General features: G+C 63.7%; 63 protein-coding genes (1 of these 63 cut by a window edge). 40 read left to right on the top strand and 23 right to left on the bottom strand.

Annotated features, from left to right (window positions below; translation table 11 throughout):
• The 3 genes in view from ccmI to V8352_RS10505 are tightly spaced (each overlapping or abutting the next) and all read left to right on the top strand, a layout consistent with a single transcriptional unit that may run on beyond the window.
• A protein-coding gene (ccmI, locus tag V8352_RS10515; RefSeq protein WP_336424245.1) for a c-type cytochrome biogenesis protein CcmI crosses the window boundary here: on the top strand, positions 1–196 show its 3' end. It extends 1097 nt beyond the left edge of the window; 196 of the gene's 1293 nt are visible here — the last part of the coding sequence; its start codon lies off the left edge, out of view; it ends in the stop codon at positions 194–196.
• Positions 193–678 (top strand): Holliday junction resolvase RuvX, encoded by a 486-nt coding sequence (gene ruvX, locus V8352_RS10510; RefSeq protein ID WP_336424244.1) that lies wholly within the window; start codon positions 193–195, stop codon positions 676–678. The genes ccmI and ruvX overlap by 4 nt, the downstream gene beginning before the upstream one ends.
• Positions 675–947 carry a DUF1289 domain-containing protein gene (locus V8352_RS10505; protein WP_442971011.1) on the top strand — a complete coding sequence of 91 codons (273 nt, stop codon included), beginning with the start codon at positions 675–677 and terminating at the stop codon, positions 945–947. The genes ruvX and V8352_RS10505 overlap by 4 nt, the downstream gene beginning before the upstream one ends.
• Before the next feature lie 172 nt (positions 948–1119).
• On the opposite strand, the gene V8352_RS10500 is transcribed toward V8352_RS10505, so the two are convergent.
• The 12 genes from V8352_RS10500 to V8352_RS10445 form a co-directional block, all read right to left on the bottom strand.
• Entirely contained in the window at positions 1120–1488 is a 369-nt protein-coding gene (locus tag V8352_RS10500) for an MliC family protein (protein WP_336424243.1), read from the bottom strand.
• Positions 1489–1601: 113 nt separating this feature from the next.
• On the bottom strand, positions 1602–2417 hold the full coding sequence (locus V8352_RS10495) for a hypothetical protein (protein ID WP_336424242.1): 816 nt from the start codon (positions 2415–2417) through the stop codon (positions 1602–1604).
• The gene (locus tag V8352_RS10490) at positions 2414–3238 is read right to left on the bottom strand and encodes a sulfite exporter TauE/SafE family protein (RefSeq protein WP_336424241.1); all 825 of its coding nucleotides are present in this window, start codon (positions 3236–3238) and stop codon (positions 2414–2416) included. The genes V8352_RS10495 and V8352_RS10490 overlap by 4 nt, the downstream gene beginning before the upstream one ends.
• Positions 3239–3312: 74 nt before the next feature.
• A complete protein-coding gene (dusA, locus tag V8352_RS10485) occupies positions 3313–4341 on the bottom strand; it encodes a tRNA dihydrouridine(20/20a) synthase DusA (RefSeq protein WP_336424240.1) in 1029 nt (342 codons plus the stop codon).
• Between the two features lie 314 nt (positions 4342–4655).
• A complete protein-coding gene (locus tag V8352_RS10480) occupies positions 4656–4784 on the bottom strand; it encodes a hypothetical protein (protein WP_336424239.1) in 129 nt (42 codons plus the stop codon).
• 1 nt (position 4785) lies between these two features.
• The gene (locus tag V8352_RS10475) at positions 4786–5970 is read right to left on the bottom strand and encodes a formate dehydrogenase subunit gamma (protein ID WP_336424238.1); all 1185 of its coding nucleotides are present in this window, start codon (positions 5968–5970) and stop codon (positions 4786–4788) included.
• Positions 5971–6048: 78 nt separating this feature from the next.
• Positions 6049–6642, bottom strand: a complete 594-nt coding sequence (gene fdh3B / locus V8352_RS10470) for a formate dehydrogenase FDH3 subunit beta (protein ID WP_336424237.1) — start codon at positions 6640–6642, stop codon at positions 6049–6051.
• Positions 6643–6653: 11 nt separating this feature from the next.
• Positions 6654–9656, bottom strand: coding sequence for a formate dehydrogenase subunit alpha (locus tag V8352_RS10465; protein ID WP_336424236.1), 3003 nt, complete (start codon positions 9654–9656; stop codon positions 6654–6656).
• Positions 9657–9741: 85 nt separating this feature from the next.
• Entirely contained in the window at positions 9742–9930 is a 189-nt protein-coding gene (locus V8352_RS10460; protein ID WP_336424235.1) for a twin-arginine translocation pathway signal protein, read from the bottom strand.
• A 64-nt stretch (positions 9931–9994) separates the two neighbouring features.
• Positions 9995–10603, bottom strand: coding sequence for a TorD/DmsD family molecular chaperone (locus V8352_RS10455; protein WP_336424234.1), 609 nt, complete (start codon positions 10601–10603; stop codon positions 9995–9997).
• Positions 10600–11241, bottom strand: coding sequence for a DUF3306 domain-containing protein (locus tag V8352_RS10450; RefSeq protein WP_336424233.1), 642 nt, complete (start codon positions 11239–11241; stop codon positions 10600–10602). Before V8352_RS10450 ends, V8352_RS10455 begins: the two co-directional genes overlap by 4 nt.
• Positions 11238–11807: a DUF3305 domain-containing protein gene (locus V8352_RS10445; RefSeq protein ID WP_336424232.1), complete on the bottom strand. Its 570-nt coding sequence runs from the start codon at positions 11805–11807 to the stop codon at positions 11238–11240. The genes V8352_RS10450 and V8352_RS10445 overlap by 4 nt, the downstream gene beginning before the upstream one ends.
• 220 nt (positions 11808–12027) lie before the next feature.
• On the opposite strand from V8352_RS10445, the gene V8352_RS10440 reads away from it, so the two are divergent.
• From V8352_RS10440 to V8352_RS10400, 9 genes are all read left to right on the top strand, one after another.
• A complete protein-coding gene (locus V8352_RS10440; RefSeq protein WP_336424231.1) occupies positions 12028–13983 on the top strand; it encodes a 4Fe-4S binding protein in 1956 nt (651 codons plus the stop codon).
• A 38-nt stretch (positions 13984–14021) separates the two neighbouring features.
• A complete protein-coding gene (locus tag V8352_RS10435) occupies positions 14022–14210 on the top strand; it encodes a DUF6494 family protein (RefSeq protein WP_336424230.1) in 189 nt (62 codons plus the stop codon).
• 7 nt (positions 14211–14217) lie between these two features.
• Positions 14218–15285 (top strand): Mrp/NBP35 family ATP-binding protein, encoded by a 1068-nt coding sequence (locus tag V8352_RS10430; RefSeq protein WP_336424229.1) that lies wholly within the window; start codon positions 14218–14220, stop codon positions 15283–15285.
• Positions 15282–15986, top strand: coding sequence for a biotin/lipoate--protein ligase family protein (locus tag V8352_RS10425; RefSeq protein ID WP_336424228.1), 705 nt, complete (start codon positions 15282–15284; stop codon positions 15984–15986). The genes V8352_RS10430 and V8352_RS10425 overlap by 4 nt, the downstream gene beginning before the upstream one ends.
• Positions 15983–16471 carry a DUF6505 family protein gene (locus V8352_RS10420; protein WP_336424227.1) on the top strand — a complete coding sequence of 163 codons (489 nt, stop codon included), beginning with the start codon at positions 15983–15985 and terminating at the stop codon, positions 16469–16471. The genes V8352_RS10425 and V8352_RS10420 overlap by 4 nt, the downstream gene beginning before the upstream one ends.
• 175 nt (positions 16472–16646) lie before the next feature.
• A complete protein-coding gene (locus tag V8352_RS10415) occupies positions 16647–16850 on the top strand; it encodes a hypothetical protein (protein ID WP_336424226.1) in 204 nt (67 codons plus the stop codon).
• Positions 16847–17269 carry a methyltransferase domain-containing protein gene (locus tag V8352_RS10410; protein WP_336424225.1) on the top strand — a complete coding sequence of 141 codons (423 nt, stop codon included), beginning with the start codon at positions 16847–16849 and terminating at the stop codon, positions 17267–17269. The genes V8352_RS10415 and V8352_RS10410 overlap by 4 nt, the downstream gene beginning before the upstream one ends.
• 1 nt (position 17270) lies before the next feature.
• Positions 17271–17612, top strand: a complete 342-nt coding sequence (locus V8352_RS10405) for a methyltransferase domain-containing protein (RefSeq protein WP_336424224.1) — start codon at positions 17271–17273, stop codon at positions 17610–17612.
• On the top strand, positions 17609–18223 hold the full coding sequence (locus V8352_RS10400) for a methyltransferase domain-containing protein (protein WP_336424223.1): 615 nt from the start codon (positions 17609–17611) through the stop codon (positions 18221–18223). Before V8352_RS10405 ends, V8352_RS10400 begins: the two co-directional genes overlap by 4 nt.
• A 115-nt stretch (positions 18224–18338) precedes the next feature.
• On the opposite strand, the gene V8352_RS10395 is transcribed toward V8352_RS10400, so the two are convergent.
• The 3 genes from V8352_RS10395 to V8352_RS10385 all read right to left on the bottom strand — a co-directional run bounded on the left by V8352_RS10395 (position 18339) and on the right by V8352_RS10385 (position 21011).
• Positions 18339–18695: a TraR/DksA family transcriptional regulator gene (locus tag V8352_RS10395; RefSeq protein WP_336424222.1), complete on the bottom strand. Its 357-nt coding sequence runs from the start codon at positions 18693–18695 to the stop codon at positions 18339–18341.
• Between the two features lie 191 nt (positions 18696–18886).
• Complete coding sequence (locus tag V8352_RS10390) at positions 18887–19612, bottom strand: lysophospholipid acyltransferase family protein (protein WP_336424221.1); 726 nt, start codon at positions 19610–19612, stop codon at positions 18887–18889.
• A gap of 79 nt (positions 19613–19691) precedes the next feature.
• Positions 19692–21011, bottom strand: coding sequence for a peptidoglycan DD-metalloendopeptidase family protein (locus tag V8352_RS10385; RefSeq protein ID WP_336424220.1), 1320 nt, complete (start codon positions 21009–21011; stop codon positions 19692–19694).
• Between the two features lie 618 nt (positions 21012–21629).
• Here V8352_RS10385 and V8352_RS10380 point away from each other — a divergent pair.
• From V8352_RS10380 to V8352_RS10360, 5 genes are all read left to right on the top strand, one after another.
• Complete coding sequence (locus tag V8352_RS10380; RefSeq protein ID WP_336424219.1) at positions 21630–22616, top strand: TAXI family TRAP transporter solute-binding subunit; 987 nt, start codon at positions 21630–21632, stop codon at positions 22614–22616.
• Positions 22616–23080, top strand: coding sequence for a DUF1850 domain-containing protein (locus V8352_RS10375; RefSeq protein WP_336424218.1), 465 nt, complete (start codon positions 22616–22618; stop codon positions 23078–23080). Before V8352_RS10380 ends, V8352_RS10375 begins: the two co-directional genes overlap by 1 nt.
• Positions 23080–25089, top strand: coding sequence for a TRAP transporter permease (locus V8352_RS10370; protein WP_336424217.1), 2010 nt, complete (start codon positions 23080–23082; stop codon positions 25087–25089). The genes V8352_RS10375 and V8352_RS10370 overlap by 1 nt, the downstream gene beginning before the upstream one ends.
• A gap of 63 nt (positions 25090–25152) precedes the next feature.
• Entirely contained in the window at positions 25153–26889 is a 1737-nt protein-coding gene (locus tag V8352_RS10365; RefSeq protein WP_336424216.1) for a sensor histidine kinase, read from the top strand.
• Positions 26886–28232: a sigma-54-dependent transcriptional regulator gene (locus tag V8352_RS10360; RefSeq protein ID WP_336424215.1), complete on the top strand. Its 1347-nt coding sequence runs from the start codon at positions 26886–26888 to the stop codon at positions 28230–28232. Before V8352_RS10365 ends, V8352_RS10360 begins: the two co-directional genes overlap by 4 nt.
• Positions 28233–28332: 100 nt before the next feature.
• Here the strand turns inward: V8352_RS10360 and V8352_RS10355 are convergent, their stop codons facing one another.
• The 3 genes from V8352_RS10355 to V8352_RS10345 are packed head-to-tail and all read right to left on the bottom strand — an operon-like array spanning position 28333 to position 31269.
• Complete coding sequence (locus V8352_RS10355; RefSeq protein ID WP_336424214.1) at positions 28333–29070, bottom strand: maleate cis-trans isomerase family protein; 738 nt, start codon at positions 29068–29070, stop codon at positions 28333–28335.
• Complete coding sequence (locus V8352_RS10350; protein ID WP_336424213.1) at positions 29067–30233, bottom strand: M24 family metallopeptidase; 1167 nt, start codon at positions 30231–30233, stop codon at positions 29067–29069. The genes V8352_RS10355 and V8352_RS10350 overlap by 4 nt, the downstream gene beginning before the upstream one ends.
• Positions 30226–31269 carry a pyridoxal-phosphate dependent enzyme gene (locus V8352_RS10345; RefSeq protein ID WP_336424212.1) on the bottom strand — a complete coding sequence of 348 codons (1044 nt, stop codon included), beginning with the start codon at positions 31267–31269 and terminating at the stop codon, positions 30226–30228. Before V8352_RS10345 ends, V8352_RS10350 begins: the two co-directional genes overlap by 8 nt.
• Before the next feature lie 171 nt (positions 31270–31440).
• Between V8352_RS10345 and V8352_RS10340 the strand changes: the two genes are divergently transcribed.
• A complete protein-coding gene (locus V8352_RS10340) occupies positions 31441–31902 on the top strand; it encodes an Lrp/AsnC family transcriptional regulator (RefSeq protein ID WP_336424211.1) in 462 nt (153 codons plus the stop codon).
• Between the two features lie 106 nt (positions 31903–32008).
• On the opposite strand, the gene V8352_RS10335 is transcribed toward V8352_RS10340, so the two are convergent.
• Together V8352_RS10335 and V8352_RS10330 are read right to left on the bottom strand one after the other, a co-directional pair.
• Entirely contained in the window at positions 32009–32926 is a 918-nt protein-coding gene (locus V8352_RS10335) for a Hint domain-containing protein (protein WP_336424210.1), read from the bottom strand.
• Between the two features lie 165 nt (positions 32927–33091).
• Positions 33092–35137 (bottom strand): TonB-dependent receptor domain-containing protein, encoded by a 2046-nt coding sequence (locus V8352_RS10330; RefSeq protein ID WP_336424209.1) that lies wholly within the window; start codon positions 35135–35137, stop codon positions 33092–33094.
• A gap of 200 nt (positions 35138–35337) precedes the next feature.
• On the opposite strand from V8352_RS10330, the gene V8352_RS10325 reads away from it, so the two are divergent.
• From V8352_RS10325 to V8352_RS10250, 16 genes are all read left to right on the top strand, one after another.
• Positions 35338–36390, top strand: a complete 1053-nt coding sequence (locus tag V8352_RS10325; protein ID WP_336424208.1) for a hemin-degrading factor — start codon at positions 35338–35340, stop codon at positions 36388–36390.
• Between the two features lie 192 nt (positions 36391–36582).
• The gene (locus V8352_RS10320) at positions 36583–37488 is read left to right on the top strand and encodes a heme/hemin ABC transporter substrate-binding protein (RefSeq protein WP_336424207.1); all 906 of its coding nucleotides are present in this window, start codon (positions 36583–36585) and stop codon (positions 37486–37488) included.
• 3 nt (positions 37489–37491) lie between these two features.
• Entirely contained in the window at positions 37492–38559 is a 1068-nt protein-coding gene (locus V8352_RS10315; RefSeq protein WP_336424206.1) for a FecCD family ABC transporter permease, read from the top strand.
• Positions 38556–39338 (top strand): heme ABC transporter ATP-binding protein, encoded by a 783-nt coding sequence (locus V8352_RS10310; protein ID WP_336424205.1) that lies wholly within the window; start codon positions 38556–38558, stop codon positions 39336–39338. Before V8352_RS10315 ends, V8352_RS10310 begins: the two co-directional genes overlap by 4 nt.
• 11 nt (positions 39339–39349) lie before the next feature.
• Positions 39350–40099 (top strand): ChaN family lipoprotein, encoded by a 750-nt coding sequence (locus V8352_RS10305; RefSeq protein ID WP_336424204.1) that lies wholly within the window; start codon positions 39350–39352, stop codon positions 40097–40099.
• 12 nt (positions 40100–40111) lie between these two features.
• The gene (locus V8352_RS10300; protein WP_336424292.1) at positions 40112–40438 is read left to right on the top strand and encodes an antibiotic biosynthesis monooxygenase family protein; all 327 of its coding nucleotides are present in this window, start codon (positions 40112–40114) and stop codon (positions 40436–40438) included.
• Positions 40439–40734: 296 nt separating this feature from the next.
• On the top strand, positions 40735–40905 hold the full coding sequence (locus V8352_RS10295; RefSeq protein ID WP_336424203.1) for a hypothetical protein: 171 nt from the start codon (positions 40735–40737) through the stop codon (positions 40903–40905).
• Between the two features lie 5 nt (positions 40906–40910).
• Positions 40911–41075, top strand: a complete 165-nt coding sequence (gene hemP / locus V8352_RS10290) for a hemin uptake protein HemP (protein WP_442971014.1) — start codon at positions 40911–40913, stop codon at positions 41073–41075.
• 109 nt (positions 41076–41184) lie between these two features.
• The gene (locus V8352_RS10285; protein WP_336424201.1) at positions 41185–41445 is read left to right on the top strand and encodes a DUF1289 domain-containing protein; all 261 of its coding nucleotides are present in this window, start codon (positions 41185–41187) and stop codon (positions 41443–41445) included.
• Positions 41367–41930: a hypothetical protein gene (locus V8352_RS10280; RefSeq protein WP_336424200.1), complete on the top strand. Its 564-nt coding sequence runs from the start codon at positions 41367–41369 to the stop codon at positions 41928–41930. The genes V8352_RS10285 and V8352_RS10280 overlap by 79 nt, the downstream gene beginning before the upstream one ends.
• 110 nt (positions 41931–42040) lie before the next feature.
• Entirely contained in the window at positions 42041–42511 is a 471-nt protein-coding gene (locus V8352_RS10275) for a Dps family protein (RefSeq protein ID WP_336424199.1), read from the top strand.
• A 180-nt stretch (positions 42512–42691) separates the two neighbouring features.
• A complete protein-coding gene (locus V8352_RS10270; protein ID WP_336424198.1) occupies positions 42692–43126 on the top strand; it encodes a hypothetical protein in 435 nt (144 codons plus the stop codon).
• Positions 43123–43773: a MotA/TolQ/ExbB proton channel family protein gene (locus V8352_RS10265; RefSeq protein ID WP_336424197.1), complete on the top strand. Its 651-nt coding sequence runs from the start codon at positions 43123–43125 to the stop codon at positions 43771–43773. Before V8352_RS10270 ends, V8352_RS10265 begins: the two co-directional genes overlap by 4 nt.
• Positions 43766–44146, top strand: a complete 381-nt coding sequence (locus V8352_RS10260) for an ExbD/TolR family protein (protein ID WP_336424196.1) — start codon at positions 43766–43768, stop codon at positions 44144–44146. Before V8352_RS10265 ends, V8352_RS10260 begins: the two co-directional genes overlap by 8 nt.
• The gene (locus V8352_RS10255) at positions 44143–44529 is read left to right on the top strand and encodes an ExbD/TolR family protein (RefSeq protein ID WP_336424195.1); all 387 of its coding nucleotides are present in this window, start codon (positions 44143–44145) and stop codon (positions 44527–44529) included. Before V8352_RS10260 ends, V8352_RS10255 begins: the two co-directional genes overlap by 4 nt.
• Entirely contained in the window at positions 44526–45551 is a 1026-nt protein-coding gene (locus V8352_RS10250) for an energy transducer TonB family protein (protein ID WP_336424194.1), read from the top strand. Before V8352_RS10255 ends, V8352_RS10250 begins: the two co-directional genes overlap by 4 nt.
• 191 nt (positions 45552–45742) lie before the next feature.
• On the opposite strand, the gene V8352_RS10245 is transcribed toward V8352_RS10250, so the two are convergent.
• Positions 45743–46453: a Crp/Fnr family transcriptional regulator gene (locus V8352_RS10245; protein WP_336424193.1), complete on the bottom strand. Its 711-nt coding sequence runs from the start codon at positions 46451–46453 to the stop codon at positions 45743–45745.
• A gap of 169 nt (positions 46454–46622) precedes the next feature.
• Between V8352_RS10245 and V8352_RS10240 the strand changes: the two genes are divergently transcribed.
• Positions 46623–46853, top strand: coding sequence for a hypothetical protein (locus tag V8352_RS10240; protein ID WP_336424192.1), 231 nt, complete (start codon positions 46623–46625; stop codon positions 46851–46853).
• A gap of 102 nt (positions 46854–46955) precedes the next feature.
• Here the strand turns inward: V8352_RS10240 and V8352_RS10235 are convergent, their stop codons facing one another.
• Positions 46956–47132 carry a hypothetical protein gene (locus tag V8352_RS10235; RefSeq protein WP_336424191.1) on the bottom strand — a complete coding sequence of 59 codons (177 nt, stop codon included), beginning with the start codon at positions 47130–47132 and terminating at the stop codon, positions 46956–46958.
• Between the two features lie 260 nt (positions 47133–47392).
• A complete protein-coding gene (locus V8352_RS10230; RefSeq protein ID WP_336424190.1) occupies positions 47393–47542 on the bottom strand; it encodes a hypothetical protein in 150 nt (49 codons plus the stop codon).
• A 669-nt stretch (positions 47543–48211) separates the two neighbouring features.
• On the opposite strand from V8352_RS10230, the gene V8352_RS10225 reads away from it, so the two are divergent.
• From V8352_RS10225 to V8352_RS10205, 5 genes are all read left to right on the top strand, one after another.
• A complete protein-coding gene (locus V8352_RS10225) occupies positions 48212–48703 on the top strand; it encodes an Lrp/AsnC family transcriptional regulator (RefSeq protein ID WP_336424189.1) in 492 nt (163 codons plus the stop codon).
• Positions 48704–48867: 164 nt separating this feature from the next.
• Complete coding sequence (locus V8352_RS10220) at positions 48868–50007, top strand: glycine cleavage T C-terminal barrel domain-containing protein (protein WP_336424188.1); 1140 nt, start codon at positions 48868–48870, stop codon at positions 50005–50007.
• Between the two features lie 137 nt (positions 50008–50144).
• Positions 50145–50945, top strand: a complete 801-nt coding sequence (locus tag V8352_RS10215; protein WP_336424187.1) for an enoyl-CoA hydratase — start codon at positions 50145–50147, stop codon at positions 50943–50945.
• On the top strand, positions 50938–52638 hold the full coding sequence (locus V8352_RS10210; protein WP_336424186.1) for an acyl-CoA synthetase: 1701 nt from the start codon (positions 50938–50940) through the stop codon (positions 52636–52638). Before V8352_RS10215 ends, V8352_RS10210 begins: the two co-directional genes overlap by 8 nt.
• Positions 52639–52723: 85 nt before the next feature.
• Complete coding sequence (locus V8352_RS10205; RefSeq protein WP_336424185.1) at positions 52724–53977, top strand: MFS transporter; 1254 nt, start codon at positions 52724–52726, stop codon at positions 53975–53977.
• Positions 53978–54370: the final 393 nt, after the last annotated feature.

Raw genomic sequence — 54370 nt, 5'->3', positions numbered from 1 at the left:
TGTGGTGGCCTTGGGCGTGCTGGGCGAGACGGAACGCGCGCAAACCATTCTGGACGAAGCGCGCCTGAACTTCGCCGGCCAAGACGACGCAACGCGCCTTCTGGACGAGGCCGCGTCGCGGGCGGGTCTGGAAGGTGCACCTCAGGATGCGGCACCGCAAGACAGTGCACCCGAAACCTCCGAGGGCACCCAATGATCCATGAGGACATCACCGAGTTCGCCGCCGCGCTGCCGCCCATGCGCGCCCTCATGGGGCTGGATCTGGGCGACAAGACGATCGGGGTGGCCGTATCGGACGGTCTTTGGTCCGTGGCCAGCCCGATCGAGACGGTGCGGCGCAAGAAGTTCGGTGTGGATGCCGCGCGTCTGGCGCAGATCATCGAGGCCCGCCAGATCGGCGGCCTCATCCTCGGGCTGCCGCGCAACATGGACGGCAGCGAGGGGCCACGCTGCCAATCGACCCGCGCCTTTGCGCGAAATTTCGCCCGCCTGCCCGGCATGGCCGATCTGCCCATCGGCTATTGGGATGAACGGCTGTCCACAGTTGCCGCCGAGCGCGCGCTGCTTGAGGCGGATACGTCACGCAAACGTCGCGCCGAGGTGATCGACAACATCGCGGCGTCGTATATCCTCCAAGGTGTGCTGGACCGTTTGGGCCATATGAGGAGCGCGCAATGATGGGCGGAAGCGAAAAGCCGGACGGATCACCGGAGGGCGCGCCCGTCTGGACGCGGACCGAGGTGCAATCCCCCTGCATCCGCGTCTGCGTGGTCCATCCCGAAGCGCGCCTTTGCACCGGCTGCCTGCGCAGCATCGACGAGATCGCCCGCTGGTCCAGAATGACGGACGGTGAGCGCGCCGAGATCATGGCCGCACTGCCGGATCGCGCCCGCCTTCTGCGCAAGCGGCGCGGCGGGCGCGCCGCCCGGCTGGAGCACGGCGTCTAAAGCGTTTCGCCTTTAACCTGAGGCATCAGCAAAAGGCGAAACTTCGCGAAACGCTTCAGGGCCCCTCTTGTGGCGTCTTGGGTGGTCCGCGCCGTCCGAGGCCAGCGCACTATTCAGGTGTGGTAAAGAGGGCGCGATTTCCCGGCCCCGCAAGCATTATTCCGCGCCCGCGTCACTCACTGGCGGATGCGCAGGTCACGGCGGATGCATCGCTCGACTCATCGCTCAGCCTTGCCTCGCCGTCCTTGCTGTACCACTCGGACGGGCCCGACACATAGCGCGCGCCAGATCCCGAAAGCACGCTCACAAAGATCCGCGTCTCGCCCTTGAGAGGGATCAGAGCGAGGTTGTTGGACCCCGCACTGACATATTGCACCGACAATTCAGTGCCGTCATCGCAGCTGTATTGCATCGCCTGGATCGATCCATCGCGGCCCAGAGGCAACGGCAGCGAAAGACTGGTTTCAGCCTGCGAGGGGCCGGTAGCCCCAAGAGTGCAAAAGGCCAGCGCGGCGGAGGCAAAAAGCGGAAGTCTTGGCATTTGATTCATCCTTGGTCGGTTTGAAGCTAGAATATGCGGCCGGGCACCCGGCGGCAAGTCAGGCGACGCCACCAGCGGTGCCGTTCTGGCGCGCTATGGCGACGCTTCCCCTGCTAGGGCGCTGTCAGCCAATCATCGCCCAGACCGGGAAATTCAGGGCGAAAATAGGCGATCATGCGCCCCTCGGGCGGCGCGCTTGCCGCCTCTTCCCATGGGCCCACGCCATGCAGGGCCAGCCGATGCACCAGCACCGCCTCACCCGGCTGGGCAGGCACCGCGATACGCGCGCAGCGCGCAAAGACATCGCGGCGGGCGGCCTTGTAGATCTCGGTCAGGTCCACCTCCCCCCAGTCCTCGGGCGGGACGCCTTCCAAAGCCGACGCAAAGGCCGTGCGCATCACCTCGTGGCTGCCCTCCCAGACTGTAAGGGGACTGGCGCCCGCGCCGACCGGCGTCAGAGGCAGGCCAAGGATGTAGGCGTGGCGTTCCTTCAACATACGCGCGCGGGACGCGCCCACCGCCAAAAGGCCATCGACGTGGGCTGCATCCCGGCGCTGGCGATAGAGAAACGCCGCTTCGCTTTCATCCTTGCGGGGCTGAGGGTAGCCCGGCCAGACAACCGAGACCTGACCTGCGTGCAGCGGCAGATCGCCATAGGCGGCCCGCGCGGCCTCATACCCCGGCCCGGGCAGTGGCCCACTGCCCGCGACATCGCCCCTGCTGTCATTACTCAGAGTATCGACGCCGACGAACCACGTGCCGCCGCATTGCAGCCACTCTGCGCGGTGGGCAGGCTCTGCCATACGCTCCAGCGCGGCGGTTTTGGCGAATTCAGCCCAGCGCGACAGCCCTGCGTCATGTCCAAAGCGCACCCAACCCTTGGCCGCCAGAGCGCCCTCTGCGCCCTTTGTGCCGAACGCCCCTGTCAATAGCCCAGCGCCTTGCGCAGCATGTTGAGCGCAATCAGCGTGAGGAAGACGCCGAACACCCGCTTGAGCGGTTTTGGATCCATCGCATGCGCCAGCTTTGCTCCCAGCGGCGCAGTGATCAGCGTCATCGCGATCGTGATCAGAAATGCCGGGCCATTGACGGCACCCAGCGTGAAGGGCGGACGCCCCTCGGGCGCGACCGTCACCATCAGAAAGCCTATGACCGACGGGACGGCAATGGCCGCGCCCAGCCCTGCGGCGGTCGCAACCGCGCGGTGAATGGGGACGGAGTGCAGGCTCATCAGCGGCACACCGAAACTGCCGCCCCCTATGCCCATCAGCACCGACAAGAAGCCGACGATGGGGGACATGATCGCACGGCGCAGCCCGCCCGGCATCACCGCGCCCAGCCGCCATTTGGCACTGCCGAAGGTCATGTAGATGCCGACAAAGAACGCCAGCACGCCAAAAATCCCCTGAAGCGTGCCCGAGCGTAGCCCGGCCGCGACGATGACACCCAGAACGGCGCCGATGGCGATCCCCGGCGACCACTTGCGCAGGATGTCCCAATCGACTGCACCCTTGCGGTGATGCGCCAGAACCGAGCGCAGGGAGGTCACGATGATCGTCGCCAGCGATGTGGCAAGGCACACCTGCATCAGTTGTGGGCCGCCGTAACCCAAGGTGCTGAACGCATAGAAAAACGCCGGAACAAGGATGATACCGCCGCCAACCCCCAAAAGCCCTGCCAGCACGCCTGCGAAAGCACCGATCGCAAGCAGCATGGCCGTCATGGCCATCAAGAGGGTGGGATCGGGCATGAGGCGTCTCCTGTCATTGCGCGCGGGGGATGCCAGCGCGCCTCGAGGCACCCCGGCGCCGGGTCCGAGATGTCTTAGACCGGGTTTGCCGCATGGGCGCAAACGGATTCCGCGCCTGCCTGCGCCTCCTCGAGGCGGCCCAGCGCCGTCTCGATCAACTCGGGGCCCGCACCGGGCAGATGCGCGCCCTCCGACAGCATCCGCCGCCAGGCGCGCGCACCGGGCCGCCCCGCGAACAGACCCAGCATGTGCCGTGTGATCTGGTTCAGCCGCCCGCCGCCCGCCAGATGCGCCTCTGCATACTCCATCATCGCGCGGGCCGCGTCCTCGGGCGTGCTGTCGGACGTTTGCGCGCCAAAGATCACGCGGTCGGCGGCGCAGAGGATCTGCGCCGGCGCGTGATAGGCGGCGCGCCCGATCATCACGCCGTCCATCCCCGCGCTCAGATGCGCCTCAACCTCATCGAGGCTACCGATCCCGCCATTGACCGACAGATGCAGCGCAGGAAAGCGCGCCTTCATCTCGTGCACCAGCGGATAATCGAGGGGCGGAATATCACGGTTTTCCTTGGGGCTAAGCCCCGCGAGCCACGCCATGCGCGCATGGATCGTCAGACGTGTCACGCCCGCTGCGGCGATCCGCGCGATGAACTGCGGCAGGACTGTCGCGGGATCCTGATCATCAACGCCAATCCGGCATTTGACCGTCACCGGCAGCGACGTGGCGGCGCGCATCGCCTCGCAGCATTCGGCCACGAGCTCCGGCGACTTCATCAAGACGGCGCCAAAGGTGCCCGATTGCACGCGGTCACTGGGGCAACCGACATTAAGGTTGATCTCGTCATAGCCCGCCTCGGTGCCCAGCCGGGCGGCCCTGGCCAACTCGGCCGGATCCGATCCGCCCAATTGAAGCGCGACAGGATGCTCGGCCTGCCCATGATCCAGCAGATGCACCGCCCCACCCCGCACCAGCGCCGGCGCGGTGACCATCTCGGTATAGAGCAGCGCATGACGGCTGAGCAGCCGGTGCAAATGGCGGCAGTGGCGATCTGTCCAATCCATCATGGGTGCAACGGACAGCTTGGCGTGTTGATGGATTTGCATTTTTACATTCTTCGAACTGTTGGCGGCGGTCGATGTTGTGCTGACAGGCGCATGCGCGCCTTGCTCCCGCTCACTTTCGCGCGCGCGATCTCATTGGGGTCCACATAATTGATATGCCGACGGCTGGCAAACCGCAGCGCGCCCAGGGATGGGAAGGGTCGCCCGTTGCTTGAACTTCGTGAAAGGCCTCGGCAGATGTCTGACGGGATCGCGCAGGTTCGTCCACAATCAACATGGTTCACCCGACGGCGCCAGGCGAGGCTCTATTCCGCGCCATCCGGCCCAGTCTGCCCCGGCACGACCAACGCGCCCAGTTATTCAAGCCTGACGTTGGATGAGGAGGCGGAATTGGCATCAGAGGAAAAATCAGCGACTGTCAGAAGCTGGTTCGCGCCGATTGTGATCACCACCAAGGCAAGCAATGAAATCAAAAACGCTTTCATGTCATGCTTCCTTTTTCCGAAGTGCTTCGGCGTCTCGCACTTCCTCGACCCACAGGCTGTGATGCTCGCGCGCCCATTGCTCTTCGACCTCGCCCTTGCCCATCGCGTCAAAAGCGCCTTCCATGCCGATGGACCCCAGATAGATGTGAGCGAAAATGATCGCGGTCAAAACAAGGCTGACGATTGCGTGCCAGAGCTGCGCATATTGCATTTCTGCCTGGGGGGACAGCGGATAGGGTAGCGGATCCAACCCGACCAGACCGCTTATGCCCCAGTCGTTCAGCTTGGCAAAGGTCGCGCCGAACATGTTGAACTCATGGGGAAACAACAGCGAGATCCCCGACGCCGAAATGGATGCCCCCAAGACGATCACAGCCCAGAAGATCAGCTTTTGGCCAGCGTTGAATTTCTTGGCCGGTGGGTGACCGCTGCTGAAGATACCGCCCCCTTTGGCCAGCCAGGCCAGATCGGTGCGGTCGGGCAGGTTGTGAACCACCCAAAAGACAAAGATGATGACGAGTGCCACGATAAAAGCCCAAGAGACATTGTTGTGAACCCATTTCGTGCCGATGGCCAAAATGGAAAACGCCTCATGCCCGAAGGCCGGTATCAGCACCTTGCGCCCAAAGAGGGAAATCAGGCCCGTCACACCAAGGATGATGAACGAGGTTGCCAGCAGCCAATGCCCGAACCGTTCGACCCCGGTGAAACGCGTGATCGTGCGTCCGGTCTTTTCCCCGTCGATTCGGATGCGGCCGCGAATGAGATAGAAGAGCGCCAGAAGCACCAAGGTGCCGCCCAGCAGGGCCGCGCCATAAATCAACATCGGTCCTTCGCGGACTTCCAGCCACCACATCCCGCTGTCCTGGATAAGCGTCGTGGAGGCAGGCCCGCGAATCTGGGTCGTGACATCCGCCGTGTCATAGCGCAGCGCGCGCCACAGGTCCGGGTCTGACTGCCCACCAAGCGTTCCGAGCGGTTCCGTGGTCGGTGCGGCAGCGGACGGGTCTCCGGTTTCAGAGCGGCGAAATTCATCGTCCACATCCTGCTCGGCCTGCCGGCGCAAGATATCGTCAAGCGTTTGCGCGCCGCCGGTTTGCGCCCGCGGATCCTCGGCGGCCTCTTGCGCCAAAGCCGGAGTCATCAGGCTGCAAACAAAGAGGAAAACCGCAATCAGGCGAAGCATCCGAGCCATCCTTTATCATCTGGAAATCGTCGAGCGGCCTTTGCGGGGCCGCTCGACCAATCTAGGCAAACGGAAGGTTCAACCGCCCTTTTGATCATAGGCCGTGCCCCAGCCCCATGCCCCCGAACCAAAGCCTCGGGCGACGATACGCTCACGGTAGATATCCGAGACCTCATCGCCGTCACCCGCGAGCAGCGCCTTGGTCGAGCACATCTCGGCGCAAATCGGCAACTTGCCCTCGGCGATCCGATTGCGACCATACTTGGCAAACTCGGCTGCGGAGTGGTTTTCTTCGGGACCACCGGCGCAGAAGGTGCATTTGTCCATCTTGCCGCGCGATCCGAAGTTGCCGGCTTGGGGATACTGCGGTGCGCCGAAGGGGCATGCGTAGAAGCAGTAGCCGCAGCCGATGCAGAGATCCTTTGAATGCAGGACGATCCCGTCATCGGTCTGATAAAAGCAATCCACCGGACAGACCGCCATGCAAGGCGCATCAGAGCAATGCATGCAGGCGACCGAAATCGACCGCTCGCCGGGTTTGCCGTCATTTATGGTGACGACCTTGCGGCGATTGATGCCCCATGGCACCTCGTGTTCGTTCTTGCAGGCGGTGACACAGGCGTTGCATTCGATGCAGCGTTCAGCGTCGCAGAGAAACTTTGCTCTAGCCATGATCGTTCTCCTTATGCTGTCCAGATTTTGCAGAGAGTCGCTTTGGTCTCCTGCATCTGGGTGACGCTGTCATAACCATATGTCTGGGCGACATTGCACGATTCCCCAAGAACATAGGGGTCGGCCCCTTCGGGATACTTGTCGCGCAGGTCCCTGCCTTCGAAATGGCCGCCAAAGTGGAACGGCATGAAGGCCACGCCCGCGCCCACCCGTTCGGTCACCATGGCCATCACCTTGACCTTGCCGCCCTCGGGCCCTTCGACCCAGACCTGTGCGCCGTCACGGATACCAAGATCATTGGCATCGCGTGTGTTGATCTCGACGAACATGTCCTGCTGCAATTCCGCCAGCCAAGGGTTCGAACGGGTTTCGTCGCCGCCGCCCTCATATTCGACCAAGCGACCGGAGGTCAGGATGATCGGGTAGTCCTCGGAAAAGTCGTTGGTCTGGATCGAGCTGTACATCGTGGGCACCCGCCAGAACTTCTTGTCCTCATAGGTGGGGTAGTCGGCCACGAGGTCGCGGCGGTTGGAATAGAGCGGCTCGCGGTGCAGTGGCACAGGATCGGGGAAGGTCCAGACCACGGCGCGGGCCTTGGCATTTCCGAAGGGTGCGCAGCCATGTTTGATGGCGACCCTCTGGATCCCGCCCGACAGGTCCGTCTTCCAATTCACGCCGCCAGACTTCTCGACATAATCCGACGGAATTTCACCTTGCTGCGATGTCTCGCCAACCTCTTCCTGATCGGTCGAACCGCCATCATCCGCTGCCTCGTCCATCATGGGCGCGCCATCGGGGAAACCCGCCACGCGGTCGATAGCAGCCATTTCCTCTTGGGTCAGATCGCCCTCCCAGCCCAGATCACGCAGCATTTGCATCGTGAATTCCGGGTATCCGTCCTCGATCTCGGATCCTTTGGAATAAACACCTTCGGCGAGCAGATTGTCGCCGTCGCGCTCCACACCGAAACGCGCGCGGAAGGTCAGGCCGCCTTCGGCCACCGGAATGGACATGTCATAAAGCAGCGCCGTGCCGGGATGCTTCATCTCTGCGGTGCCCCAGCAGGGCCAGGGCATCCCGTAGAAATCGCCATCCGCAGGGCCGCCATTGGCGCGCAAGGTCGTGGGGTCGAAGGTATGCTGGTTGGCCATATGCATCTTGAGACGCTCGGGGCTCTGGCCCGTGTAGCCGATGGTCCACATGCCGCGGTTGAACTCACGCGTTATGTCTTCGACGTTCGGCTCGCCCCCCTCGTCAATCGCGATGTTGCGGAAAAGGCGGTCATGAAAACCGAACTTTTCGGCAAACTTGGCCATGATCGTTTGATCGGGAAGCGACTCGAACAACGGATCAAAGATCTTCTCACGCCATTGCAGCGACCGGTTGGAGGCGGTTGCAGACCCGCGCGTCTCGAACTGGGTGCTGGCCGGCAGGAGGTAAACGCCGTCGGTGCGATCCTGCATCACGGCGGAAACTGTCGGATATGGATCGACCACGACCAACATGTCCAGCCGCTCCATCGCGGTCTTCATTTCCTTCATCCGCGTTTGCGAGTTTGGCGCATGGCCCCACAGAACCATGGCGCGCGTGTTGTCCGGCTGGTCAAGGTTGGCCTTGTCCTCCAGCACGCCGTCAATCCAGCGGCTGACCGGAATACCAGTCAGGTTCATCATCTTGGTCTCGCCAACCGAGGCGTCCGAGAAACGCCCCTTGAGCCAATCTGCGTCTTCCTCCCACACGCGGGCCCAATGGGCCCATGCCCCCTCGGACAGGCCGTAGTAGCCAGGCAATGTATCGGCCAGAACACCGAGGTCCGTGGCACCCTGCACGTTGTCGTGCCCGCGGAAGATGTTCGTGCCGCCGCCCGCGCGGCCCATGTTGCCAAGCGCAAGCTGCAAGATGCAGTAAGCGCGGGTGTTGTTGTTGCCGTTGGTATGCTGGGTGCCGCCCATGCACCAGACGACGGTGCCGGGGCGGTTGTTGGCCAAGGTGCGCGCCACGCGCTCCAGCTGCTCGCCCGGCGCACCGGTCACGCGCTCGACCTCTTCGGGGGTCCAGTTCTGCACCTCGTTGCGGATCTCGTCCATGCCCCAGACACGGGTGCGGATGAATTCCTTGTCCTCCCAGCCGTTCTCGAAAATGTGCCACAGAATGCCCCACACCAGCGCCACGTCGCTGCCCGGACGAAAGCGCACATATTCGTCCGCATGTGCCGCCGTGCGCGTGAATCGCGGATCGCAGACGATCAGGGGGGCGTTATTTTGCTCCTTGGCCTTCAGGATGTGCAGCAACGAGACCGGATGCGCCTCGGCGGGATTGCTGCCGATCAGGAACATCGCCTTGGAATTGTGGATGTCGTTGTAGCTGTTGGTCATGGCGCCGTAGCCCCATGTATTCGCCACACCGGCCACGGTGGTCGAGTGGCAGATACGCGCCTGATGGTCGACGTTGTTCGTGCCCCAATACGCGGCAAACTTGCGGAACAGATAGGCCTGCTCGTTGCTGTGCTTGGCCGAGCCCAGCCAATAGACGGAATCCGGGCCGCTTTCGTCGCGGATCTTCATCATGCCATCACCGATCTCGTTGATGGCCTGTTCCCAGCTGAGGCGAACCCATTCGCCGTTCTCTTTTTTCATCGGGTATTTCAGGCGCCGCTCACCATGCGCGTGCTCGCGCACCGATGCGCCCTTGGCGCAATGCGCGCCCATGTTGAACGGGCTGTCAAAGCCGGGCTCCTGGCCTGTCCAGACACCATTGTCGACCTCGGCGATCACGGTGCACCCGACCGAGCAATGGGTGCAGACGGATTTCTTGGTCTCGATCGCCCGCTCTGAGGCGGTTTGCGCAGTGGCGCGCGACACGGTGCCGCCGGTTGCGGCGACAGCTGCAAGCCCGCCGATGGCAAGGCCCGAACCGCGCAGGAAGGTCCGGCGGTCTACGCCGGTAACCGCGGCGCTGGTCGTCGTAGCCCTTGCAGCTCGGCGCGCGCTGCCATTTGTCTTTTTCCTGAGCATGTCTCTCTCCCTACTTCTGCGCTGTGGCAGTCTTGGTACCTATCAAATGTCCCCGGCCCCTTCCCCTGAGGCGGGTCATGCAGCCCTAAAAGCGGGTGCTTTTCAAATATGCGCGGGTGTGTTCGGTGTCCTGCATCACTTGCGATGTCAGATCGACTTCGGCCGGACCCGCTTGCGCCTCGCTTCCGGCGGAAACGGCCACAATGCCCGGCACTGCCGTGCCGGCGATCTTCAGAAAATTCCGGCGCGTCGTGCCCTGTTTCGTGTCAGCCATTTTCTTTGTCTCCTCCCGTTAAACTTCTTCATGGCAGCCCCCGCCGCCGCGCAATCAGCGGCCCTCAGCCAGACATCATGCGAAATGCTTCCTGCTCCACCGCGAGAAACTCCGCGCCGACAGCGCCGACCGACGCATAAAGCGTCGATGCCTTTGCCCCTTGCAGGTCCGTAAAGAAGTGCGGCGCCCACGGCCCGATGTTCTTGCTGTAGAATTCTTTTTGCCGCGCCAATGGCGCGGGATTGCCAAAGCGCCCGACGATCATTCCGCCCATCATCTCCATCAGCGAGGCGATGTTGTCCTCAGGCTCGAACGTGTTTTCCGCCCGCGTCATGCCAAGCGACGCCATGTCGGCGCGCAGGTTGGCCAGCGGTTTTTCGTTCAGAAATCCGGTCATGTAATAGCTGGCGTAGGGCAAGAGCTCGCCGCGACCAAGGCCGATAAAGAGCGCATTGAATTCCTTGAGGGCTGATCTGGGCCGCGTCACCCTGGCAACGGACGCCAGCCCCTCGATTGCCTGCCCAAGCGGCGAGGCGTCACCCACCAGATCGGCCGTCTGGGCCAACAGGATCTCATCGGGAGGGCCTGCCAGCATCACGCCAAGGTAGTTGTAAAGATCAGCGCGCAGGCGATCCTCTTCGTCGATCTGCTGATGTGCTGCGGCCAAGGTCATGCACTGTTTCCATCAAAGTAAAATGCCATTCGCCGGGGCCTGAAGTCGTCCGCGCCATCATCGGCATCTTGCACGGATGCCTCTGGTTCAGCGGCCAGATCCGAGGCGTGAGCCTCGCCCGTTGCCACCGCAGCTTCGTCTGTCAACGCGATTTCGACCGACTCCTCTTGAGGTTCATCTTGGGCCGCTTTCGCATCCTTGTCGAGTGTCATCGCATCATCGGCGCTCTGCTCACCTTGCTGCGCGACCTCCAGAACGTGCGCCAGAAGGCCCTTGCCAACCTGATAGTTGGTCGCAATCGGCCCGTTGCCATAGCTGCCGGTCAGGTAGTCGTCATCATAATCATTCAGTCCGTCCACACATGCCAGAACCGGATTGCTGCGCCACAGCTTGCGCAGCGCCCGTTTGCGGATGTGCTCGGGAACGGCCTTGGCCATGAAGGCGGTGAAATCGTCGCCTTTCTCCATCGTTTCAGGGTCGGGCAGATCGAGATCGGCGAGGATCTCTTCGTCGCTCTTTTCCGCCAGGGCCTGCTGTTGCCGGGCCTCGATTGCAGCCTGTTCGGCTGCGGCGCTGGCCTCGGCCTCCGCCTTGACGCCAGCACGGCGGCGCTCCCAGAAACTGGCGCTTCGGGTCATTTCAATGCCCCCATGCGGCTGCGCGGCGACCGGAACACGTCGCTGTCCTGCACGATGCGCGCATCGCCAATGCCGTCCTCGGGCTCTTCGGCGCGCCAGTTGCGGCGCTTGCGCTTGACGAAGGCTTCCTCTTCGTGGTGGCGCGTCACAAAATCAGCAACCCATGCCTGCATGCCGTCCGGCATCGCCACCTTTTCGACCAACACCTCGGCCGAGTCGCAATAATCCTGCGCCTCATAAGGCGAGGCCGTCACCAGCGTCACTTTCCAAGGCCGATCAGGCGATGAGGCATCCGGGCTGAGCACGACATAGACAGACGGCTGCCGGGCCTGAAGCTCATGCACATAAGCCTCGGTATCGGACACAAACAGCTCAAGCGGAAGCGTCGCCGCGTGAAAGTCGGTCACGTCGCCCTCAGACCGCAGAACAGTCCAGTTTGCCGCCCCCGCACCGGGCAGAATGCCGACCGCACGCCAGACCCACTTGGCCCAGCGCGTGACGCCGGGCGCTTTCCGAACCACGATTCCGAGCGGAATGGATTGGGAGTGAGGAAAAACGAAAGTCATGCTGGCACTCGCTGGCTGACGGGATATGGAATACCTCAGTGTACCGGTTTGCAGCAAAAATCAAAGGGGGATTTGAGACGGTATCGTCTTGCCTTTCCTTTGGGGCATGGGATCCACTCCGTGCCGCTACGTCAGATTTGGCGCTGCGCGACGAAACTTGCCAGATCACCTTTCATCTGCTGGGGTTCCATCCTACCCTCGGACTCTCAAGGGGGCTCAAATGAAAAAAACGCTGATGATCTGCGACTGTCTGGGGTCTCAAACCATAGACGCGGTCGCGCTTGGTGCGGCGACGGGGCTGGAATGCTCGCGCCTTCACACGGATCTCTGCCAATCCCAGATCGCCGCGGCCACCAAGGCGCTGGAGGGCGGCGAGGTCATGATCGCCTGCCAGCAGGAGGCCGAGCGCTTTGGCGCGCTGGCCGAGGATCTGGGCGCGCCCGAGCCTGCCTTTGTCGATATCCGGGACAGGGCCGGGTGGACTTCGGACACAAGGGACACCACCGCCAAGATGGCCGCATTGGTCGCCGACGCCGCGCTGCCCCAGCCGCCGTCCAAGACGACCGATGTCGTCTCAGGCGGGATCTGCCTCATCATCGGCGCGCCTGATGTGGCGATTGCCGCCGCCGAAAAGCTGGCCGACATTCTGGCGGTGACGGTGCTGGTGCCGGACGGAGCGGACCTGCCCCACACCAGCCGCTTTGATTGCTGCGCCGGACGCTTGCGCGATGTGTCGGGCACGCTGGGTCAATTCCATATCTCGATCGACGCCTTCCAGCAGGTCCTGCCGGGAGGGCGCGGCGCGCCTACACTGACGGATGCGCGCGATGGCGCGAAATCCGACTGTGATCTGATCCTCGATCTGACAGGTGGCACGCCGCTCTTTCCCGCGCCTGACAAGCGCGACGGATACCTGCGCGCCGATCCCGGTAGCTTGCCCGCCGTGGCGGACGCGGTGCTGGAGGCCAGCCAGATGGTCGGCACCTTCGAGAAGCCGCTTCATGTCCGAATGGAGCCATCCCTATGCGCCCACTCGCGCGCCGGGCAGCCGGCCTGCTCGAACTGCCTCGATGTCTGCCCCACCGGCGCGATCCTGCCCGCAGGCGAGCATGTGAGCATTGACCCCCTGATCTGCGCCGGGTGCGGTGCCTGTTCGGCGGTCTGCCCGTCGGGTGCAATCAGCTATGACGCGCCGCCGGTCGATCATGTGTTCCGCCGGATCGGCACGCTGGCCTCGGCCTATCGCAAGGCGGGCGGAACCTCGGGCGTTCTGCTGGTGCATGACGCGCATGGGGCCGAGATGATCCGCCTTGCCGCGCGCTACGGCAATGGTCTGCCTGTTGATGTGATCCCGCTGGAGATCGAAGCGCTGGCAATGTTCGGCCATGCCGAAATGCTGGGGTCACTGGCCAGCGGGTTTGCCGCGGTCGACATCCTGCTTGCCCCCAAAAGCGACCGCGATGTCCTGCACAGCCAAGAGACTCTGGCTGCCGCCATGGGCGCAGGCGATGCCGTGACGCTGCTGGATATCACCGACCCCGACGCCCTGTCGGATCATCTTTTCGAGCGCGAGGCCCCGGCGACTGCGCCCGCTCCTGCAATCCTGCCGCAAGGCTCGCGCCGCCAGATCGCGCGCCTCGCCGCCAAGGCGCTGGCAGCGGAGGAGGAGGTCATTCCCCTGCCCGATCACGCGCCATACGGCGCGGTCATCGTCGATACAGATGCGTGCACCTTGTGTCTGGCTTGTGCCTCGCTTTGCCCATCGGGCGCGCTGTTGGACAATCCCGATATGCCGCAGCTTCGCTTCAAGGAGGATGCGTGCCTGCAATGCGGCCTGTGCGCCAATGTGTGCCCCGAGGATGCGATTACCTTACAGCCCCGAATGGATTTGACCGACGCGGCCCTCTCCCAAGTGGTCCTGAACGAGGAAGAGCCCTTTGCCTGCGTCGAATGCGGCAGCCTCTTTGGCGTCAAGTCCACCGTCGAGCGGATCATGGAAAAGCTGGCCGGCAATCACGCGATGTTCGACAACCCTGCCGCGGCGCGGATGATCCAGATGTGCGACAATTGCCGCGTTCAGGCACAGTTCCACGGGCAGAATAATCCGTTCGCAGGCAAGGAGCGCCCGCAAGTCCGCACAAGCGAGGACTACTTGTCCAAGCGCAAGGATCATTAGTAAAAGCCACTCTGACCAGCCCCGAAAAGGAGACGAAGATGAGCGATGATTTCAACATGTCGATGCGCAAATTTCTCAAGCAAGTCGGCGTGACATCCCAGCAGGCGATCGAAGAAGCGTTCCGCGAGGCCGAAGGCACGGAAGGCAAGGAGTTCGAGGCGCGCATGGTCCTCAAGATCGACGGCGTGGATCTTGAGCATGTGGTCACCGGCAAGATCAAGGGGTGATGCCAGTATGACCCTCACCCGCGACGATGTGCTGGCCACGCTGAAAACCATGTCCGATCCGGTCAGCGGCACATCGCTGGTCGATGCAGGCCTGATCAAGGCGTTGACGGTTCAGGACGGGGCCGTACGCTTTGTTCTGGAGGTCAGCGGCACGCACGCGGAAACTTATGCCAAGGTCAAGGACGAGGCTGAGGCCAAGCTCAATGCCTTGCCCGGTCTGGAAAGCCTGTCTGTCGTCATGACGGCCCACAGCGCGCCCGCAGCGCCCCCGGACCTGAAGCTGAACCGCCCCGCCGAGCCGGCAGGCCCCCAGAAGATACCCGGCGTGGACCGGATCATCGCGGTGGCCTCGGGCAAGGGCGGCGTCGGCAAATCCACGGTCGCCGCCAACCTCGCCTGCGCACTGGCCGCCGAAGGGCGCCGTGTCGGGCTGCTGGATGCCGATGTCTATGGACCCTCGCAACCGCGCATGCTCGGCGTGTCGGGGCGCCCTTCCTCGCCCGATGGCAAGACAATCCTGCCAATGCGCAACTTTGGCGTGACGATGATGTCCATCGGACTGATGACAAACGACGATCAGGCGGTCGTCTGGCGCGGTCCGATGCTAATGGGCGCGTTGCAGCAAATGCTGACACAGGTGCAATGGGGCGCGCTCGACGTGTTGATCGTGGACCTGCCGCCCGGCACCGGCGACGTGCAGATGACGTTGGCGCAAAAGGCCCACCTCAACGGCGCGATCATCGTCTCGACACCGCAGGACGTGGCGCTGCTGGATGCCCGCAAGGGGATCGACATGTTCAACCAGCTTGGCACGCCGATCATTGGCATGATTGAAAACATGTCGACGCATATCTGCTCGCAATGCGGACATGAGGAGCACATGTTCGGCCACGGCGGCGTTTCGAATGAGGCGCAAAAGCTGGGGGTGCCACTGCTGGCCGAAATACCGCTGCACCTCGATATCCGGCTGGCGGCGGATGGCGGGGCGCCGATCGTCGTGTCCAAACCCGACTCGGCGCAGGCCGCGGGATTTCGCGCTGTCGCACAACAATTGGTCACGCTTGGTCACGCATGAGCGCACCGGTTTTTCCCCCACTCTTTTCCGGGCTGGATGCGGCGGGCGCCGATCCGTTCAGCTTGGCCTGCGCGAAGGCGTCCGAGGTCTGCGACGCAGGGCTGGTCTGCTATGATCTGGGCCATGACCGCCTGCGCGCGGCGATGGTCTTTGCGCCCGAGGTTCCGCTGCGCACCGCCGCCTGCATGTTGCCACTGTGCGGTGTCGGCATACAAAATGCGCTCGGTGCGCTCGCGCCGCCCGAAGTCGGGGTGCATCTGGGCTGGCCCGGCGAGATATACGTTAATGGCGGGCGCTGCGGCGCCTTGCGGATCGCTGCCGCCACCCGAGATCCCGAGGCCATTCCAGACTGGCTGGTGGTCGGCCTGACGATCGACCTGTGGCCACCCTCCGAGGACACTGGGCTGACACCCGATGCGACAGCGCTTTATGCCGAGGGTTGCGGCGAGGTGGATCCGGAAAGCCTGGTCGAGGCGTGGGTGCGGCACACATTGGTCCAGATCAACGCCTGGACCGACGAAGGAACGACAAGGCTGCACCGCGACTGGCTTGCGGTGGCTCACGGACTGAATACCGCCGTGACGGTCGGCGAATATGAGGGGACATTCATCGGTATTGACGAGGATCTTGGACTTTTGTTGAAAACCAAGGATACAGCCCGCATGATCCCCCTCACCACCCTCTTGGCGGAGCCCGCATGAAACTTGCCCGAGCGATCCATTTCGACGAAAGCGACACAAGGGTTTTCCACAACCCCGCCAGAACCGGCGAATGGTGCATTTCGGGCGGGTTCGAGTTTTCCAACTGGTCCGAGGCTGATCTGACGGGCAAGGCCCGGCAGGCCTTTGCCAACGGATGGATGGGCTGCACGACATTCGGCCGCGTGAGTTTTGTCGCCGTGACCCAGATCGAACCTGCCGAGCGTGACGCGCTGGCGGACATATTGGCGCAGCATTTCGTCGACATCTACGGCGCGCCCTCGCTGACCGCCGCGCGCGGCGTCGCCTTGGAAGAGCTGTCCCAGATGGCCGATCTTTGCGACGAGCATGACGCCAACACGCTGCTGACGATCTCGCGCGAGTTGACCGAGGCAGGAGTGCGCGAGGCCTACCGTGTGATCCGCGCCCAAGACGCAAGCCTCGAGCAATTCGCGATCCATGGATCGCTGGATGATCCAAATCACTAAGGCGCTGCCCCCTTGGCCTACGTCCCTTGGGGCGACCATCCGCCAAGAGCGGACGAAGGGCGCAGGTTGATCCCTGAGCATAGCGCCAATTGAGTTCTTCCGCGATCCAGCCGATAAAGGGCGCCCATGTTGAACCGGCGGAAAGGTGACCGCACTCCTTGAAGGCGGCCATGAGATGAGCGCACTTTTTGAAGAACTCGATTACTGCCCGACGCCGATCGGCGCGCTTAGCCTGCGCCGCCGGCGCGATATGCGGCTTGGTGTCGATGTCGTAGTCGGCGGCCTTGGCCTTGGCTATACCACCGAAGCGGTCCTTGACCAGCCGGACGCCGCCGAGCTTTGCGTAGTCAGGTCTCTCGCGCGGGCAGAGGAGGAATGACCCTTTCCGGCCCGGATATTGCGCGCACGAGTGCCATCTGCGCCTGCCCCGTCTGCACGGCGGCCGCTGAGCATTTCCTGGCGGTCGCGGGGCAAGATTACTTTCGCTGCCCAGCCTGCGAGGCACGTTTTCTCGACCCGGAGCAGCGCCTGTCGGGCGAGGCCGAGTATGCGTATTACCTGCAACACGAAAACGATCCGGGAGATGCGCGCTACCGCCGCTTCCTGTCCAAACTGGCAGACCCGTTGAACGCGCGGCTTGCGCCCTCGTCCCGAGGGCTGGATTATGGCTGCGGCCCCGGTCCTGCGCTGGCGGCAATGCTGCGCGATGCGGGGCATGACGTGGCACTGTTTGATCCCTTCTTTGCGCCCGATCCGGCACCCCTGAGCGCCCTNAATGCTGCGCGATGCGGGGCATGACGTGGCACTGTTTGATCCCTTCTTTGCGCCCGATCCGGCACCCCTGAGCGCCCTCTACGATTTTGTCACCTGCACGGAGGTGGCCGAGCATTTCCATTACCCGGATCGCGAGTTTGCACGTCTGCGCGGGTTGGTCCGCCCCGGCGGCTGGCTTGCCATCATGACCTGCTTTCAGACCGAGGACGCGCACTTCGCAAACTGGCACTACCGCAAGGATCCGACGCATGTGGTGTTCTACCGCGAGCAAACCTTTCGCCATCTGGCCCATGTCTGGGGGTGGGTTTGCGAGGTGCCGGGCAAGGATGTCGTGTTGATGCAAGCCCCCGGCGGGGCCCCTGCATGACCAGCTGGCTGCACGAAGAGCGCCTGAAGGCCGTGGATGCGGCCCTGCGCGACAGTGGCCCGGCCCGCCGCGTGCTTGACCTTGGGTGCGGCGATGGGGATCTTTTCGTGCGTCTGGTCGCACGCGAGGACGTTCAAGAGCTTGTGGGCGTCGATCTGTGCCGCGCCTCGCTGGATCGTTTGCGCAGCAGACTGGCGGCCTGCGACGTGCGCGTGCCCCGCGTCGATCTGCGCGAGGCTTCGATGACCGAGCCTGCCGCCGATCTGACCGGGTATGATTGCGCGCTGCTTGTCGAAACGATCGAGCATATTGATCCGGGCGATCTGTCCAAGCTGGAGCGCGCGCTCTTTTACCGAATGCGGCCGCGCAGCATCGTGATCACCACCCCGAATGCCGAGTTCAACCCGCTGCTCGGCGTGCCGACCCACCGGATGCGCCATCCCGATCACCGCTTTGAGTGGGATCGGGCCACATTCCGAAAATGGTGCGCGCGCGCGGCCCAGGCAGCGGGCTACACCGCCCGGTTTAACGACATCGCAGGCCACCATCCCGCGCTGGGGGGCGCAAGCCAGATGGCCGTCTTTCGCGTGGCGAAGGTGGATGCGGTTTGAAGGAAACACCGGCAGTCGAGATGTTCAGGCATTAACAACCGGCGGTGATATTGCGGCGGGCGCGCGTCACCGGCCTGAATCCGCTTTGATTCAATTGAGCTGTAACCAGATCGTTTCAGGTCGCGCAATCGCGGCAGCGGATCGCAGTGGGATCGACATCAAGCCTGCGGAATCCGATGAACGCCCCGCAATCGACGCACCAGCCGAACTCTTCGGCCTCGATCCGGCGAATGGCCGCTTCGAGTGCGCGGATCCGGCCATTTCTACGGGTTTCCTGCGCCGAGGCCATGGCCTGTTGCTGCATCGCATCCATTCGGCTCAGTCGGCCAACGCTTTGCTGGTCAAGCTCGACTGGCCGGCGGTCGCCTGCCGTCTCCGCCGACGAGGCGCGCAAGTCCCGCAGATCGCCTTGGATCTCTGCGAGATACCGCGACTTCAACTCATCTGGGTCGGGGTCAGCATCGTCCGTCATGCAGCAACTACAAACGAAACCTCTGCGAATGACAACATGCAAGTTGCAAGCATCCGTCACGGCGAAATTGCCGGGTGCCCTGCCCGGTTTCGGGCGCTGCGGCCACGGTCCAAGGCGGCCTCGTGAGGGCCCGAGGGCCGCCTGCGAATTCACGCCTCACATGCTTCCAAATGCTGGATGTCGCGCCGCGCTCAGTGCGTCCCGAGTTTCGGGCGCTCGGTCTCCAGAAGGGTTTGCACCGTCTGGGTAAACGAGGCCGCAGGCAGGCCCGGCGGAACCGGCTCCAGATAGGAGACCGTGATCGTGCCGGGCTGTTTGAACGCGTGGGCCGCCCCCCAGAAGTCGCCGGAATTGACCACCACCGGCAAAACGGGCGTGCCGAGTTGAGTATAGAGCAATTCTATGCCGCGCCTGAAACGGATCGGCTCGCCCGGAAGCATCCGACTGCCTTGCGGGAACAAAAGAAGCGGCCGCCCCTCCGCGAGGGCGGCGCGGCCCTGTTTGAGCATCATCTTGAATGCCGCAGAGCCGGTTTCCCGGTCGATGATGATCATCGGCGAGTGCCGCAGATACCACGACAAGACCGGAATGCGCAGCAACTCCTTCTTGGCGACGATTGCGACATCGGGAAACAGCACAAGATAGACAAGCGTTTCCCATGTCGATTCATGGTTCGAAATGATGATCCCGGCCTCGGGCTGGCGGTGGGCACGCCCCCGTTCGGTGTAGGTGAGGCCGACGACGAAGCGCAAAAGAAATACAACGCCTCTCACCCACAGTCGCGTGAAGGCGCGCACCGCACCTGCGGGCCTGCCCACAAGCCATAAAAAAGGGATGCCGAGTGCAAAACTGCCGGTCCAGAGTGCGAACAGCCCGTCAAAGGCAAGTGACCGCAGTTTGCGCTGCATTTGCGCCATCGTCGCTCTCCCTCACCTTCTCGTCCCATTGCCCCGGCTGTCGTTCGCACAAGGGTCTGACGGCCACGAACGCAGAATGCTATCCATCTGCCGCCGCCAGCAGCGCTGCAAGCTGATCCCGCGCGGCGTCGATTGATATAGGGGAATCCACATGAGGTGTTCCATCCCCAATCCGCGACAAATGCGTATCCGTAAGTGGCGGCACAGGGCTGCCTTCGACAAGCACCTCGTAGTGCAGATGCGGTGCCGTGGAGGTGCCCGTTGATCCCACATCACCGATTTTCTGCCCCGCCGGGATCCGCTGGCCGACTTGCAGCGTCTCGTTCACTGCACTCAAATGCGCATAGATGGTCTTTATGTCCTGCGCGTGGTCAATCTCGACCATGAGGCCATAGCCGCTTTTTTGCCCCATGAACGAGATTCGGCCCGCCTGCGTTGCATGGACCGTGGCCCCAAGCTCGGCGGCGAAATCCACGCCGCTGTGCATCCGCACGTATCCGTGGATCGGATGCTTGCGCGGGCCGAAGGCGGAACTGAGGCGCGCGCCCCTGATCGGCTGATCGAACGTCAGGATCAGATCATCATCCTTGAAAATGCTGGTGCGGCTGGACCCGTCTTCGGGCCAAATGACCTCATAGCGTTCTTCCCCCAGATCAAGCTCGGCAAAGTTTATGGTCGGCTCGCCAATCACGCGGTCGCCCAAACGGTTCTCTCGCCAGGCAATACGCATAAGCTCACCGCCGACAAGCGCGCGCCGAAGATCGAGCGTGCCCGCAAAAACCAGCTCCAGATCGGTGGCGAACCGAGTGGGGATTCCGGCATCTTCCAATGCGGCGTATATGGAGTTTTCGATCTCGGTCTCGCCGGCTTGGCGAATGCTCTCAAGCGTGGGCGGCGCCACGCGCACAGAGGGCTCTGCACCGAAGGCCGCGTGAATGTTCACGCCGTCATCAACTTCCAGCGTGGCATTTTTCGCCCGGCCGTCTGCCGTGATCTCAAGGGCAAGCGTGTGGCCTGGCTTCAGCCGTCTCAGGTCGAATTCGGAGCCAATCGCACCGGACACTTCGGCGCGGGCAACCGCGTCGAGGCCAGCATCGGCGAGAAGCACGTCGAGATTCTCCCCCGGCTCGACAGCCCGCGACCAGTTCGAGACCTCCGTGGAAACTTCTGCGTCCGAAGGCCGGGCGTCTTGTGGCTCTTCTGCCAAGGCTTCGGCGGGCTGTTCCGCAGGCTCAGGGCCATCGGGGCCCGTGTCCGCAGGCGGGGCGATGTCTGGTGCATCTATCGATGGCGTGAGCAGGGCATCGACCGGGACTTGCGTCTGGCGCGCCTCTCGGAACGACAGGGTCGCAGCAACGCAGACAGTAACGATCAGTGCCGTCCAGTATCTCAATCTCATCGGGTTTTCGCTGCCTGCCGTTTTCTTGTCGCTGTTCGGGATCGCCTATGGCCGGCCAGTGCCGCGCCAACTCGCCTGTGACACATGTTCCGCATGACGTGACCCGTTGCCTGAGATGCCGCATGATCAGGTTGGCTGAGGAGTGCCGCCCATCGCGGCGGACACTAACGGCGCGGGCAACGCCCCGCAACCTGTGGACCGCCGCAGTGGCTACCATTTGCCGGTTGCACCCCCGCCTCATGGCGGGGTCGAACCCGGAAGACCGCGCGCCATGGACGACCGAACGTTTGGAGGGCAAGGCGCGCGTCGATGTCGCTGGCCTATCAAGGCGTGCCTGAAGGCTCATCGAGCAACTCCCGTTACGGCGGGACGTCCAAAGCCTCATTGGCTGCGATCAGGAGGAGCAGAGCCGATTTGGCTGGCGGGGGGCCGCTTTTGCCGGGCCGCAGTGTGGGCAACGGGCGAATTCTTGCCTTCGCGGTGGCGAGCGCTTGCCATGGAATTTTGCCTTTGCGGCAGGAAATCTATCCACCTTCCCTCGAAATTCTGCGAGACTGCGCATATCGCGGGAGGAAAACGCGTGACGACGACACGACAAATATGTCCAGGGAGGACACCATGCTGAACACTATTTTTCGCGGGCCAAAGGGCCTGATCGGAACGGCGGCACTGGCCGCGATGAGCCTTGGCGCACCGGCGCTGGCACAACAACAGCTTTCCATCGCCACGGGCGGCACCGGCGGGGTGTATTACCCCATGGGTGGCGGACTGGCCGAGGTCATCAACGCCAACGTCGACGACTATTCGGCAACGGCCGAGGTCACGGGTGCGTCGGTCGAGAACATGGGCCTGATCGCCACGGGCGATGCAGACCTGGCCATCGGTCTGGCGGACACCGTGGCGCAGGCCCACACCGGCACCGGCCGCTTCGAGGGCCAGCAACTGCCGATGGTGCGCGGTCTGGCGTCGCTTTATGCCAACATGGTGCATATCGTTGCCCTTGAGAGCAGCGGGATCACGAGCCTTTCCGATCTGCGCGGCAAGCGCGTGTCGATCGGCGCGCCCGGGTCCGGCACCGAGGTCAATACCGCCGCCATCCTTTCGGCCAACGGCATTTCCTATGACGATATCGACGAACAGCGGCTGAACTTCAACGAAACCGCCGATGCGCTGTCCAATGGCGATATCGACGTGGGCTTCTGGTCTGTCGGTGCGCCGACCTCTTCGGTGCTCAACCTTGCCACCACGCAGGACATCGTGATGATCGCGCTGACCGAGGAAGAGCTGGCCGCGGCCATGGAAGAAGACAGCACTTTTGCAAAAACCACCCTGAAGGGCGGCAGCTATACCGGGATCGACGAAGACATCACTGTCTTGGGCATTCCCAACGTGCTGGCGGTATCCTCGGAAATGTCCGATGATCTGGCTTATTCCATCACCAAGGCGATGTTTGAAAACATCTCGGACTTGCAGGCCGTCCATCCGGCGGCGAACGAGACCACGGTCGAGTTCACCATGTCCGCCACGCCCGTGCCGCTGCATCCCGGTGCGATCCGGTACTACGAAGAAGCAGGCGCCACCATTCCGGACGACCTGCGCCCGTGATGCAATGGCTGGGAGGAGGGCTTGGCGCCCTCCTTCTGTCTGTCTCTCTCCCTGCCACGGCGGAGACTCTGGTCGCCACAAGGGCGGATGGCCGGCAGATCGCGCGCTTTGCCGTGCCGGACGGGGGTGAGTGGTGCGTGCTCTGGCATCACTCGGTCAAGGGTTTCGAGGTGTCCGACTGCTACGAGAACCGGGGCGGAAAAATGGTCCTGACTTGGTCGCATCTGCCTGATTTCGCGGCGGGACTGGATCACATTCCCGGTCGCGGGCGGCAGGTGTCGGACGGACAGGGCGGCTATTTCATTCTTGATATCGACGAGGCGGTTCCGGGCAATGCCTATGTGCTGCGGCCGGGCGCGGGTCCGGTCGATCATCGGCTGCAAGTGGGTGACAGGGTTGTGTCCCTGTCCGCCGTTGCCCCGCGCGAACGCGTGCGGATTTCACTGACAAGGAACGAAGACTGATGACGATGGACACCGATCTGGCCACCTCTGCGGCACCGCAGCCGCGCATCGTCCTGCGCGCCATCATGGTGATCGGGATCGCGCTGTCGCTGTTCCAACTCTACGCGGCGGGGGTGCAGCCGCTGGGCCTCTTCTTTCAGCGGCCCATTCACCTTGGCTTCATTCTGGTGCTGTGTTTCCTGATCTATCCGGTCTTCGGCCGCGACCGCCCACGCGGGGGGCTGGGCTGGGTCATCGACGGCGCGCTGATCCTCGCCGGGATTGCGGCCGGGGCGTGGGTGCCGATGAACATCGACATCATTGCCAACCAGATCTTTCCACGCGACATCGACATCTGGATGGGCATCCTGACCGTCCTCGTGGTGCTGGAAGGCGCGCGCCGCGCCGTCGGGCTTGGCATGACGATCATCGGCGCGGCCTTTCTGGCCTATGCCTTTGCGGGCAACCGGGGCGAGCTGCCTTTTCTGGCTGACTGGATGCCCGGTATCCTGAACCACCGGGGCTATTCGCTGGACCGTGTGGCCAGCCAGATGACGCTGGGGGCCGAGGGTATCTTTGGCATCCCGCTGGGGGTCGCGGCGACGTTCGTGTTCATTTTCGTGCTGTTCGGGGCTTTTCTCGAAGCCACCGGCGCGGGCAAGTTCTTTATCGATCTGGCCTATGCCGCCACCGGTCGCCAGCGCGGCGGGCCAGCCAAGGCGGCGGTCATCGCCAGCGCGGGCATGGGGTCGATCAGCGGCAGTGCGATTGCCAATGTGGTCACAACCGGCGCCTTTACCATTCCGCTGATGAAGAAACTCGGCTACCGGCCCGCGCAGGCGGGCGGGATCGAGGCCGCAGCATCGACCGGCGGGCAGATCATGCCGCCGCTGATGGGCGCGGGCGCCTTCCTGATGAGCGAGTTCACACGGATGCCTTACGTGGACATCGTGCTGGTCTCGATCTTTCCAGCGGTGCTCTACTTCGGGGTGGTCTACCTGCTGGTGCATATCGCCGCCGTCAAACAGGGCATGACGGGGCTGGCAGCCGTGGACCTGCCCAGCACCCGCAAGGTGCTGGCCGAAGGTTGGCATTTCCTGTTGCCACTGATCGCGCTGGTGGCGCTGCTGGTGGCTGGATACTCGCCCATGCGGGTCGGCTTCTATGCGATCTTGTCGATCATGGCGGCGGCATCGGCCAAGGCGCTGTGGAGCTATGCGACCACCGGCCCCACAGGGGCCGGTTTCACGGCGATGTGCCGCCGTGGCATCCGTCTGACGCTCGATGCGCTGGAGCTGGGCGCGCGCAACGCGGTTGCGGTGTCCATGGCCTGCGCCGTGGCAGGGATCATCGTGGGCGTCGTGGGGCTGACCGGGCTGGGCCTGAAGTTCTCGGCCATGATGATTGCGTTTTCGGGTGGCAATCTTTTGCTGGCGCTGCTTTTGGTGGTGATCGCCAGCCTGATCCTCGGCATGGGCCTGCCGGTGACGGCGGCCTACATCGTGCTGATCATCCTCGTTGGCCCCGCACTGACCGAGGAATTCGGCCTGCCGATCCTGATCGCACATCTGGTCGTCTTCTGGTATTCACAAGACAGCAACGTCACCCCGCCTGTAGCCCTCGCCGGTTTCGCCGGAGCGGCCATCGCGGGATCGAAACCGATGGAAACCAGCGTTCAGGCGTGGAAATACGCCAAGGGCCTCTACCTGATCCCGCTGTTCATGGTATTCAATCAGGAAATCATCCTTGGCGGCCCCCTGCCGCTGGTGCTGTGGAGCGGGGCGATCGCCATCCTTGGGCTCGTGGCCTTTGCCGCGGTGCTCGAAGCGTTCTTGTGGCGCCCGATGCAGCTGTGGATGCGTGTGCTATTGATGCCGGGCATTGTCGCGCTCTTCTGGCCAAACCTGACCGTGGAAATTGCCGGCGCCATCCTGATCGGGGTGCTGCTGGCGATCAACTGGATGCAATACCGCGGGGATACGGCGACATCAGACGGGCCTGCCCTGCGGCCCGGTTCGCACCAATCATGACGCCGTGATGCAGCGGGGGCCCAGCGCCAGCACCAAGACCCAAGGCACGGGGTGGATCGAGGCATGACCTTGGTCCGCCCCTTGATTTTAGCCTGCCTGTCGGCGGTTCTGGTCTGGTTTGTCGCGCAGGCCATCGCGCTTGGAACCGCGCGGCAGGAGCTGGACCAGACCCTGCTGCTGACCACGCGCGCGGTCGAGGCCGAGCTGGACCGCCTGCGCGCCTTGCCGGCCATCGCCGCCGAAGACGCCCGCATCCGGGGCGCGCTGTCCGCCGAAGGCTCGCTTCAGGACGCCAACACCTATCTGGAAACGGTCGCGGCACATGCCGGTGCCGACGAGCTCTTTCTGATCGACGCGTCCGGCCAGACAATCGCCGCCTCCAACTGGAACGGTTCGGGCAGCTTCGTGGGCGAAAACTATGCCTTTCGTCCCTATTTTCAGGACGCCCTCGCCACGGGCCACGGCCAGTTCTATGCCATTGGAGTAACAACGGGCGTGCCGGGGTATTTCCTGTCCGCCCGTATCGATGTCGGGGGCGAGGTGGGCGTCATGGTGGTCAAGCTGGACTTGCGGCCCCTTCAGGCGACATGGCGTGCTGCCGAAGCGGATGTGGCGCTGGCCGATGAGCATGGCATCGTCTTTCTGTCGGCGCGCCCCGATTGGCAATACCGCCCGCTCGTCGATCTGGCGCCCGATGTGCTGGACCAACTTGTAGCCTCGCGGGCCTACGAGAATGTCGGTCTGGGAACGACCACCCCCCTCTTGTCGGCACCGCCCGCCGGGGCCGATGCCAATGGGGCCGGTTGGATCGCGCGCCTTGCCCCGGTGCCCGCGACCGGCGGGCAGGTCATCGCCGCGCGCCCGACACGCGGCTTGCAGCTGTTGGCGCTGGGATGGGCCGTTCTTGCAGCCCTTGCCACGCTTGCCATCGCCGCTGCGCTCAAGGCATGGGAGCAACGCCGCCAGATCATCGCCCTGCGCCTGTCGCAGTCGGAAAAGCTGGAAGCCATGGTCATCGACCGCACTGCCGATCTGGCCCGCGAGATCGAGGCCCGCAGTCAGGCAGAAGCCGACCTTCGAGCCACGCAGGAGGCCCTTGTTCATACCGAGAAGATGGCCGCCATGGGCCGAATGTCCGCCGCGATCGTGCATGAGATCAGCCAGCCGCTGGCCGCGATGGAGGCGACGCTCTCGGCGGCAGAGATGGGAATGCCCGCCGGAGACACGGCAACCGCCACGAGGATCGCCAAGGCGCGCGACATGATCCGCCGCATGCAGCGCACCACCAAGCATCTGAAAAGCTTTGCCCGCAAGGAGACCGCCGAGCTGAAGCTAATCGACCTGCGCGCGCCCCTGAAGTCGGCTGTTGATCTGGTTTTGCCTCGCGCTCAGGTGGTCGGCGTGACGCCCCGATTGCACCTGCCCGATACCTGCGTGCCCGTCATGGCCGGTGCCGTGCGCATCGAACAGGTCGTGGCGAACCTTTTGCTGAACGCTCTGGACGCCGTCGACGGCATGCCGGATGCGCAGATTGCCGTCACTCTGACAGCCTCGGGCGGCCAAACCCGGATCACGGTCTGCGATAACGGCGCGGGGATCGCCGAAAGCGATCTGCCCCGTGTGACGGACCCTTTCTTTTCGACCAAGATGGCCAGCGAGGGCCTCGGACTTGGCCTCGCCATCTGCAAGGCGATCCTTGCTGATTTCGGCGGAACGCTTGATATCCTGTCCACACCGCAAGAGGGCACGCAAGTTACTGTGGCCCTGCCCCTTGCCGTTCGAGAGGAACCAGATCGATGACCGCTTGCATTCATATCGTGGACGACGACACCGACCACCTGTCGGCCTTGTGCGATCTGGTGGCCACCGCAGGCTATGATGTCAGGGCTTTTGAGGGCGCAAGGGACGCGCTCGCGGCGCTTGGCGATTGCCCCGATATGGTCATCAGCGATCTGCGGATGCCGGGAATGGACGGCATCGGCCTGCTCAAGGCGGTCAGGGAACAGACGCCAGACGTCCCGGTGGTTTTGCTGACCGGGCATGGCGATGTGGCGCATGCCGTCGAGGCGATCCGCGCAGGTGCCGAGGACTTTCTGGAAAAACCCTACGACTCCGCGCACCTCTTGTCCGTCATTCGGCGCACACTTGACGCGCAGGCCGCCCGCAACGAGGTCGTGCGCTTGCAACAGGTTCTGGCGGAACGTGACAAGACCAGCATTCTGGGCAAATCGCGGGCCATGCGCGGATTGCGTGACCGCATCGCGGCACTCGCTTCGGTCGATCTGGATGTGGTCATCACCGGCGAGACCGGCACCGGCAAGGAACTGGCCGCGCGCGCGATCCATGGCGGAAGCCTGCGCGCCGATGGCCCCTTTGTCGCGCTGAACTGTGCCGCCCTGCCCGAGGCGATGGCCGAAACCATCCTCTTTGGCCACGGCGCGGGCGCGTTCGCCCATGACGCCGGGGGGCGGGCGGGCAAGCTTGAGGCCGCCCATGGCGGGACGCTGATGCTGGACGAGGTCGAGACGATGCCCGAGACCATTCAGGCCAAGCTGCTGCGCGTCTTGCAAGAACGCATGATCGAGCGGATCGGAGAAACCCAGCCGCGCCCGCTGGATATCCGGGTGATCGCCACGACCAAGACGCCGCTTCGATTGCTCGACAGCTTTCGGTCGGATCTCTTTTACCGGCTGGCCGGGACCGAGCTTGTCACACCGGCCCTGCGCGAGGCGGGCGAGGATATTCCCCTGATCTTTGCGCATTACGCCCAGCTGGCCGCGCGCCGCTATGGCCGCGCCGACCCTGACGTGCCTTGGCCGATGCAACAAAAGCTGAAGCGCCTCGCGTGGCCCGGCAATGTCCGTGAGTTGAAGGCCAGCGCCGAAGCCTATGCGCTTGGGCTCTTTGATGCGCCTGGCCCTGCCAGCCCGCCGTCTGCCGCGCCGCCAACGGGCGCCTTGACGCTGGCTGACCGCGTGGCCGAGTTCGAAACGCGAGAGATCGCGGCGGTGTTGGAGGCCCATGCAGGCAACACGCTGCGTGCGGCCGAAACGCTGGGGCTTCCGCGCCGGACCCTCAACGACAAGATGCGCCGCTACGGCCTCTCTTCGGACCTCGGCGCCAGAGGCGGCCCGATGAGCTGAGACGCTGCGGGAGCGACGGGCTTTTGCGAAGGAATGAAATAAGATTGCAAACCTGCGCCCTGCTGGCTCTGGGCGCTCTGCGGCCTTATCACCGGGTATATCACCCGTCCCGCGTGCCGTGCCCATCCAGAGGTGGCGCCATCCCCGCAAGGACAGCCATGTGCCATGCAAGGCATTGGTTCGAGCTGAGCACTGGCAAGCCAAGCTCACGGGCCAGCGGCCCCAGAATGCCGAGCGTGCGCAGATTGGTGCAGGACAGGAATATCCCGTCCAGCGTGTTGCGGCGCGCCAGATCGCGCGCGGCCGAAGCGATGGAGGCCGGCGCGATGCGGGCGACGCGCGCCTCGATTTCCTCGCCAAACGACAGCGTATCCGGCACCTCGATCCCTCCGGCCTCGAACGCCGCGCGGATCGGGCCCGCGACGCTCGCGATATAGGGCGAAATGATGCCGATCCGCCTCAAACCCAAGGCACGGCAATGCGCCAGCGCGGCGCTGAGCGGGTCGGTCGTGGCGTGGGTTTGGGTGGCCGCCGCGATCAGATCGCGCACCCGTTCAGCACCGATCAGCGTCGTGCCCGAGGTGCAGGCATAGCCGACCACATCAAACGGCTGCGAAGCGGGCAGCAGGCTGGCGGCGACGGGCAGCGCGGCTTCCATGGCGGCAATCGTGGAGGGAGTCAGTTCGGCCCCCGAAGGCACCCGGCTGACATGAAGCCGGGCCTCGTCCGGGCCAAAGAGACGGCGAAAATCCTGCTCGATGGTTTCATCGGCCTGTAGAACGATCAGGCCAAGGCGCGGCAAGGCATCCTGCTGCAAGACATAGGGAAAAGCGCTCATGAGAGGATTACCGGCAATTCCGAAGGGGCGCGGCGCGACAAAAGCTCCGCGCCGTCCTCGCGCAGGACGATGTTTTCCTCATGCACCATGATGCGCCCGTCGCCCGTCACGCAGCCCGGCTCAAGCGTCAGAACCATGCCCGCGCGCAGGGGCGTTTGATCCAATGGCGTGAACGAGGGCCATTCTGTCAACGTCACGCCCAGCCCATGGCCCAGCCGGCCAGCCGATGGTGCCATGCTGCGCCTTTGCAGCCCCTCGCCGAGCATCCTGTGCACGTCGCAGGCACGCAGGCCGGGGCGCAGCCCGGCCAATGTCTCCTCAGTGGCCTGCCACAGCGCGGCATGCGCGCGGCGTGCAGGACCCGAGGCAGGGCCAATTGCGAAATTCCGGTCGAAATCGCAGAAATACCCATCCCTTACTGCGCCCGTGTCCAGCATCAGCACATCACCTTGCTGCAAGCGCTGCGGGCCTGCAGGCGAGATCACGTCGCCGTATCCGTCCGGCCCCGCGCCACCTGCGACATAGCTGACCCAATCTGCCCCCTCGGCCAAGAGCGCAATCTGAAAGCTGCGGAACACCTCCGCCAAGGACTGCCCCGCCTTTGCGAACTCCGGCACGCGGTCAAAGGCACGAGCCGCGATGGCGCAGGTTTCTCGAATTTTCGTGATCTCGGCCTCGGATTTGATCTCCCGCACCCTGTGGACGCAATCGGTGGCGTCCACAAAGCTCCGCGGGGCGAGCCGCGCGGCGAGCGTCTCGAACCCCGCCAGAGGCATGCGCAGGTGCGTCTCCTGCCCCATTGGCAGGCCGATCCGCCCACCTTCTGGCACCGCCTCTGCCAGTGCATCGGCAAGCAGGGTGATGCCATCGTCGCGTGGATCGGGCGCCTGCCATGTGCGAATGTCGCGCAGCCATGTGCGCCCCATCAGGTCTGCCCCGATGGTGGGTATCACCGCCACCGGATCGCCCGCCTGCGGCACCACCACGAACCAGGGCCGCGCCGGGCTCTCCCAGAACCGGGTCAGAAAACCCGTCGTGTAAAAGATGTCGGCAGGCGCGCTTAGCAAAAGCGCATTTAGCTCGCCTTGGGCCATACCCGCCTGCAGGCGGTCAATGCGCGCGCGATACTCCTGTGCGGGGAAAATCATGGATCGCTCAGCCATCCTCGGGCCCCTCGCTGAGGATGACCAGAGCCCGCGCATCCGGCGGCAATCCCGGCCCGGCCAATATCGCCGCAACCCCTGCCCCGCCCGACGCGGTCGTCGGCAGGCCATGTTCGGCCAGAAGATCGGCCCCACTGATCGCCTCGGCCTCGGAAATGGTGACAAAGAGGTCCGCATCGCGCGCCAGACCATTCGCCGCGATCATCGACGGCGTCTTGCAGTCCAGCCGACCCATGCAGGATGCGGGCCCGCTGGTGTCGACCACGCGGCCCGCGCGGATGCTGTCTATCAGTGCCGGTGCTGCCTCCGGCTCGACCACGATGATCTGGGGCCCCTCGCCCCAGACCATGCGCGCATGGGCCGCGACCGCTGCGGCCAGCCCCCCGACGCCTGCTTGCAGCAGGATGTGTGTGGGGGGCTGGTCGATTTGCGCCGCAGCCTCGGCCGCCAGTTGCAGATACCCCTCCATCACGCGCAAAGGCAGTTCGGTGTATCCGGGCCATGAGCTATCCGACAGAAGGGTCCAGCCGTGCGCCTGTGCATCGGCGGCGGCGGCCTGCATGCTGGCCTCGTAATGCGCGCCCGCGCGCACGACCGCGGCACCTTTGTCTTGCAGGCGTTTGGCAAAGGCTTCGGGCACGGTTTCGGCAAGGTAGACCACTGCCCGCGCCCCGAACAAGCGCGCCCCGGCGGCGACGGACAACCCGTGATTGCCCGCGCTGGCGGTGACATAGACACGCCCCTGAAGCGCCGTGCAAAGATCGCCCGCCCCCATGGCGGCGGCCTCGCGGGCGATGGCATGGGCTGCGCCAAGCGCCTTGAAACTGCCAAGGCCCATGCGCGCACGTTCATCCTTCAGCCACAGCTGCGCGATGCCCAGTCTGGCCGCCAGCTTCGGCTCCTGGCGCAGGGGTGTTGGCGCATGGGCCGGGCAGCGTTGCAGAAGGTCGGCCACGCCGCTCGCATCGGCCAAAGGCAACGGCCCTGCCCCGTCCAGCCCCCGCCCGCGCCACGGATTGTGCAAATGTTGGCCCATGTTCCCTCCCGTCAGATCATGCGGAGCGTAGCGCATTTCGCGGCCATCAAGGCAGACATCTGAGGCCCGTTCGGGCCGAATTTCGGACGTTTTGGCCTGATGCGCCCCAATTATCGGACAGCGGCGCAGATGGGCGTTTGATTTTAGCCGATTCTAAGCGATCACGTATGAATGGACAGATTCGACGCCCTCATCCTGAATGCCCTGCAATCGAATGCCCGCGTCACCGCCGAGGCTTTGTCGCCGCAAGTGGGCCTGTCGCCTGATGCCTGTCGCAAGCGGCTGGCGCGCCTGCGGGGTTCGGACGTCATCGAGGCCGAAATCGCTATCCTCGACCCCGCCCACGTCGGTCGCGGGCTTATCCTGATCGTCGAGGTCACGCTTCAGGCCGAGCGCAAGGCCGATCTGGATCGCTTCAAGGCTGCGATGCAGGCCGCTCCGGAGGTGATGCAATGCTATTATGTCACCGGGGACGCCGATTTCATCCTGATCTTGTCTGCCCGCGACATGGCGGATTTTGAAAGCTTCACCCACCGCCATTTCCTTGCCGAGGAAAACGTCCTGCGATTTCGCACCAGCGTTGTCATGGATCGCGTCAAGACCGGATTTTCGATCCCTGTCGAATGTGATTGAGACGCGCAGGTGCAGGCGTGCCGCGTCACCGCAACCGTCCTGTCCGGGGCGCGCTGATCGACTGGCGCCCTTTGGGCGGCACCAATCTTGCATTCGGAGCTTGCGATCAAAGCACCGCCAGAACCGCTGCGTCCTTTGCACGGGCCACCGGGCGCGCAGTCTGCCGCGCCACCTCTGCAAAGCTGTGCAGGTCGGGGAACAGGCGGCGCAATTCTTCGCAGGCCTCCGCACTCTGTTGGTCTTGATTAAGATCCGGAAGATAGCTTTCCGACGGGATGCCTGCGGCCCAGATGATCTCGTGATTGGCAAAGAGCAGATGGAAATACTCCACCGCGCCGCCCTCGTGAACATAGATCGTGTCGCCATTCACCAGATGCTTGGCAGCGACCAACAGTTCGTCCTCGCCAAACAGTAGCTCGGCCCGCCAGTCGCAAATCAGCATCCGGTGATTTTGCGAGACCATCAGGTCCGCATCATTGCCCAGCGCCCCCTTGCAGATGCGAACCGGTGCGTTCCGGCCCCGCGCCGTGTAGCTTTCGCGGCTGATCAGCAGGACGGGTTGCGCGCCGTGGTCGCGGGTGACCACCAGGTCGCCGACCTTTAGCGCCTCGATCGCGCGCGGCCCATCGGGCGTCAGGATCATCGTGCCACGGGTGAAACAGGTGGGCGTCAGCGACGATAGCGGGATCTGCGTGCTGTTGTTCACGAAGGTCGATCTGACGAATGTGGCGTCTTGCAGGATCGTGCCGTCTGTCGGCGTAAACACCGCTGGCCCGCCCGAGACATAGAATGTCACGCCTTCGATGACCACTTCACCCTGACCGGGAATATCCACCGTGATCGTATCGCCCACCCAGACACTCGTCACCGTCAAGCCATTGAAGCTATCGCCCGCAGTGGTGCTGATGAAGCCATCATCGTTCTGATCGATGAAGCCGAAATTCTGAACGGTCAAAGCCGCTCCGCCCCCAGGCGGATTGCCCGGATCCATCACGAAAAACTGGTCTGTATAGGGTGTTGGCATCTGCCCGCCTGCAAACTTTTACTCACTTCGTGTAATTTCAGAAAATTCGGATCAGATTAGGACGCAAATCAGTCTTTGTCGGGGCCGATCTGGCGGATCTGGCCGGGGCCGCGTCCCATCCGGCCGGGGCGAACGCCGGGGCCACAGACCCCGGCATCCAAAGCTTCAGAATGTCTTGGTCAGCGACACCTTGAATGTTCTGCCCGGCGCTTTTCTGGTGGGTGAGGACAAATGGCCCACATAGTCGTCATCAAGCAGGTTCTCGACACCGAAACGGACCTCGGTGCCTGCAGCCCAGCTTTGCTCCGGGCGCCATGTCGCGCGCAGATTGTGCACCGTGTTGTCCGGCAGATCAGCGTTGAGGGCATCGCGCCGGTCTGCGGCGTGGACAACCTCCCAGCTCAGATCCAGCGCATCGTCCCATTTCTTGCCAACGGTCAGTTGCACACGGTCCGCTGGGCTGTTGCGCCAGGTCGTGCTCGTGCGATCCGGGTTGACCTCGGTTCCGTCGCCGAGGTGCCCGGCAAGGTCGAAATAGACGCCGCTTGCCATTCCGTAGGAGGCTTCGAGTTCGACCCCGCGCGACTCCACGCTGTCCAATTCGGACCCTGTCGAGCCAGCAACGGTATAGCTGGTCACGTCCCAAAGCTCTGTCTGATAGACGTTGCCACGAATGGTAAAGCTGTCGCCCTGCGCGAAGACATCGACGCCAGTGTATTCCGCCCCGATCTCGAACGTGTGCGATTTTTCGGACATGCCGATGCGGCGCAGGGCCGTGGCGGTGGTGCCCAGATCGTCGATGATCGGCAGGCCCTCGGTGTAGGCGGCACTGCCAAAGACCGACAGGCCATTGCCAAAATCATATGCCAAGGCCAGACCGCCCATCAGCGCGTCTTTTTCATAGTTATCTGGCACGCCGGCCAGCGGCACCGAACTTTCGATCCGGGAATGCTCATAGCGCAGCGCCGGCGTCGCGGTGAATTGCCCGATGGACATCTCGTCCACCACGAAGATGGCAAAGCGCCGATCCTCGCCGCCAGGCGAACTGGCCGCGTCCAGTCGTTCCTTGCGGATCACCTCGCCGCCGGCGAGCATGTCATGCGCAACCGCGCCGGTGTTGAAAATCGCACGGTTCGAGACGGTCAGCTTGGTCGTCTGATAGCGATTGTCGGCGCAGATCACCGCTGTAAACGGGCTGGCGCAAAATGCCGCGACGCTCTGCCCGCCCTGAAAGGGCGAGCTGCCGTCGATATAATCCACGTCAATCTTCTGATCGGCGTAGGAAAGGTTTGCGCGCAGATCAATCAGATCGCTCGCCGGGTTATAGCGGTATTCCGCGACCGCCTGACTGGTATCAGTGCGCCGGTCCACGCGGCCGAAACTGCCAGCCGTCGTCTCGAACTGATCGTATGGCACGTCCTTGTCGTCGGCGACCGTTTCGGAATAGCTGAGTGTCAGCGATTGCGCGTCATCCTCTCCGAAGGTGAATTTGCCCTTGGCCAGCCACGATGGCGTGCGGAACGATGAATTGCCGATAGTGGTGCCGTCGCCAGCCTTAAGGTCGCCCTGATCGCGCAGCGTATAATTCAGCAGGAATTCAACACCGTCGGTCGGCATCCACGCGAGGTTGGTCGAGGTCGCCCAGCCGTCCCCGTTCGAGCTGTATTCCAGCGTTTGCGAGCCGCCAAAGCCCGGCACGCCGCCAGTAAAATCGCTGGCGTCCTTCGTCTCCAGCTTGACGACACCGCCGACGATACCCGACCCGTAGGCAAAGCTGCCGATGGTGCCGCGCAGAACTTCGACCTGCCGATACAGCATCGGATCCGTGAAGAGCTGCGTGCCGATCCGGTAGAGTTCTTCGGAGCCGACACTGGCGCCGTCGATCTGAACGGCGATCTTCTGATCCGAGCCAAAGGTCGTGTTGGCACCAAACCCGCGAATGTTGATGCCCGATCCTTGCGGTGTCGTGCCGTTGACCAGCGTGACACCGGGCACCGAGTCGATCAGCTGCGCGACGGTGCTGGCCTGCCGGTCCTTGATCTCTTCCTCGTCGACCACGGTCCGGGCAAGGGCCGTGCCATAGCTGAGGTCTCGTTTTCCGCCGGTCAGAACAAGGGTTCCGAGAAAACCGGGGTCATCTTGTGCTGCAGCCGTAGCGGCCACAGACAAGCAGACAAGCGCGGTCGTGCCGCGCAGGAGTGGGGTGAGCATATGCGCCATCCTTCATGCGTTTCTTGCCGTAGCTTGCGAGGGCTGGCGCGGCTGTTTTGGAGATTTGTCGATAAACCGTATCGCGATGGGTTGCAGCGTTAACCTTACCATACTAAAACAGTCAAGTAATTTGAGACAGCCACGCACCAGATTTATTCGGGCGCAGCCATCGGACCGCAAAACCAACTCCGAGGACGCCCATGAACGACACAGCCGCTGTCACCCCGCAAGATATTCGCACCTATCAAGTGGAAAACCCGAAACTGCGTGCCCGCGATCTGGCCGACAAGCTCGGCATATCCAAGGCACAACTGGTGGCGGCCCATGTCGGCCAGACCGCCACGCGAATCGCCGCACATCCTGACGGCCTCATTCCTGCTGCCGAAAAACTGGGCGAGGTCATGGCTCTGACGCGCGTCGATGCCTGCGTGCATGAAAAGGTCGGCCAATACGGCAACTACCATCCGGGCCAACATGCCGCGATGACACTGACCGAAGATATCGACTTGCGCATCTTTCCCTCGCATTGGGTCCACGCCTTCGCACTCGAAACGCCGTCCGAGCAGGGCCCGCGTCGTTCGCTCCAGATCTTTGATGCGGCGGGCGATGCGGTACACAAGATCCATCTGCGAGAGGCGTCCCGACATAAGGATTGGCTGGAGATCGTCACCGATCTGGCCGTCGCAGATCAGTCGACGGATTTCGTGGCGGCGCCCCGCGCGCCGGTCGAGGCGGCCAAATCCAATCCGGACAAGGTGGATATCCTGCGTGAAGAGTGGGCAAAACTGACCGACACGCATCAGTTTCTGCGCCTGTGCTCGAAACTGAGGATGAACCGGCTTGGGGCCTACCGCATCGCTGGGGCACCCTATGTGCGGCAGCTTGAACCGGCGGCCGCAGATGCCATGCTGACCGCTGTCCGCGACGCCGGAATCGAGGTGATGATCTTTGTAGGCAATCGCGGATGCATTCAGATCCACACCGGGCCAATCGGAAAACTGCACCCCATGGGGCCGTGGCAGAACGTGATGGACCCCGGCTTCAACCTGCATCTGCGGCTGGACAAGGTGGCCGAGGTCTGGGCCGTCGACAAGCCGACGCAGCGCGGGCCTGCCGTTTCGGTCGAAGCCTTCGATGCGATGGGCGGTCTGATCTTTCAGGTGTTCGGCGTCGGCAAGGAAGGCCGCAATTCGCGCGCCGATTGGGAGCGCATCGTCGCGGCCCTGCCTACGAGGGACTTCGCCCCTGCCTGAGCAGTTTTCCTGAGCGCCCTGGCCCCACCATTTGCCGGCAGGGCGCGCCATTCGGACACTCCACTCAGTTTCTTGGGCGCAGCACGCGCACGGATCAATGAAATCAGGGCTGCTGCCATCATGGGCCGGGCAAGGTGGCCGGCCGGGCAGCCGGATCGCGCACTGCCGCGATCAGTCAAAGGAGAATGAAACATGACACGCAATTGCAAGGGGCGCGGCAGGTCTGCGCTTTGCACCGGGGCCTGGACAGCCGTTTTCGTCACCTTTAGCGGCCTTGCGGCGCCCGCGCAGCAAGTCGATGAGACGCCGGCGCCACAGGCTGACGTGCTGTCGATCGGCGGCGCGGTCACCGAAATCGTCGCCGCCCTTGGCCAGCAGCACCGCCTCAAGGCGCGCGACGCCACATCCAGCTACCCGCCCGAGGTCAGCGAACTGCCCGACGTGGGCTACATGCGGGCCCTGTCACCCGAAGGCGTGCTGTCGGTCGGCCCCGCGCTTATTCTGGCCGAAGAGGGCGCCGGGCCGCCCGAGGCGCTTCAGGTGATCCGCGCGGCGGATGTGGAATTCGTGGAAGTGCCCGACGCGCTGACCGCAGAGGGCATCGGGCGCAAGATCGAGATCATCGGCGCAGCGCTGAATGTGCCAGACCGGGCGTCCCGGCTGTCGGCAGAGGTGGCGGCGTCGATGGACGCGGCCATGACCGACTCCGCGCGTGCCGAGGCAGACAAGAAGCGCGTGCTCTTCGTGCTGTCCACGCAAGGCGGCAAGATCAACGCCTCTGGCACCGGCACGGCGGCGGATGCGATCATTCGCATGGCGGGGGGCGTGAATGCGCTCACCGGGTATGAGGGCTACAAGCAACTCACCGACGAGGCGGTCGGGCTGGCCGCGCCGGACGTGATCCTGATGATGGACCGGGGCGGCGATCATGGCGCACCCGATGACGAGCTTCTGGCCATGCCCGCGATCACCCTGACGCCCGCGGCGCAGACCCGGTCGGTCGTGCGCATGGACAGCTTGCTGTTGCTGGGGTTCGGGCCGCGCACAGCCGAGGCCATTCGTCGCCTCAACGACGCCCTCTACGGGCAGGGTGCTTGATCCATGGCGGCGGCAACGGACATCGAAACGGCGCGCCGCGATCCCCTGGCCCGCGCGCGCGCTCTGCACTATGCGCTGGCCGGAGTGCTGGCGCTGGCCTGCATTGCCAGCCTTCAGGTGGGCGCGACCGACGTGACCCTTCTGGCCATGCTGAGCAAGCTGGCGCAGGGCGAGGCGCTGAGCCATATGGAACGCGTCGTCCTTTTCGACATCCGCCTGCCGCGCCTTGCCCTCGGGCTTCTGGTGGGTGCGGCACTGGCCGTGTCCGGCGCAGCGATGCAGGGGCTGTTTCGAAACCCACTGGCCGATCCCGGCATTGTCGGCGTCGGTGCGGGCGCGGGGCTGGGCGCGATCTTGGCCATCGTGCTGGGCACACTGCTGCCCGTCTGGATGATCGACCTGACGGGCAATCAGCTGGTGCCCTTCGCGGCCTTCCTTGGCGGCTGGGGGTCGACCATCCTGCTCTACCGGGTGGCGACCCGGCAGGGGCGCACCTCTGTTGCGACGATGCTGCTGGCGGGCATCGCGCTTGGGGCGCTCGCGGGCGCGCTGTCGGGCATCCTGATCTATATCGCCGATGATCGGCAGCTGCGCGACCTGACCTTCTGGGGTCTGGGGTCGCTGGCAGGCGCAAGCTGGACCAAGGTTCTGGCCGCCGGGCCGATGATCGCGCTGGCCGTCGGCGCCGCTTTGATGCTGGGGCGCGGGTTGAATGGCCTCGCATTGGGCGAGGCGACCGCCGCCCATATCGGCATCGATGTGCAGCGGATGAAGGCTGTCGCCATCCTGGCCGTGGCAGCCGCCACCGGGGCGGCGGTGGCGGTTTCGGGCGGGATCGGCTTTATCGGCATCGTCGTGCCGCATCTGTTGCGGCTGGCGTCGGGGCCCGATCACCGGACACTTTTGCCCAATGCCGCCCTTCTGGGGGCGACATTGCTGATTCTCGCCGATGTGATTGCCCGCGTCGTCATCGCACCGGCCGAGCTGCCCATTGGAATCGTGACCGCCGTATTGGGCGCGCCGGTTTTCCTGTGGATCTTGCTGAAACGTCGGGGGTTGGTCGAACTATGAGCCTGATCGCAGAAGATATCCGTGTCTCATACGGGGGCCGCGAGGCGCTGAGCGGCGTCAACCTGACCGCGCAGCCCGGCGAGGTCACGGCCATCGTCGGGCCCAACGGGTCGGGCAAGTCGACCCTGCTGGGGGCGATCACCGCCTCCCTGCCCTATCATGGCCGCGTGTGCCTGAATGGCCGGGACATCACCCGGATGAAACCGTGGGAGCTGGCCTCGCAGCGCGCCGTGCTGCCGCAGGCCTCGCGGCTGGCTTTCTCTTTTACCGTGATCGAGGTGGTGCGCCTTGGCCTGCAAGCGGGCACGGCCGGCGACAGGCGAGAGGTGCCGATGCTCGCCCTCGCGCGCGTCGGCCTTGCCGGTTACGCGGATCGCACGTTTCAGGAGCTTTCCGGCGGCGAGGCGCAGCGCGTGATGCTGGCGCGGGTGCTGGCGCAGGTCTGGTCCCCGTTCGAGGATGGCCAGCCCCGCTGGCTGCTGCTGGACGAGCCGGTGTCCAGCCTTGATATTGCGCACCAGTTGCAGGTGATGGAACTTGCCCGTAATTTTGCCCGCGCGGGCGGCGGCGTGATTGCCGTCATGCACGATCTGAACCTCACCGCCCTTTATGCCGACCGCGTGGCGGTTCTGGCGGGCGGGCAAAGCCTCGCCTTTGGCGCGCCTTCGGGTGTGCTGACCGACGAGATCCTGTCACGGGCCTATGGCTGCGTTTTGCGCGTCTCGGCGCCGCCGCCCGCCGGCGTTCCCTATATCCTGCCGCACGCGGCATCCGCCTGAAAGGACCGATCATGAGACTTGCCGCCCTTCTCGCCTGCCTAGCCATGCCAGCGCTGGCCCAGCCGGACGCGCACATCGTTGTTCTGGGCGAAGTTCACGACAATGCGGACGCCCATCTGGGCCAGGCCGCGATGCTGGACGCGCTGCAGCCAACGGCGGTCGTGTTCGAAATGCTCTCGCCCGAGGACGCGCGCAGGATCGACGCCGAACGCCATCTGGCCGAGGTGATCTGGGATGCGGGCAACTGGCCCGACTACGCCCTCTACGCGCCGATCTTTGATGCCTCGGGCAGCGCCCGGATCATCGGTGCGGCGGCGCCGCGCGAATCGGTGAGGTCCGTCTATGGTGACGGGCCCGCCGCGCTCTTTGGGCCGGACGCGGCACGGTTCGGTCTGGAGCAGCCCCTGCCGGACGACCAGCAGACCGCACGCGAGGCCCTGCAATTTGCCGCGCATTGCGAGGCCATGCCCCTTGAGATGATGCCAGGGATGGTCGACGTCCAGCGCTACCGCGATGCGGTCTTTGCCCGCGCGGCGCTGGAGGCGCTTGAAACCTTCGGCCCGCCTGTTGCCGTGATCGCTGGAAATGGCCATGCCCGGACCGATTGGGGCGTGCCAGCGATGATTGCAAAGGCCGCCCCTGGCGTGACGACACACGCCATCGCCTTTACAGAAGAGCAGACAGACATACCCTATGACGAAACCCGCGTGGTGCCGCCGGCGGAGCGAGATGACCCCTGTAGCGCACTGAAAACCAACTGAGGAGACCCCGTGATGTATCTTGCCATGAACCGCTTTACCGTGCCCTTGGAGAACGCCGCCGAGTTCGAGGAACTATGGCTCACCCGTGAAAGCCGCCTTCAGGATATGGAGGGTTTCGTGTCATTTCACATGCTGAAAGGGCCGGAGGAGGACGGTCTTGTGCTTTATGCCTCGCACACCGTCTGGCAGAGCGAGGCGCATTTCCGCGCCTGGACAACCAGCGCTGAATTTCGCGCCTCCCACGCGCGCGCAGGCCAAAGCCGCAAGCTGCATGAGGGCACGCCGCGCTTTGAGGGCTTCCGCGCGATTCAGCAGATCGGCAGCCTGCAACCGGCCTGAGCGCAGCGTCGGAAAACAGACACAGGCGGGCGCGATGCGCAGGCAGGCGCCCGCCCGTGCTGAGCGTCCTGACACGCACCCAGATATACCCTCAGCCATCCCCCGAGGCGCGCCGGGCGGCGGGCGCCGCCAAGGCGTGGATCATCTGAATATCCTTTCTTGACTAAAAGCATCAGAAAACAATACTACATAAAAGAACCCGACTCGTTTTGTCGGAAACTAATCCAAGCGTGAGCGAGCGCGCGTCCCAGCCACCGCCCAAGGCAGCCCGGATGTCCATGAAAGGAGCGACAGACGTGACGACACCCGAGCCCAAAGCCACCCGGAGGGCGCAGCCTGCGACCGCAATGGGCTGGCGCGAAATCATTCCGTCGAACTCAGAGTGCGCGCAGGCCGAGGGCTTTGCCCTTGAACAGCTGATCGACTGGCAACGCGATTGCCGCACCCGGCCAGGAGAGGGACGATGAGCCTCATGCAGAACCTTCCGTCGCCGCACTCCGTCGATCAGGCCGATGATACCGCTCTTTACGATGCCCGCGATCTGATCCTGAACGGCATCAAGGCCGAGATCGTCCTTGATGGCCAGACCTACGTCCTGCGCATCACCCGCGCGGGCAAACTGATCCTGACCAAATGACGAAAACGGTGAACACGCAAGGGTGCGCCCGGCCCAGCGTGTCCCTCATACGCCGCATTCCATACTGACTAACCCCGCCCCATCAGCCCGCCAAGTATCCGAGGACATCATGTCGAAAGTTCCCAGTCCCTGCATCAGCGTCTGCAAGTTCAAGCGCGATGGCCATTGCATTGGCTGCTCTATGACCAAGGCGCAGAAATCCGCGTTCAAGAAACTCTCCAAGAACAAGCATCGAGAAGCTTTCGTGGAACTGGTCGTCGCCCAGCAAGCCGTCATGGGCGGCTACAAGCATTGGGAGCCCGCGTTTCAAAAGCGCTGCCAGAAGAAAAAGACGGAGCTGACGGTGCTCAAGGGCGGCAAGGCTGCCTGATTCTGCAGGAACTGCCGAGCGCGGCCACCGCAGGATCACGCCAGCAAATCGAAGGACACACACAAGACATGGCTTCTGCACTTCGCAAAGTATCGCAAGACCACGACATTGATTCAGGCACCGCGACAGGCCCGCGGCCGCTGCTGGATCAGCTGCGCCATGCGGCCAGCGGCGCACGCTGCAAAAGCTATATCGACATGTTCGGCGCTTGCGCGGCCTTGTCCGGTAACCGCCATGTCGCCGGGCAAGCGGCCTCTGAAATCCTGATGCGGTGCCTGTCCCAGGCTTTGGGCCGGCGGCCCGTCCTCTTTCGTGAAGGTGTGCGTGAAACCTCGTTCGATGAGGATTGGCTTTTGGCGCTTGCCCGCAGTTTGAAGGATGGCGACACGCTGAGCGCCACGTTTCTGTTGCGGTCGCGGGTGCCGAAACATGCGTGCAGGAACCTCGTTCTTTTGCTGCGCGCGGTCGTCGATGAATTCGACTGAACTTAGAAAGGTTCTAAATTGACTTGCCCAAGCGCCTGGCTGCGTCTATTATCGAATGGCAAGCCAGCCATACGCCAGCCAGCGCCCCATTGATTATGAAGGAGGCAGGAATGACCCAGACCGCCCAGACCCTTTCGACAGATGCGACCACACAGATTGCCGAGGCGCTTAACCAGTGCGTGGCAGAAACAGCCGTGACGACGATGCTGGCGCAGAATTTCCACTGGAATGTGACCGGGATGGCCTTTGGCCCTCTGCACGATTTGTTCCAGAAGATATACGAAGACCACTTTGTCGGGCAGGACGATCTGGCCGAACGTATCAGGGCTCTCGATGCGCACGCCGAGGGCACGCTTGCGGGCATGTTGACCCGGTCCAAGGTGTCCGAGGTCGATGGCGTGCCTGCCGCCGAGGATATGATCCGCACCCTGAAAGAGGCGCAGGAGACGCTGGCAGAGACCATCGCCGGCGCCGGAGAACTGGCCGCCAGCCATGGCGACACCCTGACAGAAGACCTGTGCATCGCACGCGGTCAGACTCACGAGAAATTCGCCTGGATGCTGCGCTCGCATCTGGCCTGATCAGTCCCAGCGCCCGGCCTTAGCCGGCGCGCATGACGCAGCACTTCAAGGTGCGCATAAAAAGACATACTGATTTAATCAGGTATTGAACCCTGCCTTGCTGAGTGGTATTGCGATGCCATTCAGCAAGGGCCTGCGCCTCAGCCAGATGATTAACGACGAAATCAAGGGTCGGACCGCATGCTCGCATCTCACAAAAATCTGGCCGCCGCTTGCGTGGTAATGCTCACCGCCGCCACGCCCGGTCTTGCGCAAGAGTCGCAGGGCGCGCATGTGTCCATCGAGCTAAACGCGGTGGAGCCCGTCGAGCAAGCCTGCCGGATCAGCTTTCTCATCCAGAACGGTCATGACGTCGACATCGAGCAAGCCGTGTACGAAGCCGTGCTCTTTGACACGGATGGCCGTGTCGACCGGCTGACACTCTTTGACTTCGGCGCGTTGCCAGCGGCCCGGCCACGGGTCCGGCAATTCGTCGTGTCTGGCCTCGAATGCGCATCGCTGGGCCGCTTGCTCATCAACGGGGCCGAAACCTGCGCGGGCGAAGATTTGCCCGAAGGCGCCTGCTCGAAGGATCTGGATCTCGGCAGCCGGACGGATGTGGAGGTGGTGGGATGATTGCCACCCTTCGGGACGCCGTCCTTCGCATCACCGATCTTGGCGGCCCGGTCGTCCTGATTCTGGTGGCTCTCTCGATCCTTGTCATGGCTGTTGTACTTTACAAGCTGTGGCAGTTTACCGTTGCAGGCGTCGGTCGCCACAAGGCACTGCAACAGGCAATCGCAGCCTGGGATGCCGGAGACCGTCCTGCCGCGCGGGACCATATCGGGCATTCGGCCAGCTACCTTGCCCCTGTCGTCACCATGGCCATGGACGGTCAGACCGATTCCGCCCGCCTCGACGCCGAGGCCGAAGTGCGCTTTGCCAAACTGGAAACCGGGCTGCGGTTTCTGGATTCGGTGGCGCAGCTTGCGCCGCTTCTGGGCCTCTTCGGCACGGTTCTGGGCATGATTTCAGCGTTTCAGGCGCTGCAAGAGGCGGGCGCGCAGGTCGATCCGTCGATCCTGGCGGGCGGCATCTGGGTCGCGCTGCTGACAACGGCTGTGGGGTTGGCCGTTGCCATGCCGACCGCCGTGGTTCTCAGCTGGCTCGAGGCCCGCATGGACGCCGACCGGGTGCTGGCCCAAAAGGCACTGCGCACGATACTTGCGCCGCAAGGCCGCCGCATCGCGGCGTTTCCGCACGCGCAGCCGGCCCATGCGTAGGCACGCGCGACGTCGCAGACTGTCCATGACGTCCCTGATCGACGTCATCTTTCTGCTGCTGCTGTTCTTCATGCTGTCGTCCACCTTCAGCCGCTTTGCCGAGGTCGAGCTGGCATCTGCTGGCGCTGGTCAGGGGACCGCGCCGGACAAGCCCGTTTTCGTCTCGCTCGCCGCCCAGACGCTGCGCCTGAATGGCGCGGGCGCGACGCTGCCGGAGCTGCCCACGGCGCTACAAGAGCACCGCCCGGCCAGCGGCCCCTTGAGCGTGCTTATCGCAGCCCAAGCCGACGTGACAGCGCAGCGGCTGACCGATCTGCTCGCCGCCTTGCGATCCATTCCAGATCTCAGTGTCACCGTGCTGGAGGCGTCATGAGACGCAAGATCGCCAAAAGCAATCGCGAGCCAACCATCGCGCTGATCAACATCGTTTTCCTGATGCTGATCTTCTTTCTTGTTGCGGGCACCCTTGCCGCGCCGCTCGACAAGGGTCTTTCCCTCGTGCAGACGGATGAGATCGAGCAGACCGCCCCCGCCGATGCCTTGGTCGTTCACTCTGATGGCCGCATGACCCGCATGGGTGTGCCGGTTGCGTCTGCGGCCGAATTTGTCGCGGGGCTGGCGCAGGAGGCCCGCGAGCGGGTGCGCATCGTGCCAGACCGCGACCTGCCTGCGGCAACCCTTGTCGGCCTTGGCCGCGCCCTGCGCGAGGCTGGCGCGGGCAGCGTCGTCATCGTCACCGAGCGGGGGCTGCAATGACAGGGTCCTCCGGTTTCGCAAAAGCAGCGGCGCTGACGCTGGCGGTCACGGCCCACGGGGCGCTGGCCCTTGCCCTGATTGCGCCGGAGACGACCCAGATCGAAGGCGGGGATGGTGCCGCCGAAGTCCGTCTGGGCAATGCGTTTGAGGACATGGCGGTGGGAACACTCACTGCGGATCGCGCCCAGACGACCGAAACGCCAGTGGTTCAGGCCCAGACATCCCCGGACCGCCCCGAGAGGATTGGCGCCGAACAAGCGAGCAAGGCTTTGCCCGAGGATGCCGCCAAGCCAACCGAAGCAGAACGCGCCGAGCCAGCCGAGACCGCGAAAAGGGCGCAAGACGCCGAGCCGATCACGGCGGCAGACGCCAGCGCGCCGGCCCCTTCGGCACCAGAGGCGCCGGACGGGTTGCTGTCGCCTGAGCCGCCCGAGGCCACGGCAGCCGACCAGCCCCCGTCCCTTGCTGCCAAGTCCGAAGCCGATCCCGAGCGGCTGGAAAGCACAGGGTCCGGCTCGCCCGCGGTCACACGCTCGCTCAGGCCCAAACCGCGCAGCCCTGAATTCGTTGAGACCCACAAGAACGCCGAGCGCAAGCCCGCTGCCAAGCCAAAGCCCAAACCCGAGGCAAAAACCGCCTCCCGCCCACAACAGGCCCAAGGCAACGCAGAGCAAAACGCCCGCGCAGGCGAGGCGGCCGGCCAGGCGGAGGCCACCGCGCGCGCCAGCGGCAACGCCGGGCGCCAGCAGGCGGCGGGAAATGCCGAGGCGAGCAATTATCCAGGGCTGGTCATGCAAAAGCTGTCACGCGCCGGCAAGCCAAGGGTCGGCACGCGCGGGACGGTCGTGGTTGCCTTCACGATCGGCGACGGCGGTGGCCTTGCCTCGGTTTCGCTGGCGCGCAGTTCCGGCTCGTCCCGTCTCGATCAGGCCGCCGTCCAGTTGGTCAGGGGCGCAGGGCCGTTCCCTGCCCCGCCTCAGGGCGCGCGGCGCAGTTTCTCGATCCAGATCAAGGGAAGCTGAGGAAGGCGGCCTAAAGCGTTTCGCGAAAAACCTGAATCACAGAGTTTCGCGAAACGCAGAACCACATATAGGCGTTGCTCGCGTTTCGGCTTTTGCTGATGCCTCAGGTTAAAGGCGAAACGCTTTAGTTGCCATCCAGTGACCGCATCCAACATCACGATAACAGCCCCCACCCGAGACCTTCTGGAGCTTCAGGGCAAGAGAGGGCCGAGCTGGTCGAGGTATGTCGGCTCGAAACTTGCGAATTCAACCAGACGGTCGTAGTCGGTGAAAATCACGGCGCCATCGCGAAACGTCACCATTCCCGCCTCGCGCAATTGCCTCAGGACGCGGTTCACATGAACCGCACTCAGCCCCAGCGCATCGGCCAAAAGGTATTGCGAGAGCGGGCAGTCATACCCCGCCTTGTCGCCCATGCCGACCAGCGACAGCCGCGCCTCCAGTTCGAGCAGGAAATGCGCCACACGTTCGGCTGCGTCCCTGCGTCCGATCCCCACCAGATGCTCGACCACCATCGCCTCGTCCCGCGATGCCGCCCATAGAACAGCCGCCGCCAGCCGAGGGGTCTTTGAAAAGGCGCCGAGCAGGTCTTTTACCTGAATCTCGGTCACTTCGATATCCGTGACCGGCTCAACGCTGTGATCGGAGATTTGCAACAGGACGCTGCGCAATCCCAAAAAATCGCCAGGTATCTGGAAATCGACGATCTGGCGCTGGCCATCCTGCAAAAGCTTGTAGGAGCAGGCCCAGCCCGACACGAGAATATAGGCCGCCTGATCCGATTGGCCCTGATGCACCAGATCGCGCCCGGCCACAAAGAACCGGCGGCGCTGATGCAGCCCGTCGAGCACGCGAAGCTCGGCCGGGGACAGGGCGACAAATGTGCCAAGCTTGCGGATCAAGGGAGTGTTTTCGATGGCCTGCCTCCGTTCAACTGGAAATTTTGGTCATCGGGCGCGCAAACCCTCTGCCGACTGATCTCGATCAGCCCGAAGCGCTCGCTTTTTTGGCAGGCTGTATCTATTGTCACGAGGCCCTGCCCGTCGTGATATTCCGGGAAGGAAACCCCTCATGCCCGTCGATAACACATATTCCGGTATGGCGGCGCTTTCTATTTGCGAAGCCTTGCTGCTGGCGCTGAACGATGCGCAGATCCTGCCCGAGAGCGAGATCATGGGTATTCTCGAGGACGCCGCAGCCACCCATGCCAACGCCCCCGAAGCCGAGGGCGAAGGAAACGCGGCCGCAGCCGCCCTGATCAATCGCATCATCGCCGGCGGCAATTCCGTCCGCAGGCCATAGTCGCGGCCATCACTCGCCCCACCATGTGCGTGAAATCGCCGCCCAGTCATCATTGGACGCGCCGCACCGCCAGACGCCGACCGAGGTTTTGGGCGGCATACGTCAGGCGGGTTTGGCCGCCGCCTTCTTGCGGGGTTTCTTGGCCTTTGGCTCGGCGGCCTTGTCCGGCAGGCTCGCCTCTCTTTCAAGTCGGGCCTTGCGGAGGCGCGCTGTCTTGACCTCGCGATCATCTGCCTCGCCGTCGAGGATATCCCGCGCGGCGCGTGTGGTTTTTTCCATTGGCGTCTCCTTTTGAGGGGTCGCCTTGAAAACGCTTTTCTTTGTCAGTCTCGCCATCATGTCTTCTCCTTGGTTCGGGTAATTTCAGGGCTGCCGCATCAGAGCGCCCTGCCAGTAGGCAGGAGCGGGCCGTCAATTCATCCAGCCCCGGACGCTTGCCCCAAAAAATGCTTGCCCATAAACGCGAGGGGCCGCCGCGCGTGACTGCGCGGCGGCGGCTCATGGGCATTTCGGATTTGCATCTCAGATTGCCAGGCTGCTCAGGTGGCTTTGGCCCCGGATGCGGGCGCGGCCGCAGGCGCGGTGTTCTTTGCCTTGGCAGTATCCTCACCGGTTTTCTTGGCAGCCGCTGCGTCCGTTTGTGAGTTGGCCACATCTGCAGTCTTTTTCGAAAGGTCTTTGAAAGACATCTTGTATCTCCTGGAGTTGCGGGGCCTGTGTCCGGTCCGGTTTTACGGCAGGACAATCATGCACCCATGTCAGCTATCGGGTTGTTCGTGCGCTGCCTCGACGCGCTTGCCGCAGTTGCCGGGCACCGTGTATTGCGTGCGCCCTTGCGGATCACCCTATCGCCCGGATGCGTTGCGAAAGGCTCAGGCGGGCGCATCCCGTTCGGCCGGACAAGCGGGGAAAACGCCCCGCAGGCCAAGGATGCTCCTTGGGCAAAGTGGCAGGTCGGTCATTGTCGGCGCTCGGTATTCTGTCGCCGAACGCCGCTGAGACCTTCATACGCCAGGATCAACGGGTCTGCGCTGATCCATGTTAGTGCCAACCATCTGGCGGGGCGTCTCGAAACTGGCAGATCGCGGCGCCAATCGACCCTTTTATCGACGCTGATGATTTAGAAGTGGTCGCAAACCCGAACGCGCTTATCTCTTATGCCACTATAAACTGAAGGCTTGGAGCCTGAGGCTCACGCACGCCCGGCCCCAAGCCATCACGGCGCTGAAGCGCTTCGCCAAGACCCGCGCTTACTGACCTTGGGGGAGCGCGGTGCATAATATGAACGATGCGCGCGCTTCGCCCCAAGCTGATGTCTCAGTCACAAGGCGAAGCGCTTGAAGGAAAGTCCGCTGCATATGAAGAAGATCGGCCTCGATACGACCGACATTCGCATTCTAAGTGCGATCCAGCAGCACGGGCAACTGAGCAAGACCAAATTGGCCGAAATCTGCAACATCTCTCCCACGCCGTGCTGGGCACGCCTAGACCGGCTGAAGGCGGCGGGTTTCATACGGGGATATCGCGGAGAGATCGCACTGGAAAAGGTGGCCAATTTCAGCCTCGTGATCGTCACCGTCTCGCTGACGCATCACCGCAAGGCGGATTTCGACCGCTTCGAGACGTTCATCAGCACGCTGGACGAGATCACCGAATGCGTCGCGACGGGCGGCGGGATCGACTACATCCTGCACACGATAAATCCCAGCCTCGCGACTTTCCAGGCCCTGATGGACACCCTTCTGGAGGCGGATCTGGGGATCGACCGCTATATGACCTACTTCGTGACGCGCCGGGTGAAATCCAGCCGTCCGAATCTGTCCAAGCTGGCCGCAAACTGGCCGCAATAGCACGGCGCGTCCGTATGGCCTGCGCCGGGGGCAAAAAACAGCCCGTTCAGCCCAGGAGCGGGCCGTTTTTTGGTCCGCAGCGATGCCCTGATTCGAATTAGAAGATCAATCAGATCATCAGGGCGGCGGCCAGAGCGCAGCGGCCCCAACGGGAGGAGGCTACAATGCAACCAGACGATTTCGGCTTCGGCACACAGATCCGCAAATCCCCTTACTTCGACGCGACGGTGCGTTGGGGCGCCCAGGGATTTTCCGTCTACAACCACATGTATATCCCGCGCGATTTCGGCGACCCCGAGCAGAACTTCTGGAACCTCGTCAACGACGCGATCCTGTGCGACGTGGCGGTGGAGCGCCAGGTCGAGATCACGGGGCCGGATGCGGCCAAATTCGTTCAGATGCTGACCCCGCGCAACCTGTCGTCGATGGCTGTGGGCCAGTGCAAATACATCCTTATCACCAATGCGGACGGCGGCATTCTCAATGATCCGATCCTGCTGCGTCTGGCGGAAAACCACTTCTGGATTTCGCTGGCAGATAGCGACATCCTGCTCTGGGCGCAGGGCGTGGCCGTGCATTCGGGCCTCGACGTGACCATCGGCGAGCCGGACGTATCGCCACTTCAGCTTCAGGGCCCCAAGTCGGGCGAGATCATGCAGGCGCTCTTTGGCGATGACATCATGGATCTGCGCTACTACTGGCTGCGCGAGGTCGAGTTGAACGGCATCCCACTGATCGTGTCGCGCACCGGCTGGTCCAGTGAGCTGGGCTTCGAGATCTATCTGCGTGACGGCGCGCAGGGCGATCTGCTGTGGGAGACGATCATGGCGGCGGGCCTGCCCTTTGGCCTTAAGCCGGGTCACACATCGTCGATCCGGCGTATCGAGGGCGGGATGCTGTCCTATCACGCTGACGCGGACATCCACACCAACCCCTACGAGCTTGGGCTTGGCCGGCTTGTCGATCTGGAGATGGAGGCCGAATTCATCGGTAAGGCCGCATTGCGCCGCATCAAGCAAGAGGGCGTCCATCGCCAGCAGATCGGACTGGTGATCGACGGCGCGCCGATGTCGGGTCCAAACACCACCTTCTGGGCGATCAACCTGGGCGGTGAGCAGATCGGCAAGGTCACATCGGCCGTCTATTCGCCGCGCCTGGGGCAGAACATCGCGCTGGCAATGGTGGCCGCAGAGCACGCCAACATCGGCACCGAGCTTGAGGTGGTGACCACTGCCGGCCCCAGCCGCGCGACGATCGTGGAGCGCCCGTTCTTTGACGCCAAGAAGCAGCTGGCGGTCGCCTGAAGGCTCTCACGTCCCGGCAGGCGCGGCACCGCAAGGCGGGCCGCGCCTGCCCCGTCCTGCCCTCCGGCAGTCACGCCCTTGGCGGATTGCCGTAAAACCAATATCCTCAAGATGAACACAAGGAAGGATTCGAGCGCATGCCAGAGGGCGATATTCTGCTACAAGACCGCTGCGAGGGTGGCATCCTGCGCCTGACGCTGAACGATGCGGCGCGCCGCAACGCACTGTCCGAGGCAATGCTGGCCAAGCTTGGTGCGGCGATCGAGAGCGCCGGAGCGGATCCATCCCTGCGCGTCATCGTTCTGGCCGCCAACGGGCCCGCCTATTGCGCGGGGCACGATCTCAAGGAAATGACGGCGGGCCGCGCGGCACCCGATGGCGGGCGTGCCTATTTCGCGTCGGTCATGGAGCGCTGCGCCGGGGTGATGCAGGGCATCGCCTTTTGCCCCAAGCCGGTGATCGCCGAGGTCACGGGTGTGGCGACCGCCGCAGGCTGCCAACTGGTGGCAAGCTGCGATCTGGCCATCGCGGCGGATACGGCGCGGTTCAGCACGCCGGGCGTTCATATCGGCCTTTTCTGCTCGACCCCGATGGTGGCGCTGTCGCGCAACGTCGCGGCCAAGCACGCGATGGAAATGCTGCTGACCGGCGACATGACATCTGCCGCGCGCGCCGCCGAAATCGGCCTGATCAATCGCAGCGTGCCCGAAGACGCGCTGCAGGATGCCGTGATGGAGATGGCGCGCAAGATCGCGTCCAAATCCAGCATGACACTGGCCACCGGCAAGCGCGCCTTTCACGCGCAGCGCGAGATGAGCCTGCCCGACGCCTATGCCTATGCCTCGAACGTGATGGTCGAGAACATGCTGGCCCGCGACGCCGAAGAGGGCATCGGTGCCTTCGTCGAAAAGCGCGCGCCCGAATGGTCGGATGCCTGACGTGGGACGTGACGGAACCGGTGCCAATCCCTATAACGTTGATCTGGACCGCACTCCGGCGAACCATCAGCCGCTCACGCCACTGACATTTCTGGAGCGTGCCGCCAGCGTCTTTCCAAACCATACGGCCATCGTCCACGGCGAGCTGCGGCGCAGCTACGCCGCCTTCTACGCGCGGTCGCGCCAGTTGGCCTCGGCGCTGGCGGGTTGCGGCATGGGGCGCGGCGATACGGTATCGGCCATGTTGGCCAACACCCCCGCCATGCTGGAATGTCACTATGGCGTGCCGATGTGCGGCGCGGTGCTGCATTCGATCAACACCCGGCTGGATGCGTCGATCATCGCCTTCCAGCTGGATCATGCGATGTCGCGCGTGGTCATCGTGGACCGCGAATTCATGCCGGTGATGCGCGAGGCGTTGGCACTGGCCGAGAGCGCGCCGATCCTGATCCAATATGACGACCCCGTGTTCACCGGCCCCCACCACCCCGTGGACGCGCAGGACTACGAGGCATTTCTGGCCAGCGGGGATCAGGATTTTGACTGGCTGATGCCGCAAGACGAATGGGATGCGATCTCGATCAACTACACATCGGGCACAACCGGCGATCCCAAGGGTGTCGTTTCGCATCATCGCGGCGCCTACCTTCTGGCGCAGGGCAATGCGCTGACCACGTCGATGGCGAAACACGCGGTCTACCTGTGGACGCTGCCCATGTTCCATTGCAACGGCTGGTGCTTTCCCTGGACGCTATCGGCCATCATCGGCACCCATGTCTGCCTGCGCCAGGTCCGGGCCGAGCCAATCTGGGCCGCGCTGGCCGATGAGGGCGTGACGCATCTTTGCGGTGCGCCTGTCGTCATGTCGCTGCTGATTTCAGCGCCGGATGCCGCGCGCCGCACGCTGGACCGCACCGTGCAATTCTTTACCGCCGCCGCCCCGCCCCCTGAAAAGCTGCTGGCGGATATGAAGACCGCAGGCTTTGACGTGACGCATCTTTACGGGCTGACCGAAACCTATGGCCCCTCGGTGGTCAACGACTGGCACGAGGAATGGTCAGGTCTCGGCCCGGCCGAGCAGGCGACGCTCAAATCACGTCAGGGCGTGCGCTACCTGCCGCTTGAGGCGCTGGACGTGCTCGACCCCGAGACGATGGCGCCCGTGCCGCGCGACGGCAAGACCATGGGCGAGGTGATGTTTCGCGGCAATGTCGTGATGAAGGGGTATTTCCGTAACCCCAAGGCGACGCGCGCCGCCTTCGAGGGCGGCTGGTTCCACTCGGGCGATCTGGGTGTCATGCATCCGGACGGCTACATCCAGCTCAAGGATCGGTCCAAGGATGTCATCATTTCGGGGGGCGAGAATATCTCGTCCATCGAGGTGGAGGAGGCGCTCTACCGGCATCCGGCCGTCGAGATCGCCGCTGTCGTTGCCATGCCGCACGAAAAATGGGGCGAGACGCCTTGCGCCTTCATCGAACTGGCCGCTGGCCAGTCGGCGGATGAGGATGCGCTGCGCGCTTGGTGCAAGGCGCATCTTGCCCCCTACAAGGTGCCCGGCAGGTTCGTTTTTGCGACCGTCCCGCGCACGTCGACCGGCAAGATCCAGAAATTCACGCTGCGGGATCAAGCGCGCGACCTGGCCTTGGGCAAAACCCAAGGCACGGTGACCGAGCCGCTGCCACAGGGCTGATGGATGCGCCGCGTCGCATAGCCGCGCGCTTGCAAGTATTCCCGCCGAGGGTGCCAAGAGCCGCCAGAACCAAGAGGGCCGCGCTGTGATCAAGATGTTTTCCGGCGTCTGGGCCCTCTTGCTGGGCATTGTGCTGATCATGCTGGGCAACGGCATGCATTTCACGTTGATCGGTCTGCGCGGCGGGATCGAAGGCTTTTCCTCGGCCGAGTTGGCGATCGTCACCTCGGGCTACTTCCTTGGTTTCCTTTCGGGCGCACGCCTGACGCCGATACTGATCCGGCGCGTGGGGCATGTGCGCGTCTTTGCGGCGCTCGGCAGCTTCATGTCTGCGGGGCTGATCGCCTTTCCCCTCCTGACCGAGCCATGGGCCTGGACGATCCTGCGTATCCTCATCGGGTTCAGCATGTCCGGCATCTACGTCACCGCCGAAAGCTGGCTGAACGACGCGGCCACCAACGAGACGCGCGGCACGGTTCTGTCGGCCTACATGATTGCGCAGACACTCGGGATCATCGGGGCGCAGGGATTGCTGACGCTGGGGGATGCAGGCACGTCGGTCTTGTTCATCTGCGCGTCGATGCTGGTGTCGGTCTCATTCGCGCCGATCCTGTTGTCGTCGATGACCGCCCCCGTCGCAGAGGTCGCGCGCCCGATGTCCTTGCGCAAGCTCTTCGAAAGCTCGCCCCTCGGCGCAATCGGGATCTTCTTGCTGGGCAGCATCTATGCCACCCAGTCGGGGATGGGCGCGGTCTTTGGCAGCCAGATCGGGCTATCGGCGACGCAGATCGCGCTCTTTGTCGCGATGCTCTTCGCCGGGGCACTGGTGCTGCAATACCCCATCGGCTGGCTGTCGGACCGGATGGATCGACGGCAGTTGATCTTTGGGGCCGCGTTGCTTGGCACGGTGTCTTGCCTGCTGGGATGGATGGCGGGCGGCGGCTTGTGGCCGTTGATGGCAGCCGCGTTCTTCGCAGGCGGGATGACGACACCGCTCTATGCGCTTTTCCTCGCCTATACCAACGACTTCCTGTCCGCCGAGGACATGCCCGCGGCCTCGGGCGGCCTTGTCTTTACCTTCGGCCTCGGGGCCATCGCCGGCCCGCTCGTCACCGGCTGGGCGATGGAGGGGCTCGACCCCTTCGCCTTCTGGCTGGTCCTCGGCGCGACTTTCGCGGCCATCGCGCTCTATGCGCTCTACCGCATGACACAGCGCGCACCGACCCCCGTCGATCAGACCGAAGCCTACATCGGCATCCTGCCGACCACCTCCCCCGTCGCGGTCGAAGCGGCCGCAGAATGGGCCTCCGACAACGCCGAGCCAGACACTGACCGCTGAGAGCGCAACAAACATCCGCAAGCGGCTTGCAAGCAGGGCACACCGGACCAGATCGGCCCCAGACCGGCACAGCAAATGGGTTGTAGGGAAATCGAAAAGATGACGCAAAGAACGCAATAGGTCACCAATCACACCACACTTGATCGTCTTGGTGAACTGTCAGCGAGGGCAAAAAACGCAAGCCTTGCGTGCCAGGCTGATGCGCCAATGCACCATGTCTCGCCAATTGGGTTTCCGCTTGCTTAAGTCGTATCTGTCCAAGGCTGGGTCCCTGATGACAAATCGGGTCCCTTCTCGTTCCGTGTGGGTAGTCGGGCGCACCGGTGCTTGAGCCGCTCCCATATTTCGTGCCTTCGGTAGGCGCGTCCGACGCGGAGACCTCAGCCATCGCAG

It is taken from the genome of Roseovarius sp. D0-M9, assembly GCF_037083805.1.
Lineage (GTDB): Bacteria > Pseudomonadota > Alphaproteobacteria > Rhodobacterales > Rhodobacteraceae > Roseovarius.
This window is presented reverse-complemented; position numbering and strand designations above follow the sequence as displayed.

What these genes read in the sequence shown, in the direction of transcription:
- ruvX (WP_336424244.1), top strand. Translation starts at nt 193, where the DNA reads ATGATCCATGAGGACATCACCGAGTTCGCCGCCGCGCTGCCGCCCATG.
- V8352_RS10505 (WP_442971011.1), top strand. Translation starts at nt 675, where the DNA reads ATGATGGGCGGAAGCGAAAAGCCGGACGGATCACCGGAGGGCGCGCCC.
- V8352_RS10500 (WP_336424243.1), bottom strand. Translation starts at nt 1,488, where the DNA reads ATGCCAAGACTTCCGCTTTTTGCCTCCGCCGCGCTGGCCTTTTGCACT.
- V8352_RS10490 (WP_336424241.1), bottom strand. Translation starts at nt 3,238, where the DNA reads ATGCCCGATCCCACCCTCTTGATGGCCATGACGGCCATGCTGCTTGCG.
- dusA (WP_336424240.1), bottom strand. Translation starts at nt 4,341, where the DNA reads ATGCAAATCCATCAACACGCCAAGCTGTCCGTTGCACCCATGATGGAT.
- V8352_RS10480 (WP_336424239.1), bottom strand. Translation starts at nt 4,784, where the DNA reads ATGAAAGCGTTTTTGATTTCATTGCTTGCCTTGGTGGTGATCACAATC.
- V8352_RS10475 (WP_336424238.1), bottom strand. Translation starts at nt 5,970, where the DNA reads ATGCTTCGCCTGATTGCGGTTTTCCTCTTTGTTTGCAGCCTGATGACT.
- fdh3B (WP_336424237.1), bottom strand. Translation starts at nt 6,642, where the DNA reads ATGGCTAGAGCAAAGTTTCTCTGCGACGCTGAACGCTGCATCGAATGC.
- V8352_RS10465 (WP_336424236.1), bottom strand. Translation starts at nt 9,656, where the DNA reads ATGCTCAGGAAAAAGACAAATGGCAGCGCGCGCCGAGCTGCAAGGGCT.
- V8352_RS10460 (WP_336424235.1), bottom strand. Translation starts at nt 9,930, where the DNA reads ATGGCTGACACGAAACAGGGCACGACGCGCCGGAATTTTCTGAAGATC.
- V8352_RS10455 (WP_336424234.1), bottom strand. Translation starts at nt 10,603, where the DNA reads ATGACCTTGGCCGCAGCACATCAGCAGATCGACGAAGAGGATCGCCTG.
- V8352_RS10450 (WP_336424233.1), bottom strand. Translation starts at nt 11,241, where the DNA reads ATGACCCGAAGCGCCAGTTTCTGGGAGCGCCGCCGTGCTGGCGTCAAG.
- V8352_RS10445 (WP_336424232.1), bottom strand. Translation starts at nt 11,807, where the DNA reads ATGACTTTCGTTTTTCCTCACTCCCAATCCATTCCGCTCGGAATCGTG.
- V8352_RS10440 (WP_336424231.1), top strand. Translation starts at nt 12,028, where the DNA reads ATGAAAAAAACGCTGATGATCTGCGACTGTCTGGGGTCTCAAACCATA.
- V8352_RS10435 (WP_336424230.1), top strand. Translation starts at nt 14,022, where the DNA reads ATGAGCGATGATTTCAACATGTCGATGCGCAAATTTCTCAAGCAAGTC.
- V8352_RS10430 (WP_336424229.1), top strand. Translation starts at nt 14,218, where the DNA reads ATGACCCTCACCCGCGACGATGTGCTGGCCACGCTGAAAACCATGTCC.
- V8352_RS10425 (WP_336424228.1), top strand. Translation starts at nt 15,282, where the DNA reads ATGAGCGCACCGGTTTTTCCCCCACTCTTTTCCGGGCTGGATGCGGCG.
- V8352_RS10420 (WP_336424227.1), top strand. Translation starts at nt 15,983, where the DNA reads ATGAAACTTGCCCGAGCGATCCATTTCGACGAAAGCGACACAAGGGTT.
- V8352_RS10415 (WP_336424226.1), top strand. Translation starts at nt 16,647, where the DNA reads ATGAGCGCACTTTTTGAAGAACTCGATTACTGCCCGACGCCGATCGGC.
- V8352_RS10400 (WP_336424223.1), top strand. Translation starts at nt 17,609, where the DNA reads ATGACCAGCTGGCTGCACGAAGAGCGCCTGAAGGCCGTGGATGCGGCC.
- V8352_RS10395 (WP_336424222.1), bottom strand. Translation starts at nt 18,695, where the DNA reads ATGACGGACGATGCTGACCCCGACCCAGATGAGTTGAAGTCGCGGTAT.
- V8352_RS10390 (WP_336424221.1), bottom strand. Translation starts at nt 19,612, where the DNA reads ATGGCGCAAATGCAGCGCAAACTGCGGTCACTTGCCTTTGACGGGCTG.
- V8352_RS10385 (WP_336424220.1), bottom strand. Translation starts at nt 21,011, where the DNA reads ATGAGATTGAGATACTGGACGGCACTGATCGTTACTGTCTGCGTTGCT.
- V8352_RS10380 (WP_336424219.1), top strand. Translation starts at nt 21,630, where the DNA reads ATGCTGAACACTATTTTTCGCGGGCCAAAGGGCCTGATCGGAACGGCG.
- V8352_RS10375 (WP_336424218.1), top strand. Translation starts at nt 22,616, where the DNA reads ATGCAATGGCTGGGAGGAGGGCTTGGCGCCCTCCTTCTGTCTGTCTCT.
- V8352_RS10370 (WP_336424217.1), top strand. Translation starts at nt 23,080, where the DNA reads ATGACGATGGACACCGATCTGGCCACCTCTGCGGCACCGCAGCCGCGC.
- V8352_RS10365 (WP_336424216.1), top strand. Translation starts at nt 25,153, where the DNA reads ATGACCTTGGTCCGCCCCTTGATTTTAGCCTGCCTGTCGGCGGTTCTG.
- V8352_RS10360 (WP_336424215.1), top strand. Translation starts at nt 26,886, where the DNA reads ATGACCGCTTGCATTCATATCGTGGACGACGACACCGACCACCTGTCG.
- V8352_RS10355 (WP_336424214.1), bottom strand. Translation starts at nt 29,070, where the DNA reads ATGAGCGCTTTTCCCTATGTCTTGCAGCAGGATGCCTTGCCGCGCCTT.
- V8352_RS10350 (WP_336424213.1), bottom strand. Translation starts at nt 30,233, where the DNA reads ATGGCTGAGCGATCCATGATTTTCCCCGCACAGGAGTATCGCGCGCGC.
- V8352_RS10345 (WP_336424212.1), bottom strand. Translation starts at nt 31,269, where the DNA reads ATGGGCCAACATTTGCACAATCCGTGGCGCGGGCGGGGGCTGGACGGG.
- V8352_RS10340 (WP_336424211.1), top strand. Translation starts at nt 31,441, where the DNA reads ATGGACAGATTCGACGCCCTCATCCTGAATGCCCTGCAATCGAATGCC.
- V8352_RS10335 (WP_336424210.1), bottom strand. Translation starts at nt 32,926, where the DNA reads ATGCCAACACCCTATACAGACCAGTTTTTCGTGATGGATCCGGGCAAT.
- V8352_RS10330 (WP_336424209.1), bottom strand. Translation starts at nt 35,137, where the DNA reads ATGCTCACCCCACTCCTGCGCGGCACGACCGCGCTTGTCTGCTTGTCT.
- V8352_RS10325 (WP_336424208.1), top strand. Translation starts at nt 35,338, where the DNA reads ATGAACGACACAGCCGCTGTCACCCCGCAAGATATTCGCACCTATCAA.
- V8352_RS10320 (WP_336424207.1), top strand. Translation starts at nt 36,583, where the DNA reads ATGACACGCAATTGCAAGGGGCGCGGCAGGTCTGCGCTTTGCACCGGG.
- V8352_RS10315 (WP_336424206.1), top strand. Translation starts at nt 37,492, where the DNA reads ATGGCGGCGGCAACGGACATCGAAACGGCGCGCCGCGATCCCCTGGCC.
- V8352_RS10310 (WP_336424205.1), top strand. Translation starts at nt 38,556, where the DNA reads ATGAGCCTGATCGCAGAAGATATCCGTGTCTCATACGGGGGCCGCGAG.
- V8352_RS10305 (WP_336424204.1), top strand. Translation starts at nt 39,350, where the DNA reads ATGAGACTTGCCGCCCTTCTCGCCTGCCTAGCCATGCCAGCGCTGGCC.
- V8352_RS10300 (WP_336424292.1), top strand. Translation starts at nt 40,112, where the DNA reads ATGTATCTTGCCATGAACCGCTTTACCGTGCCCTTGGAGAACGCCGCC.
- hemP (WP_442971014.1), top strand. Translation starts at nt 40,911, where the DNA reads ATGCAGAACCTTCCGTCGCCGCACTCCGTCGATCAGGCCGATGATACC.
- V8352_RS10285 (WP_336424201.1), top strand. Translation starts at nt 41,185, where the DNA reads ATGTCGAAAGTTCCCAGTCCCTGCATCAGCGTCTGCAAGTTCAAGCGC.
- V8352_RS10275 (WP_336424199.1), top strand. Translation starts at nt 42,041, where the DNA reads ATGACCCAGACCGCCCAGACCCTTTCGACAGATGCGACCACACAGATT.
- V8352_RS10270 (WP_336424198.1), top strand. Translation starts at nt 42,692, where the DNA reads ATGCTCGCATCTCACAAAAATCTGGCCGCCGCTTGCGTGGTAATGCTC.
- V8352_RS10265 (WP_336424197.1), top strand. Translation starts at nt 43,123, where the DNA reads ATGATTGCCACCCTTCGGGACGCCGTCCTTCGCATCACCGATCTTGGC.
- V8352_RS10260 (WP_336424196.1), top strand. Translation starts at nt 43,766, where the DNA reads ATGCGTAGGCACGCGCGACGTCGCAGACTGTCCATGACGTCCCTGATC.
- V8352_RS10255 (WP_336424195.1), top strand. Translation starts at nt 44,143, where the DNA reads ATGAGACGCAAGATCGCCAAAAGCAATCGCGAGCCAACCATCGCGCTG.
- V8352_RS10250 (WP_336424194.1), top strand. Translation starts at nt 44,526, where the DNA reads ATGACAGGGTCCTCCGGTTTCGCAAAAGCAGCGGCGCTGACGCTGGCG.
- V8352_RS10240 (WP_336424192.1), top strand. Translation starts at nt 46,623, where the DNA reads ATGCCCGTCGATAACACATATTCCGGTATGGCGGCGCTTTCTATTTGC.
- V8352_RS10235 (WP_336424191.1), bottom strand. Translation starts at nt 47,132, where the DNA reads ATGGAAAAAACCACACGCGCCGCGCGGGATATCCTCGACGGCGAGGCA.
- V8352_RS10230 (WP_336424190.1), bottom strand. Translation starts at nt 47,542, where the DNA reads ATGTCTTTCAAAGACCTTTCGAAAAAGACTGCAGATGTGGCCAACTCA.
- V8352_RS10225 (WP_336424189.1), top strand. Translation starts at nt 48,212, where the DNA reads ATGAAGAAGATCGGCCTCGATACGACCGACATTCGCATTCTAAGTGCG.
- V8352_RS10220 (WP_336424188.1), top strand. Translation starts at nt 48,868, where the DNA reads ATGCAACCAGACGATTTCGGCTTCGGCACACAGATCCGCAAATCCCCT.
- V8352_RS10215 (WP_336424187.1), top strand. Translation starts at nt 50,145, where the DNA reads ATGCCAGAGGGCGATATTCTGCTACAAGACCGCTGCGAGGGTGGCATC.
- V8352_RS10210 (WP_336424186.1), top strand. Translation starts at nt 50,938, where the DNA reads ATGCCTGACGTGGGACGTGACGGAACCGGTGCCAATCCCTATAACGTT.